This window comes from Mycolicibacterium holsaticum DSM 44478 = JCM 12374, assembly GCF_019645835.1.
Classification (GTDB): Bacteria; Actinomycetota; Actinomycetes; order Mycobacteriales; family Mycobacteriaceae; genus Mycobacterium; species Mycobacterium holsaticum.
In genome coordinates this window covers 1704879-1760484 of sequence record NZ_CP080998.1, presented here as the reverse complement: position 1 = coordinate 1760484, position 55606 = coordinate 1704879, and the positions used below count along the sequence as shown (strand labels likewise).

General features: G+C 65.8%; 60 protein-coding genes and 1 pseudogene (2 of these 61 only partly in view). 29 read left to right on the top strand and 32 right to left on the bottom strand.

Features of this window, described 5'->3' with window-relative positions; genetic code table 11:
* The 3 genes from K3U96_RS08555 to K3U96_RS08545 all read left to right on the top strand — a co-directional run.
* Positions 1-503, top strand: partial view of an NAD(P)-dependent oxidoreductase gene (locus K3U96_RS08555; protein ID WP_220692715.1) — the 3' portion only. The gene continues 292 nt to the left of window position 1, outside the view; 503 of the gene's 795 nt are visible here — the last part of the coding sequence; its start codon lies off the left edge, out of view; its stop codon occupies positions 501-503.
* A gap of 113 nt (positions 504-616) precedes the next feature.
* Positions 617-1819, top strand: coding sequence for a cytochrome P450 (locus K3U96_RS08550; protein ID WP_069407451.1), 1203 nt, complete (start codon positions 617-619; stop codon positions 1817-1819).
* Positions 1816-2016, top strand: a complete 201-nt coding sequence (locus K3U96_RS08545) for a ferredoxin (RefSeq protein ID WP_220692714.1) — start codon at positions 1816-1818, stop codon at positions 2014-2016. The genes K3U96_RS08550 and K3U96_RS08545 overlap by 4 nt, the downstream gene beginning before the upstream one ends.
* Positions 2017-2181: 165 nt before the next feature.
* Here K3U96_RS08545 and K3U96_RS08540 read toward each other — a convergent pair whose 3' ends face one another.
* The 12 genes and pseudogenes from K3U96_RS08540 to K3U96_RS27140 form a co-directional block, all read right to left on the bottom strand.
* Complete coding sequence (locus K3U96_RS08540) at positions 2182-2469, bottom strand: DUF1330 domain-containing protein (protein WP_220692713.1); 288 nt, start codon at positions 2467-2469, stop codon at positions 2182-2184.
* A gap of 16 nt (positions 2470-2485) precedes the next feature.
* Complete coding sequence (locus tag K3U96_RS08535; RefSeq protein ID WP_069407448.1) at positions 2486-2677, bottom strand: ferredoxin; 192 nt, start codon at positions 2675-2677, stop codon at positions 2486-2488.
* Positions 2674-3972 carry a cytochrome P450 gene (locus tag K3U96_RS08530; protein ID WP_220692712.1) on the bottom strand — a complete coding sequence of 433 codons (1299 nt, stop codon included), beginning with the start codon at positions 3970-3972 and terminating at the stop codon, positions 2674-2676. The genes K3U96_RS08535 and K3U96_RS08530 overlap by 4 nt, the downstream gene beginning before the upstream one ends.
* A 115-nt stretch (positions 3973-4087) precedes the next feature.
* Positions 4088-4933: a TauD/TfdA dioxygenase family protein gene (locus K3U96_RS08525; protein ID WP_220692711.1), complete on the bottom strand. Its 846-nt coding sequence runs from the start codon at positions 4931-4933 to the stop codon at positions 4088-4090.
* A 14-nt stretch (positions 4934-4947) separates the two neighbouring features.
* Positions 4948-5283, bottom strand: a complete 336-nt coding sequence (locus tag K3U96_RS08520) for a hypothetical protein (RefSeq protein WP_220692710.1) — start codon at positions 5281-5283, stop codon at positions 4948-4950.
* Between the two features lie 3 nt (positions 5284-5286).
* Positions 5287-6558: an aromatic ring-hydroxylating oxygenase subunit alpha gene (locus tag K3U96_RS08515; protein ID WP_220692709.1), complete on the bottom strand. Its 1272-nt coding sequence runs from the start codon at positions 6556-6558 to the stop codon at positions 5287-5289.
* Between the two features lie 30 nt (positions 6559-6588).
* Positions 6589-7332 (bottom strand): SDR family NAD(P)-dependent oxidoreductase, encoded by a 744-nt coding sequence (locus K3U96_RS08510; protein WP_220692708.1) that lies wholly within the window; start codon positions 7330-7332, stop codon positions 6589-6591.
* Between the two features lie 22 nt (positions 7333-7354).
* Positions 7355-8377, bottom strand: a complete 1023-nt coding sequence (locus K3U96_RS08505; protein WP_220692707.1) for a ferredoxin--NADP reductase — start codon at positions 8375-8377, stop codon at positions 7355-7357.
* A gap of 55 nt (positions 8378-8432) precedes the next feature.
* Positions 8433-8843 carry a Zn-ribbon domain-containing OB-fold protein gene (locus K3U96_RS08500; RefSeq protein ID WP_220692706.1) on the bottom strand — a complete coding sequence of 137 codons (411 nt, stop codon included), beginning with the start codon at positions 8841-8843 and terminating at the stop codon, positions 8433-8435.
* A 2-nt stretch (positions 8844-8845) separates the two neighbouring features.
* Positions 8846-10054: a thiolase family protein gene (locus tag K3U96_RS08495; RefSeq protein ID WP_069405084.1), complete on the bottom strand. Its 1209-nt coding sequence runs from the start codon at positions 10052-10054 to the stop codon at positions 8846-8848.
* 25 nt (positions 10055-10079) lie between these two features.
* Positions 10080-12305 (bottom strand): acyl-CoA dehydrogenase family protein, encoded by a 2226-nt coding sequence (locus tag K3U96_RS08490; protein WP_220692705.1) that lies wholly within the window; start codon positions 12303-12305, stop codon positions 10080-10082.
* Positions 12306-12382: 77 nt separating this feature from the next.
* Positions 12383-12463: pseudogene (locus tag K3U96_RS27140) on the bottom strand (NAD-dependent epimerase/dehydratase family protein); the annotation flags it as partial.
* A gap of 92 nt (positions 12464-12555) precedes the next feature.
* Between K3U96_RS27140 and K3U96_RS08480 the strand changes: the two are divergent.
* Positions 12556-13143, top strand: coding sequence for a TetR/AcrR family transcriptional regulator (locus tag K3U96_RS08480; RefSeq protein ID WP_220692704.1), 588 nt, complete (start codon positions 12556-12558; stop codon positions 13141-13143).
* A gap of 7 nt (positions 13144-13150) precedes the next feature.
* Here the strand turns inward: K3U96_RS08480 and K3U96_RS08475 are convergent, their stop codons facing one another.
* From K3U96_RS08475 to K3U96_RS08455, 5 genes are all read right to left on the bottom strand, one after another.
* Positions 13151-13603 (bottom strand): MarR family winged helix-turn-helix transcriptional regulator, encoded by a 453-nt coding sequence (locus tag K3U96_RS08475; protein WP_069405090.1) that lies wholly within the window; start codon positions 13601-13603, stop codon positions 13151-13153.
* Positions 13604-13625: 22 nt separating this feature from the next.
* A complete protein-coding gene (locus tag K3U96_RS08470) occupies positions 13626-14882 on the bottom strand; it encodes a metal-dependent hydrolase family protein (RefSeq protein ID WP_220692703.1) in 1257 nt (418 codons plus the stop codon).
* A complete protein-coding gene (locus tag K3U96_RS08465; protein WP_220692702.1) occupies positions 14879-15208 on the bottom strand; it encodes a hypothetical protein in 330 nt (109 codons plus the stop codon). Before K3U96_RS08465 ends, K3U96_RS08470 begins: the two co-directional genes overlap by 4 nt.
* Positions 15209-15212: 4 nt before the next feature.
* The gene (locus K3U96_RS08460; RefSeq protein ID WP_220692701.1) at positions 15213-16478 is read right to left on the bottom strand and encodes an aromatic ring-hydroxylating oxygenase subunit alpha; all 1266 of its coding nucleotides are present in this window, start codon (positions 16476-16478) and stop codon (positions 15213-15215) included.
* 174 nt (positions 16479-16652) lie between these two features.
* Entirely contained in the window at positions 16653-17255 is a 603-nt protein-coding gene (locus K3U96_RS08455) for a TetR/AcrR family transcriptional regulator (RefSeq protein ID WP_220692700.1), read from the bottom strand.
* A gap of 105 nt (positions 17256-17360) precedes the next feature.
* On the opposite strand from K3U96_RS08455, the gene K3U96_RS08450 reads away from it, so the two are divergent.
* The 10 genes from K3U96_RS08450 (at position 17361) to K3U96_RS08405 (ending at position 27802) form a co-directional block, all read left to right on the top strand.
* On the top strand, positions 17361-18527 hold the full coding sequence (locus K3U96_RS08450) for a spirocyclase AveC family protein (RefSeq protein ID WP_220692699.1): 1167 nt from the start codon (positions 17361-17363) through the stop codon (positions 18525-18527).
* Position 18528: 1 nt separating this feature from the next.
* Complete coding sequence (locus tag K3U96_RS08445; protein ID WP_220692698.1) at positions 18529-19350, top strand: CbbQ/NirQ/NorQ/GpvN family protein; 822 nt, start codon at positions 18529-18531, stop codon at positions 19348-19350.
* On the top strand, positions 19347-21089 hold the full coding sequence (locus tag K3U96_RS08440) for a nitric oxide reductase activation protein NorD (RefSeq protein WP_220692697.1): 1743 nt from the start codon (positions 19347-19349) through the stop codon (positions 21087-21089). Before K3U96_RS08445 ends, K3U96_RS08440 begins: the two co-directional genes overlap by 4 nt.
* A gap of 31 nt (positions 21090-21120) precedes the next feature.
* A complete protein-coding gene (locus tag K3U96_RS08435; protein WP_220692696.1) occupies positions 21121-22029 on the top strand; it encodes an NAD-dependent epimerase/dehydratase family protein in 909 nt (302 codons plus the stop codon).
* Positions 22030-22040: 11 nt separating this feature from the next.
* Positions 22041-22787, top strand: coding sequence for a hypothetical protein (locus K3U96_RS08430; RefSeq protein ID WP_220692695.1), 747 nt, complete (start codon positions 22041-22043; stop codon positions 22785-22787).
* A 9-nt stretch (positions 22788-22796) separates the two neighbouring features.
* Positions 22797-23756 carry a TIGR03564 family F420-dependent LLM class oxidoreductase gene (locus K3U96_RS08425; RefSeq protein WP_069405072.1) on the top strand — a complete coding sequence of 320 codons (960 nt, stop codon included), beginning with the start codon at positions 22797-22799 and terminating at the stop codon, positions 23754-23756.
* Between the two features lie 67 nt (positions 23757-23823).
* Positions 23824-24480: a TetR/AcrR family transcriptional regulator gene (locus K3U96_RS08420; protein ID WP_069405071.1), complete on the top strand. Its 657-nt coding sequence runs from the start codon at positions 23824-23826 to the stop codon at positions 24478-24480.
* Between the two features lie 36 nt (positions 24481-24516).
* The gene (locus K3U96_RS08415) at positions 24517-25818 is read left to right on the top strand and encodes an acyl-CoA dehydrogenase family protein (RefSeq protein WP_069405070.1); all 1302 of its coding nucleotides are present in this window, start codon (positions 24517-24519) and stop codon (positions 25816-25818) included.
* A gap of 32 nt (positions 25819-25850) precedes the next feature.
* A complete protein-coding gene (locus tag K3U96_RS08410) occupies positions 25851-26843 on the top strand; it encodes a phosphotransferase family protein (protein WP_220693452.1) in 993 nt (330 codons plus the stop codon).
* Positions 26843-27802, top strand: coding sequence for an NADPH:quinone oxidoreductase family protein (locus K3U96_RS08405; protein ID WP_220693451.1), 960 nt, complete (start codon positions 26843-26845; stop codon positions 27800-27802). The genes K3U96_RS08410 and K3U96_RS08405 overlap by 1 nt, the downstream gene beginning before the upstream one ends.
* 13 nt (positions 27803-27815) lie before the next feature.
* Here K3U96_RS08405 and K3U96_RS08400 read toward each other — a convergent pair whose 3' ends face one another.
* From K3U96_RS08400 to K3U96_RS08390, 3 genes are all read right to left on the bottom strand, one after another.
* On the bottom strand, positions 27816-28313 hold the full coding sequence (locus K3U96_RS08400; protein WP_220692694.1) for a hypothetical protein: 498 nt from the start codon (positions 28311-28313) through the stop codon (positions 27816-27818).
* The gene (locus K3U96_RS08395; protein ID WP_230982402.1) at positions 28310-28927 is read right to left on the bottom strand and encodes a TetR/AcrR family transcriptional regulator; all 618 of its coding nucleotides are present in this window, start codon (positions 28925-28927) and stop codon (positions 28310-28312) included. Before K3U96_RS08395 ends, K3U96_RS08400 begins: the two co-directional genes overlap by 4 nt.
* A 106-nt stretch (positions 28928-29033) precedes the next feature.
* Positions 29034-30338: a cytochrome P450 gene (locus tag K3U96_RS08390; protein ID WP_069405087.1), complete on the bottom strand. Its 1305-nt coding sequence runs from the start codon at positions 30336-30338 to the stop codon at positions 29034-29036.
* 118 nt (positions 30339-30456) lie between these two features.
* Here K3U96_RS08390 and K3U96_RS08385 point away from each other — a divergent pair, with 118 nt between their 5' ends.
* The 3 genes from K3U96_RS08385 (at position 30457) to K3U96_RS08375 (ending at position 33008) form a co-directional block, all read left to right on the top strand.
* Positions 30457-31068 carry a TetR/AcrR family transcriptional regulator gene (locus K3U96_RS08385; RefSeq protein ID WP_069405067.1) on the top strand — a complete coding sequence of 204 codons (612 nt, stop codon included), beginning with the start codon at positions 30457-30459 and terminating at the stop codon, positions 31066-31068.
* Between the two features lie 161 nt (positions 31069-31229).
* The gene (locus K3U96_RS08380; RefSeq protein WP_069405066.1) at positions 31230-32069 is read left to right on the top strand and encodes a mycofactocin-coupled SDR family oxidoreductase; all 840 of its coding nucleotides are present in this window, start codon (positions 31230-31232) and stop codon (positions 32067-32069) included.
* Between the two features lie 18 nt (positions 32070-32087).
* The gene (locus K3U96_RS08375) at positions 32088-33008 is read left to right on the top strand and encodes a TIGR03619 family F420-dependent LLM class oxidoreductase (RefSeq protein WP_069405065.1); all 921 of its coding nucleotides are present in this window, start codon (positions 32088-32090) and stop codon (positions 33006-33008) included.
* 21 nt (positions 33009-33029) lie between these two features.
* On the opposite strand, the gene K3U96_RS08370 is transcribed toward K3U96_RS08375, so the two are convergent.
* The 9 genes from K3U96_RS08370 to K3U96_RS08330 all read right to left on the bottom strand — a co-directional run bounded on the left by K3U96_RS08370 (position 33030) and on the right by K3U96_RS08330 (position 42034).
* Positions 33030-33917 carry an NAD(P)-dependent oxidoreductase gene (locus K3U96_RS08370; RefSeq protein ID WP_220692693.1) on the bottom strand — a complete coding sequence of 296 codons (888 nt, stop codon included), beginning with the start codon at positions 33915-33917 and terminating at the stop codon, positions 33030-33032.
* Positions 33914-34297 carry a carboxymuconolactone decarboxylase family protein gene (locus K3U96_RS08365; RefSeq protein WP_069405063.1) on the bottom strand — a complete coding sequence of 128 codons (384 nt, stop codon included), beginning with the start codon at positions 34295-34297 and terminating at the stop codon, positions 33914-33916. The genes K3U96_RS08370 and K3U96_RS08365 overlap by 4 nt, the downstream gene beginning before the upstream one ends.
* A gap of 32 nt (positions 34298-34329) precedes the next feature.
* Positions 34330-35478 carry an acyl-CoA dehydrogenase family protein gene (locus K3U96_RS08360; protein ID WP_220692692.1) on the bottom strand — a complete coding sequence of 383 codons (1149 nt, stop codon included), beginning with the start codon at positions 35476-35478 and terminating at the stop codon, positions 34330-34332.
* Between the two features lie 48 nt (positions 35479-35526).
* Positions 35527-36672: a thiolase family protein gene (locus tag K3U96_RS08355; RefSeq protein ID WP_220692691.1), complete on the bottom strand. Its 1146-nt coding sequence runs from the start codon at positions 36670-36672 to the stop codon at positions 35527-35529.
* A 3-nt stretch (positions 36673-36675) separates the two neighbouring features.
* Complete coding sequence (locus tag K3U96_RS08350; protein ID WP_220692690.1) at positions 36676-37476, bottom strand: enoyl-CoA hydratase/isomerase family protein; 801 nt, start codon at positions 37474-37476, stop codon at positions 36676-36678.
* Positions 37476-38690: a CaiB/BaiF CoA transferase family protein gene (locus K3U96_RS08345; RefSeq protein ID WP_268928475.1), complete on the bottom strand. Its 1215-nt coding sequence runs from the start codon at positions 38688-38690 to the stop codon at positions 37476-37478. The genes K3U96_RS08350 and K3U96_RS08345 overlap by 1 nt, the downstream gene beginning before the upstream one ends.
* Complete coding sequence (locus K3U96_RS08340; protein ID WP_220692689.1) at positions 38690-39448, bottom strand: SDR family oxidoreductase; 759 nt, start codon at positions 39446-39448, stop codon at positions 38690-38692. Before K3U96_RS08340 ends, K3U96_RS08345 begins: the two co-directional genes overlap by 1 nt.
* Before the next feature lie 15 nt (positions 39449-39463).
* Positions 39464-40630 (bottom strand): acyl-CoA dehydrogenase family protein, encoded by a 1167-nt coding sequence (locus K3U96_RS08335; protein WP_069408250.1) that lies wholly within the window; start codon positions 40628-40630, stop codon positions 39464-39466.
* Positions 40631-40738: 108 nt separating this feature from the next.
* Positions 40739-42034, bottom strand: a complete 1296-nt coding sequence (locus tag K3U96_RS08330) for an amidohydrolase family protein (RefSeq protein ID WP_220693449.1) — start codon at positions 42032-42034, stop codon at positions 40739-40741.
* Between the two features lie 258 nt (positions 42035-42292).
* Here K3U96_RS08330 and K3U96_RS08325 point away from each other — a divergent pair, with 258 nt between their 5' ends.
* From K3U96_RS08325 to K3U96_RS08295, 7 genes are read left to right on the top strand one after another with little or no spacing between them, the layout of a single operon-like run.
* Entirely contained in the window at positions 42293-42832 is a 540-nt protein-coding gene (locus tag K3U96_RS08325) for a carboxymuconolactone decarboxylase family protein (RefSeq protein WP_220692688.1), read from the top strand.
* A gap of 5 nt (positions 42833-42837) precedes the next feature.
* Positions 42838-44181: an aromatic ring-hydroxylating oxygenase subunit alpha gene (locus tag K3U96_RS08320; RefSeq protein WP_220692687.1), complete on the top strand. Its 1344-nt coding sequence runs from the start codon at positions 42838-42840 to the stop codon at positions 44179-44181.
* Entirely contained in the window at positions 44174-44503 is a 330-nt protein-coding gene (locus tag K3U96_RS08315) for a hypothetical protein (RefSeq protein WP_069407594.1), read from the top strand. The genes K3U96_RS08320 and K3U96_RS08315 overlap by 8 nt, the downstream gene beginning before the upstream one ends.
* Before the next feature lies 1 nt (position 44504).
* A complete protein-coding gene (locus tag K3U96_RS08310) occupies positions 44505-45728 on the top strand; it encodes a metal-dependent hydrolase family protein (protein ID WP_069407595.1) in 1224 nt (407 codons plus the stop codon).
* Entirely contained in the window at positions 45709-46158 is a 450-nt protein-coding gene (locus tag K3U96_RS08305) for a nuclear transport factor 2 family protein (RefSeq protein ID WP_220692686.1), read from the top strand. Before K3U96_RS08310 ends, K3U96_RS08305 begins: the two co-directional genes overlap by 20 nt.
* Positions 46155-47279, top strand: a complete 1125-nt coding sequence (locus K3U96_RS08300) for an acyl-CoA dehydrogenase family protein (RefSeq protein ID WP_220692685.1) — start codon at positions 46155-46157, stop codon at positions 47277-47279. The genes K3U96_RS08305 and K3U96_RS08300 overlap by 4 nt, the downstream gene beginning before the upstream one ends.
* A 2-nt stretch (positions 47280-47281) precedes the next feature.
* Positions 47282-48112, top strand: a complete 831-nt coding sequence (locus K3U96_RS08295) for an acyl-CoA dehydrogenase family protein (protein WP_220692684.1) — start codon at positions 47282-47284, stop codon at positions 48110-48112.
* 198 nt (positions 48113-48310) lie between these two features.
* On the opposite strand, the gene K3U96_RS08290 is transcribed toward K3U96_RS08295, so the two are convergent.
* Both K3U96_RS08290 and K3U96_RS08285 read right to left on the bottom strand, forming a co-directional pair.
* Positions 48311-49093, bottom strand: a complete 783-nt coding sequence (locus tag K3U96_RS08290) for an enoyl-CoA hydratase (RefSeq protein ID WP_220693448.1) — start codon at positions 49091-49093, stop codon at positions 48311-48313.
* Positions 49094-49102: 9 nt separating this feature from the next.
* Complete coding sequence (locus K3U96_RS08285; RefSeq protein WP_220692683.1) at positions 49103-50290, bottom strand: acyl-CoA dehydrogenase family protein; 1188 nt, start codon at positions 50288-50290, stop codon at positions 49103-49105.
* Between the two features lie 123 nt (positions 50291-50413).
* On the opposite strand from K3U96_RS08285, the gene K3U96_RS08280 reads away from it, so the two are divergent.
* The 5 genes from K3U96_RS08280 (at position 50414) to K3U96_RS08260 (ending at position 55325) form a co-directional block, all read left to right on the top strand.
* The gene (locus K3U96_RS08280; protein ID WP_084223711.1) at positions 50414-51136 is read left to right on the top strand and encodes a TetR/AcrR family transcriptional regulator; all 723 of its coding nucleotides are present in this window, start codon (positions 50414-50416) and stop codon (positions 51134-51136) included.
* Between the two features lie 65 nt (positions 51137-51201).
* Positions 51202-52050 (top strand): acyl-CoA thioesterase, encoded by an 849-nt coding sequence (locus K3U96_RS08275; protein WP_220692682.1) that lies wholly within the window; start codon positions 51202-51204, stop codon positions 52048-52050.
* A gap of 111 nt (positions 52051-52161) precedes the next feature.
* Positions 52162-53373, top strand: coding sequence for a cytochrome P450 (locus K3U96_RS08270; protein ID WP_220692681.1), 1212 nt, complete (start codon positions 52162-52164; stop codon positions 53371-53373).
* A 30-nt stretch (positions 53374-53403) separates the two neighbouring features.
* Complete coding sequence (locus K3U96_RS08265) at positions 53404-54243, top strand: mycofactocin-coupled SDR family oxidoreductase (protein ID WP_220692680.1); 840 nt, start codon at positions 53404-53406, stop codon at positions 54241-54243.
* A gap of 11 nt (positions 54244-54254) precedes the next feature.
* Positions 54255-55325, top strand: coding sequence for a phosphotransferase (locus K3U96_RS08260; RefSeq protein WP_220692679.1), 1071 nt, complete (start codon positions 54255-54257; stop codon positions 55323-55325).
* Positions 55326-55369: 44 nt separating this feature from the next.
* On the opposite strand, the gene K3U96_RS08255 is transcribed toward K3U96_RS08260, so the two are convergent.
* Positions 55370-55606: the 3' end of a hypothetical protein gene (locus K3U96_RS08255; RefSeq protein ID WP_220692678.1), read on the bottom strand. Its footprint extends 312 nt past the window's final position; only the last 237 of its 549 coding nucleotides appear in the window; its start codon lies off the right edge, out of view — the gene reads right to left on this strand; its stop codon occupies positions 55370-55372.

Here is a 55606-nt window from a genome sequence, read left to right as displayed (position 1 = left end):
CACGCACCGCACAGGCCGTCGCCGCCCGCTGCCCGGCCATCGACGTCGTCGACGCACCGGTCAGCGGCGGCCCGCACGACATCGCCGGGGGCACGCTCACGTTGTTCGTCGGCGGTTCCGACGACGCGGTGGCCCGCGCCCGCCCGGTGCTCGAGGCGTACGGCGACCCGATCCTGCATGTCGGTCGGCTCGGCGCCGGGCAGGCGGTCAAGCTGGTCAACAACGCGTTGTTCGCCGCCCAGATCGGGCTGTTGCGACAGGCCGTCGCGCTCGGCGACCGCTTCGGGGTCGACGAGGAGAACCTGCTGTCCTCGATCACCCACGGGAGCGGGGCCAGCCGGGTCGGCGAGTTCATCGCCATGCGCGGTTCGGTGGCGGCGTTCGTCGACGACACCGCCGAGTTCATCGGCAAGGACGTCGAGGTGGTGCGGAAAATCGCCGCGGAATTGGGCAGCGATCTGGGCCTGCTCGACGACGTCATCGCTGCGGGAATTCACCAGTGACTAGCGGCGATTTCGACTACTCAAAAGCATCCCGTGAGGCATACTATTGGCGTTACATAAACGCAGCCTCGCGTAACGAAAGCGGACACTAGCCCGCCGCGAAAGAGGAGACCATGACCAAGCCCAAACTGGTGTTCGATCCGGTGTCGCAGGAGTTCTTCGAGAACCCGTACGGGATCTACCAGCGGATGCGTGACGAAGCGCCGATCTACTACGACGAAGACGAGGACTTCTACGCGCTGACCCGGCACGCCGACGTGGCCGCGGCACTCAAGGACCACGAGGCGTTCTCCTCGTCGCGTGGGTGCGACCTGGCGATGGTGCGCTCCGAGGAAGGGCCCGTGAAGTCGATCATCTTCATGGACCCGCCGGAGCACCGGCACATGCGCAGCCTGCTCAACAAGGCGTTCACGCCACGGGCCATCCAGTCCCAGCGCGAGACCATCACCGAACTCGTCGAGAAGTACCTGTCCGACGTCGATCCGGACAACTTCGATGTGGTGCAGGACTTCTCCGGCCCCTTCCCGGTCGAGGTGATCACCCGGATGGCCGGTGTGCCCGAGGAGTTCCGCCAGCAGGTGCGGCACTGGATCGACAAGGGCCTGGAGCGCAAGCCCGGCCAGCTCGAGCTCTCCGAAGAAAACATGCAGGCCAATATCGACTCCGGCGTGTACTACTACGGCCTGGTCCAGGAGCGGCGTGCCAACCCGCAGGATGACATGATCAGCCGGCTGATCGCCGCGGAGATCCCCGACGACGACGGGAACCTACGCAAGCTCGACGACATCGAGATCACCGGGTTCACCACGCTGTTGGGCGGAGCAGGCGCCGAGACCGTCACCAAGCTGGTCGGCAGCGCGGTCGTCGAGTTCGCCCGGCACCCCGAACAGTGGCAGATGCTGCTCGACGACCGCAGCCTGGTGCCCGCCGCCGTCGAGGAGTTGCTGCGCTACGTCGGCCCGGTGCAGTACAACGTGCGCTACACGTTGAAAGAGGCCGAAGTGCCAAACGGCACCATTCCCGCGCACAAACCCGTGTTCTTGATGAAGGCCGCGGCCAACCGGGATCCGCGTGCGTTCGACAACGCCGAATCGTTCGACATCACCCGCGACCGCACCCAGGCGCAGAACCTCGGGCTCGGCTACGGCATCCACAGCTGCCTCGGCGCCGCCTTGGCCCGGCTGGAAAGCGTTATCGCGCTGGAACATCTGCTCGACTTCATGCCGCGTTTCGAGGTGGATTTCGACGGCCTGGAGCGCGTGCACATGCAGAACGTCGGCGGTTACAGTCGCGTACCAGTACGGGTGTTGAAGTGACGCGCAAGGTCGTCGTCGACTTCGAGTTGTGCGAGGCGAACGGCATTTGCATGGGGATCATCCCGGAGGTGTTCGACCTCGATGATCAGGATTATCTGCACGTCCTGCAGGACGACGTGACTCCCGAGAACGAGCAGCAGATCAAGGAAGCCGTCCGTCAGTGTCCGCGACAGGCCATCTCGATCGTCGAGCAGTAGCGCTTGTGTAGATGCGTTTCGTCTTCGTACACGGCGGATTTCACGCCGCCTGGTGCTGGGAACATACGATCGCCCCGCTACAGCCCCGCTGACATTCCCGCGAAATAGCATTCCAGGTCGCTGATCGGGCGAATTTACTGCCCGGAATGCTATTTCGTCGCAAACTCAGCCGATGCCGTGCAGGATGACGCCGTTGCAGTCCGCGGCGGCCTGGCGCAGCTTCGCGGCGGACTGATACTCGTCGGAGTGGTACCAGGCCTTGGCGGCTTCCTCGGACTCGAACTCGAGCAAGACCGTCTGCGTGCCGTGCCAGGTGCCCTCGATCACCTCGGCCTTCTGGTCGAACGCCAGCAGCGTGGCGGCGGCCATCGTCTGGCTGGCCACTTTGCCGTACTCCGCCATCCCAGCCGGGTCCTTGACGTCCTCGGTGATGAGGATATAAGCCTTGGGCACTGAGACTCCTTATCGGTCAGTCGATCTCGCTGATTGCTTGTTCAGGACAGTTTTGAATCGCGTCTCGAGCGGCATCCTCGAGACCGGCAGGGACCTCGTCGGGACTGGCCACCGCCCAGCCGTCGTCGGTCATGTGGAACACCTCGGGGCACAGCGTCAGGCACATGCCGTGGCCGGCGCAGCGGTCTTCGTCGACGGTGACCTTCATCCGGCATCACCGTCGACGAGGTCGAACTCCAGGTGCAGTTCGGTGAGCCCGCGCAGGATATAGGTCGGGATGTAGTTGTACCGGCGCGCGCCGGCGGGGCCGTGATGGGCCTCGCTGATGCGGATGTCGGTGGTGCGGTCCAGTAGTCGCTCGAGTCCGACGCGGGTTTCGGCGCGGGCCAGCGGTGCGCCAGGGCAGCTGTGGATACCCCGCCCGAACGCCAGGTGCTGACGGGCGTTCTTACGCTCCGGATCGAAGCTGTCCGGGTCTTCGAAGCGGCGTGGATCGCGGTTGGCCGCACCGTTGATCACCATCACCGTGCAGCCGGCACCGAGCGGTTGATCGCCGATCTGGGTCGGCACCCGCGACAACCGGAAGTCCCCCTTGACGGGGCTCTCGATGCGCAGGCACTCCTCGATGAAATTCGGTAGCAGGCTGCGATCCTCGCGCAGTTTGCGTTGGATGTCGGGGCGGTCCCCGAGGACCTTCAGCGCGGTGCTCAGCAGCCGCACCGTCGTCTCCTGGCCTGCCGAGAACACGTTGGTGGCCACCCGGACGACGTCGCCCACCTCCGGCACGGTTCCGTCCGGGAACGTCGCGGTCGCTAGCCCGGTCAGCACGTCTTCACGGGGCGTGCGACGGCGGTCCTCGACGTACTCGGCGAACACGTCGTATAGGTACTCAAGCGGCGTCTTCGTCAGGGTCTTGTCGGCGTTGCCCAGCCCGCCGCCGTGGGTGCCGCGGGCCAGCCGTTCGAGAAGCTCGGGGCGGTCCTGCTCGGGCACGCCGAGCAGATCGGCGATCACCCGCAGCGTGAACGGCGCGGCGAACCCACTGATGAACTCTCCCTGTCCCGGGGCGAGGAAGTCGTCGAGGATGTCGTCGGCGAGCTGCCACATCGCGTCCTCGTTCTCCTTGAGGCGCTTGGGGGTGATCAGCCGCATCAGCAACGCGCGGTGGTTGGTGTGGGTGGGCGGGTCCAGCGTCGGCAGCTGGTCGCTGAACGGGATCTCGTCGCGGTGCTCCACGATCAGGTCGGTGATGTCACCGTCCTCGAGACCTTCCAGGGACACCGGGAACCCGGGGAACGGACCGGTGACCGAGATGCAGGAGGAGAACGTGTCCGCGTCGTTGTAGACCTCGACGGCCTCCTGCCATCCGGTCACCATCGTCACGCCGTAGTGGTCCTCGCGGCTGACCGGGCACTTGTCGCGAAGTGCCGCGTAGAACGGGAACGGGTCGTCGGTCAGACGACCGTCCCGGAAGAAGTCGACCGAGGTGAGGTCCTCCGCCATGCGTAACTCCGTTCGATGATCTCAACCTTTGAGAACGTGATTCTCGTCAGGTAAGTATTAGATTTCCATAGCCGGACGTCGGCGTCAACGAGGCGGCTGTGCACCCGCCCAGCGCTCACTGGATGGGTTCGTCCCCCAGGATGGTGGTCCGCAACATCAGCCGCGGTGAGTCCGGGTCGTACGGCGCCGCCCGGTGCAGCACGCCGCGGTTGTCCCAGATGACGGTGTCGCCGACGGCCCAGTCGTGGCGGTACACCTGGCCTGCTCCGGTCGCGCGGTCCAACAGGTCGGCCAGCAACGCCCGACCCTCGTCGCGGTCCATTCCGACGACGTAATCCGCCGAGGCGCCGAGCACCAGCGACTTACGACCGCTGCGGTGGGTCCACACCAGCGGATGCTCGTGGGTCGGCCGGGACCGCCACCGCGCCACTTGTTCGGGAGTCGGATCGGGAGTGACGCGGCGTTGCGACGCCTCCAGCGAGTGCACCACCCGCAGCGACGCCAACCGGGCCTTCTCGTCGTCGCGCAGCGCGTCGTAGGCCCCGTAGCTGCTGGCGAACTCGGTTTCACCGCCGCGTTCGGCCACCTGCACCGCGGACAGCACGGTGGCCTTCTGCGGGTAATCGTCGCCGGTCGGAGTGCAGCCGTCGATATGCCAGTCGAACGTCGCCCGCAGATAGGCCGCCGACGAGTTCTTCGACGTGTCGAGCGTGACCGGATAGATCCCCGCGACCGGATGGTGCCCGTCGGAGGAATGATCGATCTCGCCGAGCCGACGGCAGAACGCCACCTGCGCCTGCGGGTCGAGGTTCAGCTTCGGAAACACCAACACACCGTTGTCTTCCAACGCGTCCAGCACAGCGGCACCCAGCGCGTCGTCCTGGCCCAGCGCGGCCGGGTCCAGCCCGGTCACCTCGGCTCCGACCGTCGAGGTGAGCTTGTCGATGGTCAGCACGCTCACGGTGGATCCTTCCGTCATGGCACCGGCGCGCTGATGCGGTTGATGACGGCATCGGCGGAGTCGGTGGGTTTGGTTTGGCCGAAGACCTCGACGGCCATCGACACCATGATCATCGAGTAGATGAGGTGCAGCAGGTTTAGCGCATCTTCGGGCACGTCGTCGAGCGGAAACTTGTCGCAGTAGTCGATCGCTTCCTCGAAGCGCGGCGAGAACGCATCGTAGAACTCTCGGATCTGCGGCATCGGGGTGTCCAGTCGGGCCTGCCACCGTTCGGGCTCGGTTGCCAGGCACCACTTCTCGGCGAACCGCTCGAATTCGGCGAAAGCGCTCGGCAGGCGTGGGTTGGTCATGGGTCACACCCCCACCGGTGCGTGTTCGGCCTGGTACTGCTCGACCCAGTCCACGGCCACCTTGTGCAGGTGACGGACGAGGATTTCCTGATCGCTGAGCGGGAAGTCGTCGACTATCGGCTCGCCCAGTCCGTACTCCAGCGCCGCCTGCGTGCCGCCCAGCATCCCGGCGTCCTGCAGCGCGAACTCCTTGAGTACCACCGCGGCGACCTCGTGCTCGACGCGCTCACGCACGGTGCGGGCCGGATGGAAGGCGGTATAGGCCTCGAACCGGTGCGTGTTGTGCGACGTCGGCCAGTAGCGGTACAGCAGGTACCAGCCGTGGTAGATCAGGATCTCCAGATTGGGGAAGATCTGGAAGTTGGTGATGCCCCAAGGCTCGATCCCGCCCGGGTTCAGACCTGCCGAGAAGTGCGTCTCCGGCGTGTGCCAAGGGCCGACAAGCCCACTGCGGGTGGCCCTTTCGACCGGATACATGTAGTCCGGTTCGAGCAGCCACCGCCTGGTGCCCGCGGTGGACACCAGCCGGTGCGGCCCGTCGATCTGGAAGTGCCCGCACTCGAAGGTGGCGTCGGGTTGGCGCACCGCGCTGGGCACCTGCTGCGAGTGCAGGGAGGGTACGTGGTAGTACTCCTGGAACGCGTCGGCGAAGATCTTCCAATTGCTGTTGTTGTGCGCTTCGAATTCGTAACGCTCGGTCATCAACTCGAAGGGATAGTCGTCCAAGGCGGTGATCATCGGGCCGAGGTACTCGCGCAGGCTCCATTTCGGCGCCGGGTCGAAGTTGATGAAGATGAAGCCGTTCCACACATCGCAGTGCACCGGGCGCAGCCCGCGCTGCGAGCTGTCCAGGTCGAAGAACTCGCCTTCCTGCTGCACAAACTTGAGCTCGCCGGCGAGATCGTAGCGCCAGCCGTGGTACTTGCAGGTGAACTGCCGGCACTTGCCTTTCACCTCTTCGTTGGGAAAGTCGTTCCACACCAGTTTGTTTCCCCGGTGGCGACAGATGTTGTAGAACGCCCGAATCGTCTCGTCGCGGCCCTTGACGACGATCACGGAGACCCTGGCCGCGTCGATCTCCTTGGTGAAGTAACTGCCGGCGCGTGGCACGTCCTCGACGCGCCCGACATTGAGCCAGGCCCGTTTGAACACGGCCTCACGTTCGAGTTCGTAGAAATCCGGTGAGGTCGAGTCCCGAAACGAGATCGGCCCGGTACCCAGCTGCGGGTAGTGCTCCGTCCAGCTGCCCTCCGCGGGCTTTGGCCACTTACCCATGCGAACCTCCCTGTGTCATCTGGATTCCCATCACATCACCGACCCGCCGTTGACGCCGAGGGTCTGTCCGGTGATGAAGCCGGCTTGTTCAGAACAGAGGAACCCCACCGCGGCGGCGATATCGTCACCGGTGCCCAGATGTCCCAGCGGGATACTGGCGGCCATCTGCTCGTTGGGTGGCAGATGTCCGGCGGCCTGCGACTGGTGTTGCATGGGCGTTTCGATGCCTGAGGGCGGAATGTTGTTCACGGTGATGCCCGCCGGACCGTATTCTCGGGCAAGTGATTTGGTCAGCGACAGCAATGCGCCCTTGGACGCGGCATAGTGGGCCATACCCGGCGACCCGCGCTGCGCGCTGGACGACGAGATCATCACGATGCGGCCCCAGCCGGCGGCGAGCATGTCGGGCACCGCGACCTGACAGCAGTGGAATGTTCCGGTGAGGTTCACGTCGATCAGCCGCTGCCAGGCCTGGGCGCTGATCTCGGTGAACGGCGCGAAGTCCACCGCGCCCGCGCTGGTCACCAGGATGTGTACCGGGCCCAACGTGTCACGCACCGTGTGGAACGCCGCCTCGACGGCCGCGCGGTCGCTGACGTCGACAGCGTGGCCGTGCGCGGTGGCGCCGGTCGCGCTCACGTCCTCGGCGACCCGTCGGGCCGCCTCACCGTTGAGGTCGAGTACGGCGACCTGGTGACCGCGCCTGGCAAGTTCGTGACAGGTCGCTTCGCCCATGCCGGAAGCGCCTCCGGTAACCACCGCTACGCGGCTCATCGAATCCGCCCCTTCATATCCATCACTCGTAAACCACGTGCACGGTTGGGCTGGTGGGCAGCGATTGGCACGTCAGCACCCACCCGTCGGCCACCTCGTCGTCATCGAGCGCATCATTGTTGAGCATCCTGGCGCTGCCGCAGACGATCCGGGCCATACATGTGCCGCACGAACCGGTTTCGCAGGATGACGGTGCGCGTAGGCCGGCCATGCGCGCGGTCTGCAGCAGCGTGTTGCCCCGCCGGTAGGCCGCGGTGGTGGTCTTACGATCCAGCTCGATGATGATCTTCTCGGTGACCTCGGAGGAAGCGGCGACAGCGTCCGTGGGCGGCGGGGCGACCTCGAAACGCTCGAGGTGCAGCCGGGTGCGTGGCACGCCGGACGCCAGGATGGTCTGTTCAGCGGTGTCCATGAAGGGTCCAGGACCGCAGATGTAGTAATCGGCGTCGGTGGTTACGTCGAGAACCGACTCGACAGTGGCTGGATTGACGACACCTGACTCGTCGTCGAAATGGTGTGTCACGGTGAGCCGGTCGGGATTTTCCTCGGCCAGCGCGCTCAGCGAGGCAGCGAAGATCACCGATTCGCGGCTCCGGTTGGCGTAGAACAACCGCACCCGACGCGTCGAATTCGCCAGGGCACTGCCGATCAACGAGAAGATGGGCGTGATACCGCTGCCGCCGGCGAAGGCGACGAGATCGCGGGCAGCGCGCTCGTCCTCGCCGAGGATGAAACGCCCTTCCGGCGGTGCGACGGAGATCTCGTCGCCCGGTGCGGCGGTGTCGTTCAACCAGTTCGAAACCAGCCCGCCGGGATCGCGTTTGACGGTGATCTGCAACTCGTCCCCGCAATGCGGGAACGACGACATCGAATAGCACCGCCGATGACGGTCGCCGCCGACGTCCACCTGCAGCGTCACGAACTGGCCGGCCCGGTAGCGAAAGCAATGGGCACGTTCGGCGGGCACGTCGAGGACCAGCGACACTGCGTCGCGCGTTTCTCGCACCACCCGCTTGATGCGCAGCGGCGCAAAATCCTCGGCCATCGCCGCCCACAGTATCAAGTACTTGTGATTGATCTCAAGGGGTCAGTTCATGCGGTCACGCGGGTTGGTATCGCAGCATCGTGACGTCGTGCTCGGGATAGTCGAAGAACACCGGCCGCACCCGCATGCCCACTTCGAGGTCGGACGGGTCGACGTTGACCAACTCGGTGGAGAACCGCGGCCCCTCGTCCCATTCGACGATCGCGAGCAACTGCGGCACCGCGTCGGCGAAATGCGGCCCGACGGGGCGGCGCGCCACGGTGTAGGAGTACAGGGTGCCCATGCCGGAGATCTCGCGCCATTCCAGGTCGTCGGCGAGCGTGCGTGGCGCGCGAACCCGTGGGTAGAACACGTAGGCGTGCATGGACGGCGAGTACTGGATGACGATGCGGTGCTCGCGCAACGCATCCCAGAACGGCGCGGTGGTGGGCGTTTTGACCGGCATCGGGCGCTCGAAAGTCGGCATGGTCAATCCCCTTCGAGGATGAGGGCGGTCTGTTCGGACAGGATCCCGCCGTTGCCGGAGACGAACGCGCGGTCGCAGTCACGCACCTGCGCCGCGTCGGCGCGGCCCATGATCTGCCGGGCGGCGTCGCAGACGTGATGCATGCCGCCGGCGAGTCCGGCCTGACCGAAGCCGAGTTGGCCACCGGCGGTGTTGAGCGGAAAGTCGCCGCGGAAGGTCAGGTCGTGGTCGGCGACGAACTTCATACCCGTGCCCTTGTCGCAGAACCCGGCGTCCTCCAGGGTGAGCAGGACCGTGATCGTGTAGCAGTCATAGATCGACACCATGTCCATGTCGGCGCGGCCGAGTCCGGTCATACCGAACGCGGTGTCGGCGGCCTCGACGATCGGCGTGTGCAGCAGGTCGGCTGCGTAGGTCGGTGTCTTGAACGGCACGTGTTCGCCAAAGCCCTTGACCCACACCGGACGGTGGCGGGCGCGCCTGGCGATGTCGGCGTTGGCCAACACGACTGCGGCCCCTCCCACGCAGGGCATCACGATCTCGAGCATGTGCAGCGGGTCGGCGATCACCGGGCTGGCGAGCACGTCGTCGACGGTGAGCGGCTTGTCCTTCCAGATGGCGCCCTCGGTGTGGTTGGCATTGACCCGTTGATCGACGACGATCTTGGCCATCGCCCGTTCGTCGTAGCCGTACACCGCACCGTAACGGGTGGCGACCTGACCGTACGGACCGTTCTGCCCGAGGTTGCCGTACGGTATCTCGAATTCCGCCTGCGGAGAGCCGTACTGGTTACTTGACGAGCCGAAGAACACCGCGTCGACGAGCGCCTTGGGCTTCTTGTCCGACATCGGCGTGATGTAGCGCGCCGGCAACGCGCACAGCACGACATCGCACAGCCCCAGCTCGATCGCAGCCGCGGCACGCCACACCATGGCCGCGGCGCTGGCCCCGCCCAGGTCGACGAGTTCAGCGAAATTAGCTGCGATGCCGAGGTATTCGGCGATGGTGGACGGTACGAAGATCTCGGATTCGCCGAGATGCGAGGTGACGATGCCGTTGACGAGCTCCCCCGACAGGCCCGCGTCGGCGAGCGCGTCCGCGCCGAGTTCGGCCCACTGCTCGAGTGTGAACGGCGCGGGAGACGCCTTGTTCATCCGCTCGGGTGGCAGCTCGACGTACCCGACGATGGCGGCTTCGCCCCGTAATCCCATGTTGGTCCTTCGCTGTGGTTGACGGCTATTTGCGCGGTAAGCCGAGGATCATCTGCGCGACGATGTTGAGCTGGATCTCTTTGGTGCCGCCGCCGATGAGTTCGGCGGGCACCCGCAGATACGGTTGCGCGACGGGCGGATCGGATTCGGCGACCATCGCCAACCGCCCCGTCGATCCCAGCGTGGTGGCGAAGGTGCGGCGCAACAGCTCGTTCATCGCGATCTTGGCGACGCTCGAGGCCGCACCGGCGCTTTCGCCGTCGAGCAGTCGGATGGTTTCGCGCACCCCCAGCGCCTTGATCGCGTGCGCGTAGGCGTCGAGCTCGCCCAGTTCCCGCACCAGGTCGTCGCGCGTCTCGTGCTGCGACGCCGCCAGCCGCCGCAACGCCGCCGCCCGGTCGAACTGGACGTACCCGCTGATTGCCGAACGCTCTTCGGCCATCGTCGCGATGGCAAGGCCCCAGCCTCCGGTGGGCGCACCGAGGAGCATCTCGTCGGGCACCCACACGTCGGTCAAAAAGACCTCGTTGAACTCCGTCTCGCCGCTGGCCTGCCGGATCGGCTGCACCTCGATACCCGCCGACGCCATGTCGACGATGAAATAGCCGAGCCCGCGGTGTTTGCGGGCCTCCGGGTCGGTGCGAGCGAGCAGCGCTCCGTAATCGGCGCGGTGCGCCGACGACGTCCAGATCTTGTGCCCGGTGATCCGCCAGCCGCCGTCGACCTTGATCGCGCGCGTGGTCAGTGCGGCCAGATCCGAACCCGCGCCGGGCTCGCTGAACAACTGACACCACGCGAGCTCGCCACGGATCGTCGGCGGGATCAACCGGTGCTGCAGGTCTGTTGAGCCGGCCCGGATGATCGACGGCAGAATCCATTCGGCGATCCCCAGCGACGGGCGGACCAGCCCCGGGCGCCTGCTGAACTCCTCGTCGACGATGAGCTGCTGCAACGGTGTGGCGTCCAGGCCCCACGGTCGGGGCCACTGCGGTGCGATGAGCCCGGCCTCGGCGATGATCGTGCGCTGTGCTCCGGTGGCGAAATGCTCATAGTCGCCCTGCTTACCGGGCCCGTCGTTGCGTTTGGCGGCGGCCGCGTCCAGCGTCTCAGCGACCCGTGACCGGAACTCGGCTTCGGCATCCTTGAGGTCCACCGAGAAGTCCCGTTCACCGTGCACGGTCACCTCGCCCAGTCGCCGCGCCCAACCGCTTCTGGCGCCGACCGAGCCGGCCAGGCTGGTCGCCCGGCGCCAGAAAACGTGCAGGTCGTGTTCCCAGGTGAAGCCGATGGCTCCGAACATCGTCAGCGTGTCGAGCACGAGGCCCGGGCACGGCAGCACCGCCATGAGGGCCGCGCCGGCCGCAGCCATCTGGTGCTGGTCGATGGGTTCGTGCGCGGCCCGCACGGCGTCCCACGTCGCGGCTTCGGCCAGTTCGGTGCTAACCAGCAGCATCGCGGCATTGTGTTGCAGCGCTTGGAATGTCCCGATCGGTGTGCCGAATTGTTCACGGGTGCGCAGGTGCTCGGTCACCGCCTCGACGCACCACCGGGTGATACCGGTGGCCACACACGCGGCGAGCGCGACCGCGACGAATTCCGCGCGGTCGGCGTCGATCCCCTCCAGCGTCACGGATGCGGCGACCGGGTGATCGTCGAGTCGCAGGACGCCGATATCGGTGAGCAGGTCGGTGCCGGCGAGCGGTTCGGCACTGACCGACGGCTGCGCGGTGTCGATGGCCAGCCAAAGCGTCCGGCCCTCATCGGTGCGGGCGCCAACCAGGGCGACGCCGGCAGCACAGATTCCGGCTGTCACCTCCGAGGCACCGCTGATCAGCCAGCAATCACCATCGGCGCGGGCGCGAAACGATGCGTGCTGCGGCAAGATGACCGCGGCCGGTGTCCCGGCCGCCAGCTGGGTGAGCAGGCTCTGCGCCGAAGGCGACGGGTGCGCGAGCAGTGCGACAGCACCGGCGGTGACCGTCGGCACCAGCGGACCGGCCAGTGCGGCTTTACCGGCCGCCTCCAGCACGCAGCCGGCATCGACGAGCTCGCCACCTTGACCACCGTGGCGTTCGGGCAGGTGCACCGCGTGAAAACCGTTGGCGACCAGGTCGTCCCACCATGGCGGAAGGTCGCCCCTGGCCACCGCGTCGAAGGTCTTCCGTGTCGACGTCAGCGGGGCGTGCCGCGCGGCGAAGCGGCCGAGCGAGTCGGCGAGTTCGCGTTGTTCCGGGGTGAGTGCCAGGCTCATCACGCCACCCCGATTGCGCGGCGTGACCCGCGGAAGAAGTGGGCGGTCTCGACGCCGACGACCTCGGCCTCGTAGCCGTCCTGCCCGCGCTGCACCAGATGCTTGGTGACGTGTGAACCCAGGAACCCGCTTGCTCCGATGACAAGCTTCTTCGCCACTCGTGGGACCCGGACCTCTCGTTCCTGACGAGACGAACCGTCTCGTCTTGCGAAGATTACTGGTTCCTGTCACCATCTGTAAAGGCCGTCAGATGCGGAGTCGTTCAGTGGTCACCGAAGCGCGCGCCCCACGCCGTCGCAGCGAGAAGTCGCGGGTGGCGATCGTCACCGCGACAAAGGACCTGTTGCTCGAGCGGGGTTTCGACGGGCTGAGCATCGAAGCCGTCGCCGCGCGCGCCGGGGTCGGCAAGCAGACCATCTACCGGTGGTGGCCGAGCCGGCCCGCGCTGGTCGCCGATGTGCTGCTCGAGGATGCCGACAAGATCTTGCGCGCTGTGGACGACACCGGGGATCTGACCGCCGATCTCACCCGGTGGGCAAGCCGACTGGCGGCCACGCTCACCACCGCGCGAGGACATGCGATGCTGCGCATCCTCACCGTGGCCGGGCTCGAGTACGACGACACCAAGGCCCGGATGTACGCCGGCTTCAGTGTGCCGTTGCATAACAGCGTGAAAAGCCGGTTGGCCGTGGCCGGTTTGCACGACGCAGCTGCCCAGGCGGCCGCAGACGCGATCGTCGGCGGCATCGTCTACGCGATCCTCAACGAGGGCCGGTCCTTCCGCCGCAGCCGCGCCGAGACCATCACCCGAACGGTGCTCAGCGGGGCCGTGTGCTGACCGGCGCCTAATCGCCGATGTGGTCGTCGAAAAGCGTGTTGCCGGTACCCTTTTCCACCACACGCGCCAGCAGATCGCGCAGCGTGCGCTGCTCCTCGGGGGTCAGCACACCGAAGACGGCCTCGTGCGCGGCGATCGCATCGCTGACCACCGCCGCGGCAACCTTTCGTCCTTCGGGGGTCAGGTAGGCCTTGAGGATCCGCGCGTGTTGCGGGTCCGGCTTGCGCTCGACCAGGCCACGCTGCTCGAGCGCCTTCATCGCCAGCTGCACACCCTGCGGCGTGATCAACAGGCGACGGGCAAGCTCGGCGCCCGACAACCCGGGCTCGTTGGCGAGCTGACGCAGCACGCCGATCTGGGCGGTGCTGACCCCGTGCTGACTCACCGCATCGTTGACCGCCGTCAGGGAGAAGTACCACGCCTGCTTCAGGTGCCACAGGATGTTGTCGGCCAGTTCCACGCCGAGTTCCTCCGCCACGACGTCAGCTCCCATCGTGTCGGTAGATGCGGCCGCCCTTCATGACGAACCGGACGTCGAGCGTGGTCGTGATGTCGCGCGACGGGTCGGCGGGCACGGCGATCACGTCGGCGCGGTATCCCGGTGCAAGACGACCTAATTCGTCGTCCGCCTCGATCAGCTCGGCGCTGGTGATGGTCGCGGCCCGCAGCGCCTGCATCGGCGTCATCCCCCGCGACACCAGCGCACACAGCTCTTTGGCGTTCTGGCCGTGCGGAATCGCCGGAGCATCGGTGCCGCACGCGATCCGGACTCCCGCGGCGATCGCCTTGGGCAGCATCGACTGCGCGCGCGGGAACACCTCTTCGGCCTTCTTGCGCAGTTCGGGGGCGATCCGGTCGACGGCCATCGCCTCGGTCAGATACGTCGTCGACACCAGGAACGTGCCGTGGTCGACCATCATCTGGATGGTCTCGTCGGAGGCCAGGAAACCGTGCTCGATGCAGTCGATACCGGCCCGGATGCACGCCCGGATCGCACTGTCGCCCACCGCATGCGCGGCCACCCGCACGCCGGCCCGGTGGGCCTCGTCGGCGATGGCGGCGAACTCGTCGTCGGAATATTGCTGGGCGCCCGGAGCGGTGCTGTGCGACATCACCCCTCCGGATGCCGACACCTTGATCAGCTTCGCGCCGTGGCGGATCTGGTAGCGCACACATGCGCGCACGTCGTCCACCCCGTTGGCGATGCCCTCGGCGACCGACAACGGCATGATGCCGGGGGCCAGCCGCTGAAAGACGGTGGGATCGAGGTGTCCGCCGTACGGCGTCACCGCATGCCCGGCCGGATAGATCCGGGGGCCCACATGCCAGCCCTGGTCGATGGCGCGTTGCAGTGCGACGTCGAGCAGATACCCGCCGGTCTTGACCATCAGTCCCAGGTTGCGCACGGTGGTGAAACCCGCTTCCAGCGTGGTGCGGGCGTTGACCGCACCACGCAGCGTCCGGTACACCGGATCGTCCTGTACACCGTGCATCGGGCTGGGCAGACCCGCCGGCCCGCCGGGGCCGCCGATGAGCAGGTTCAGCTCCATGTCCATCAGCCCCGGCAGCAGTGTGACGTCGCCGAGGTCGATGTCCTGCTCTGGATCCTTGGGAAGCTCAACGGGATTGACCGCGGCGATCCGGTCACCCGCTATCACCAGCACCGCCGGGGAGTACACCTGGCCGGCCTCGACGTCGGCCCAGCGCTGCGCCCGGAGAACGGTGACTGCGTCGGTCACGGGACGGGCTCGGACACGCAGTCGATCGTCGAGGCGCCGGAATCGGGCACCCGCGGCTGCTTCCAGCACTCCACCGGAAAGGACACCATGATCATCGAGTACAGCAGGCGCATCAGGTTGAGCACGTCCTCGGGCATGTCGTCGAAAGTGAACTTGTCGCAGTAGGTGAGCGCCTCTTCCGCGCGGGCGGTGATCGCGTCGTAGAACGCCTGCATGTCGGTCATCGAACTGGCCAGCCGTTTGGCGTAGCGCTCCGGTTCGGTGGCCAGGCACCAGTCCGAAAACGGTTCCAGTTCGGCGAATTCGGGAGGCAGCTTCGCGGTCATCGAGCTACACCCCTGCCGTCTTGCGCTGGTACTCGTCGACCCAGGCGGCGGTCTCCTTGTGGAGGTGGCGGATGAGCACCTCCTGATCACACAGCAGGAAGTCGTCGAGCACGCGGGATTCGATCATCGACTGGGTGGCCTCCAGCGTGTTGGCGTCCTGCAAGCCGTACTCCTTGAACGACACCGCGGCCAGTTCCTGTGCGACGCGCTCACGTGGAGTACGCGCCTGAGGGAAGTACAGGGTGCCTTCGAAGATGTGCGTGTTGTGCGACGTCGGCCAGTAGTGGTAGGTCAGATACCAACCCTGGCCCCAGAACAGGATGACGAAATTGGGGAACAGCTGGAACGAATCCAGTCCCCACGGGTCGCACTTGGCCGGGTTGAGGCCAACCGGCATCTCACCGAGATCGGGCTTGTCCCAAGGCCCGAACAGCCCGCTCTGACAGATGTCTTCGATCGGTTTACGCATCTCGTCTGCCATCTCCCACGCCCGCACCCCCGACGTGCTGACCAACCGGTGCGGACCCTCGATGCGGTAGTGCGGCGCCTCGAAGCCCGCCTCGGCAGCCGCTTTCGAGTACGCGGTCGGCGACTGGTTCGCGTGCAGCACCGGCGCGTGGTAGAACTCCTGGAACGCGTCCATGTAGAGCTTCCAGTTCGCCTTCACCTCGGAGCGATAGGAGAACCTGGTGGTCAACTTGTCAAACGGATAGCCCTCGAGATCGGTGATCATCGGGCCGAGGAACTCGCGCAGCGACTGTTCGGGTTGTTTGGCGAAGTTGACGAAGATGAAGCCCTCCCACACCTCGCAGTGCACGCCGACCAGGCCGTAGCGGCTCTTGTCGAGGTTGAAGAACTCACCCTCCTGCTGCACGAAGGTCAGGTTGCCGTCGAGGTCGTAGCGCCACGCGTGGTACTTGCAGGTGAACTGCCTGCACACACCGTTGGTCTCCTCGAGCGGCATGTCGTTCCACACCAACTTGTTGCCGCGGTGCCGACAGATGTTGTGGTAGGCCTTGACCTCACCGGAAGTGGTGCGCACCACGATGATCGACGTGTTGACGACCTTGAGTTCCTTGGTGAAGTAGCTGCCCTTGCGCGGAAGTTGTTCGACGCGGCCGACATTCAGCCAAGCCCGCCTGAAGATCGCCTGACGCTCGATCTCGTAGAACTCGGGGTTGATCGAGTCTTCGTAGGACACCGGTTCGGTACCCAGCTCCGGATAGTGCTCTGTCCAGCTGCCTTCGGGCGGTTTGGGGAATCGGGCCATTGACTTCTCCTGTCCACGCGACGATGCCGACGCTATCTGCTCCCCATCACAATCGCAAGTAGTTGATACACCCGGCGCGCATCTCCTGCCCAAAGGGACAAACGGGCGAGAAAGTGCGAGTAGATCCCGCCAAAAGGTCGATCTGGGCGGCTGCGGGTGGGCGGGGTGCGGGGGTCAGGGCAGCTTGATCACCGAGACGTACATGTCGACGATCGGCCGGTACAGGTCGACGTCGTCGAGTTCACTGCCCAGCACGATCGCGTCGCTGGTCGCGATGAGCACCTGCGCGAACGTCAACGCCGGTATCAGCAAGGTTCCGCCGAGCGCGTCGATGCCGTCGACGATGAACTTCGCCAGCGCGTCGACCACTTCTGACCGCTTGGCGGCCACGCGTTCTCGCGCGTCGGGGTTGCGCAACAGGTAGAGCGTGAACTCGTGTCCCAACGCGGCGTGCTCGGCGCCGCGGTCACGGCTCAGTTGTCGCCACCGCGTGGCGATCTCGTCTCGCTCGCGCGCCCCCACCTGATCGGCCGCAGACATCACCTCGGCGAAGTTGTCGAAGTAACGACGCCAGTACCGGTCGCTGACGGCCAGGAACAAGTCCTCCTTGGTCGCGAAGTGCTTGTAGATGGCGCCCTTGGTATAGCCGGCCGCAAACGCAATGTCGTCGAGAGTCGCAGCGGTGAAACCTTTTACGCCAAAGACATTCTCCGCGGCGTCCAACAGCAGGGATCGGGTGTGCTCGAGCCGCCGCTCCCGGGTCCACCGCTCGATCATGACGAAAGTCTGCCACAAGTTTCTGAGAAACCATTGAGTTCGCGAGATACTCATCGGTATATTGACCCGGATCGCGAGGCTGCTGTGCGCGACCGAGGAGGCGTTGTGAGCGAACTGTCGAGCAAGAAGACCCCGGCCACTGAGTCGCTGAGCACCGTCGGCCGACTCGACGAGCCGACGGCACGGCCCTCGATACGGGTCAAGATCTGGGCTACGGCGGGCGGGCTGATCCTGCTTCTGCAGATCTACGTGTGGATCCGGTGGATCACCGGCCCGTACTTCACGCGGGTGGATCCCGGTCCGACGGACCCGCCGACCTTTATGAAGGTCGCTTTGATGATGTGGCAGATCGGCTCGCCGGTGCTGTTCCCGGTCGCCATCTGGTGGTTCATCATCCGGCCGTGGCGGCGCGAACGACGCATCACCTTGGACGGCATGATCATGGTGTCCACCGGGTTGTTCTTCTTCCAGGATCCGCTGCTCAACTACATCAACACCTGGTGCACCTACAACGCGTGGGCGTTCAACATGGGTTCGTGGGCTCCGCACGTGCCGGGTTGGCTCTCCCCCGAACGCCCGGGCGCCCAGGTGGCCGAACCATTGGGGATCAATGTCTCCGGCTACGCCTTCGGTGTGCTGCTCTGCACGATCCTGGGCTGCTGGGTCATGCGCAAGGCGCAACAGCGCTGGCCCAACCTCGGCACCAAGGGACTGATCGCGGTCGCGGCCGTGTGGGCGTTCTTCTTCGACTTCGTGATGGAAGGCCTGATCCTGATGCCCCTGGGGATGTACACCTTCCCCGGCGCCATCCAGTCGCTGTCGATCAACGCAGGCACCTACTACCAGTGGCCGATCTATGAGGGCCTGATGTGGGGCGGTGTGCAGGCCGCGCTGTGCTGCCTGCGGTTCTTCACCGATGACCGCGGCCGCACGGTGGTGGAGCGCGGATTGGACAACGTGCGAGGCGGTTTCGCGACGCAACAGCTTGTCCGATTCCTGGCGATCTTCGCAGCGATCAGCGCCTCGTTCTTCGTCTTCTACATCATTCCCGCGCAGTTCATGGCCACGCACGCCGACCCGTGGCCCCAGGATGTGCAGAAGCGTTCGTACTTCACCTCGGGCCTGTGCGGTGACGGCACCGACCGGCCGTGCCCCGATCCGTCGCTGCCGATTCCGACCAGGCACTCCGGCTACATCAACACCGACGGTGAGCTCGTGCTGCCGGAAGGTGTGCAGATGCCGCCGGTCGTGCCACACGAACGGGGCGAATGAGTTGTCGACCAACAACCGTGCCGCGGCGGTCGAAACCCGCTCGGCAGCACCGTTTTACCGCCCGGTCGGCGATGAGGTCGAGGTGTTCGGCGCCGCGGCCCGCCGCGGGCTGCCGGTGCTGCTGAAAGGCCCAACCGGCTGCGGTAAGACCCGGTTCGTCGAGGCGATGGCGCATGAACTCGGCCGCGACCTGATCACGGTGGCAGGCCATGAGGACATGACGTCGGCGGACCTGGTGGGGCGGTTTCTGCTCAAGGGCGGGGAAACGGTCTGGGTGGACGGGCCGTTGACGCGGGCGGTGCGGACCGGCGCGATCTGCTACCTCGACGAGATCGTGGAGGCTCGCCAGGACACCACCGTGGTCATCCATCCGCTCGCCGACCACCGCCGCGAACTCCCGGTCGACCGGCTGGCCACGACACTGCGGGCGGCCCCCGGATTCCAGCTGGTGATCTCGTACAACCCGGGTTATCAGAGTGTGCTGAAGAACATCAAGGAGTCGACGCGGCAGCGGTTCGTCGCGATCGAACTGGACTTCCCGCCGCCGGAGGCCGAGACCGAGATCGTCGCCCACGAAGCCGGGGTCGATTCCGCCACTGCGCGCGCATTGGTGGCCGTCGGCAGCGCGATCCGCAACATCGACGGCTCACCGCTCGGCGAAGCGTCGTCCACCCGGATGCTCATCCTCGCCGGCGGCCTGGCCGCCGAGGGACTGGGCCTGCGCAGGGCGGTGCAGGCAGCGATCGTCGAAGCGCTGACCGATGACCGCGATGTCGCCCGCGCGCTCGGCGAACTCGTCGACGCCGTGCTGCCTGGGCCGTGAGTGCCGCCGATCCGCTGGGGCCCGGGCGCTTTCGGCTTCTGGCTTCGTTCGTGGCCGGCCGGTCGGTCGACGTGGCCGAGGCGCCCGCCGGGCCCGCGCACACCGACGGTCAGGTCATCTTCACCTCCGCGGGCGGCTCCACCGAACAGCAGCGGCGGGAGGTGCTGCTGCAGGGCGCGCTGCTGGCCGCGGGCAGCCTGGAACCAGACCTGGTCAGAGGATTGCGCGCACGGCCGGGGCTGGCTCGCCAGTACCTCGCGCTGGAAGGACGCCGGGCGCTCACCGAACTGGTCGGCCGACTGCCACTTGCCGCCACGCTGTACACCGGCGCGGCGCCGACCACAGCATCTGCCGCCGACTCACTCGAAACAGCAAGGGGGCGTGGAAAAGCCGCCGATCCGCCGGACTGGTTCGGTGTGATCAAACCGGCTCGGCTGCTGAGCACCGATGCGCTCACCGGCGGTCGGGCTACCGAAAGCGACCTGCGCCTGCAGTTCAGTGACGCTGACGCCGACACCGCAGAGGATGACGACGACGGGCCCGGTACGGAGAGCAAGATCCTCAAGCTCTTCGACAACCCGCTGTTCAACTACGAGGCGGTCGGTGACTTCCTTCGTAAACTGCTCGGCACATCCACGTCGTCGGGAGACAGCACCGGCGGCGCCGAAATGCGGGTCGGCGCGGTACGGCGGGCGCGCACCACAGGTCCTCAAGCCCGACCCATGCCCACGCGGATCCACTTCGCCGACGACGACAACCCCGGCGCCACGGTCGGCGTCGGCGGGGCACTGCACCCTGAGTGGGACGCCCACAAGAACCGGTACCGGCCGGACTGGTGCCGGGTCATCGACTATCCGTTGACGACGCGCGCCGACGTCGCGGCCGCCGGGGTGGTACGCGACGACGTGCTGCAGCGGCGGCTGTCCCGGATCGGGTTGGGACCAAAGGTGCTGCGGCGCCGCGCAGACGGCGACGAACTCGACATCGAGGCGCTCGTCGAGTTGTCCGTCGATCTGCGCTGTGGCTATTCACCCCCCGAACACATCTACCGCGAGCACCGCAAGATCGCCAGGAACTTGGGGGTGTTGATCCTGCTCGACGCGTCCGGATCTGCCACCGACGCCGATCCGGCCGGCTTGGCGGTTCACGACCACCAGCGGCGAGCGGCGGCCACCATCGCTGCCACGCTGGAAGACCTCGGTGACCGCGTCGCGGTGTACGCGTTCCGGTCCCAGGGCCGACATGCCGTGCACCTGCCGGCGATCAAGACGTTCGGCCAGCGCTTCACCGCCCTCAGCCGGGCCCGGCTGAACCAACTGCAACCCGCCAACTACACGCGCCTCGGCGCGGCGATCCGCGGGGCCGGCGAGATCCTCAAGGCCCAAGCGGGCACTCCGAACCGGCTACTGCTCGTGTTGTCCGATGGGCATCCGTACGACGACGGCTACGAAGGCCGCTACGCCGAAGCCGACGCGCACAAGTCACTCGAAGAGCTGCGTTTGGATGGTGTTGCGTGTCTGTGCCTTTCACTCGGTACCACGGCCGGCTCCGAGGCGCTGGAGAGGGTCTTCGGCTCCGCGAGCCATGCCAGCGCGGCCGCCCTCGCCGACTTGAGCCCGCGGATCGATGACCTGTTCCTGTCGGCACTGCGCGAACTCGCCGCCCCGCGCCCCGCCGGGCGCAGAACCGGCCAGGGCGTCGCACGTGCGGCGGCCACCCGCAACGTATCAAGTGCCTAACATTTGCGGCGGGATGCGCTATGACTAAGGGATGCTCTCGGGCGAGAAGATTCTCATCACCGGCGCGACGGGGAAGATCGCCTTTCCCATCGCCCGCACACTCGCCCAGCACAACCAGGTGTGGGGTGCTGCACGACTACGCGGTCCGGCCGACCGCATGCGATTGGCCGACGCCGGCGTCACACCGGTTGCACTGGACATGGGCACCGGCGACTTCTCGTCGCTGCCCGACGATTTCACGTACGTGTTCCACGCTGCCGTGGACGACGGTACCGGCGACTGGGCCACATGCGTGAGGACGAATGCCGAGCACACCGGAGATCTGTTGTACAAGTACCGTGGGGCAAAGGGTTTCGTGTTCTGCTCGACGGGATCGATCTACGGCTATCAGGGTCGGCGTCCGCTGACCGAATCGGACCCGCCGGGTGTCCCGTTGCGCTCGAACTACAGCTTCTCGAAGGTCGCCGCCGAAGCAGTGTGCACCTGGATCGCCACCCGGTACCAGGTTCCGCTGACGATCATCCGCATCTGTTCGACGTACGGACCCGAAGGCGGTGCGCCCGCCGCTCGTCTCGAGAAGATCCTGGCGCGCAGTCCGATCCTTCTTCACCCCGACAAGCCGAACAACTACAACCCGATCTACGAAGACGACTACGTCGAGTTCGGTATCAAGGCCATGGAGGTCGCGGACACCCCGCCGGTGGTCGTCAACTGGGCCGGCAGTGAAACGGTCAGCGCCGAGGAGTACTGCAGGTATCTGGGCACGCTGGTCGGCATCGAGCCGATCTTCAGCTACCGCGACGACGCCCACCCGCCGCTGTGGCCCGACGTGACCCGCATGCACGAGGTGCTGGGGCACACCAAGGTGCCGTGGCGCGACGGGTTTCGCCGGATGACCAAGGCGCGTCATCCCGAAATCAAGCTGGCTACGGGCGATTGAGGAGGCTGCTTGTGAAACCGCTGGCCGGTATCCCCTCAGACCAGGTCGATGGTGTGCGTAGCACCGGAGACGGCGACGTCACCACGCTGTTCGTCTCGATGGCGCGGCGCCATCCCGACGGGGCAGACGCCGAGTACCTGCACTGGCACACCTTGGACCACCGGCCCGAGCAGCACCGGCTATCGGCGGTGCGCGCCTCGATGCGGTTGGTGTCGACACCGGCCTGCCGGGCCGCGCGCGCCGTGACGCACGACGCGTTCGACGCCGTCGACCATGTGATGACGTACTTCTTCACCGACCGAAGCGGGTTGAAGGGGTTCAACGCATTGTCCACAGCGCTGGGTGACGCCGATCGCAAGTTGGCGCTGTTACCTCCGGTACAGCGCGGCGTCTACACCGTGCGCGGCAAGGTGGCGGCACCGCGCGTGAAGGTCGGGGCCGACGTGCTGCCGTGGTGGCCGGTGCGCGGGGTGTATCTGCTTGTCGAAACCGACGCCCCGACAGCGGAGCCGCTGGTCGACATCGACGGGGTGGCCGGTGTCTGGTCGGCGGCCTCGCATTCGGTCAGCGCGAACCTCGCCAGTGCCCCTGCAGGCCAGACGACTTCGTACTGCTTTCTGGACGACGACCCGGAGCGCGCCGCGAAACGGCTGCGGCCCGCGCTGGAGAAGCGGTGGAGCGAAGGGAATATCGAACCGCTGTTTGCCGCACCGTTTCATCCGGTCGTCCCGTACGAGTGGGACCGCTATCTGCCCTAGGGAGTGGGAATGAGAATCGGCTTGATGATCGGCTCGGACAAGGAGCGGACGCGCGCCGATCGGTTGAGCGGCCTGCTCGATGATGGGAAAGCCGCGGAGAGCGACGGTTTCGCGTCGTTTTGGATCCCGCAGGTACCCGGCTACCTCGATGCGCTGACAGCCGTCGCGCTGCTGGGCGCGGTCACCGAACGGATCGAGATCGGCACTGCGGTGGTGCCCATCCAGACCCGCCACCCGCTCATCATGGCGCAGCAGGCACTGACCACCCAGGTCGCATGCGCCGGTCGGTTCACGCTCGGTGTCGGCCCGTCACATCACTGGATCATCGCCGATCAACTCGGGCTGGACTACGAGCGGCCCGCGCGGGTGGTGCGCGACTACCTCGAGGTGTTGGGGGCGGCCTTCGCCGGGCCGGGCGAGGTCGCCGTGGTCAACGACACCTACCGGGTGAACAGTCCGGTGGACGTCACCGACGCGTACGAGGTGCCGGTGCTGGTGGCGGCGCTCGGGCCGGCGATGCTGCGGACAGCCGGGCAGCACACCGGCGGGACGATCCTGTGGATGGCCGACGAACGCGCCATCGGCGACTACGTCGTCCCGCGCATCACCGAGGCGGCGAAGTCGGCCGGACGCAGTGGGATACGCGTCGTCGCCGGTGTGCCCGTCGCGCTGTGCGCCGCGCGCGATATCGACGCTGCCCGCGCCTACGCCGGCGAGGTACTCGGGCATGCGGACTTCTCCCCCAACTACGTCCGGTTACTCGAGCACGGCGACGCCGAGGACGTGGGCGACACCATGGCGGCAGGCGATGAAGCCACGATCCTGGCGCGGCTGCGCCGCTACCGCGATGCGGGGGTTACCGATCTGGCCGCCAGGGTGGTGCCGCTCGGCGCCGACGCCGACCAGCGCCGAACCTCGCGGCGACGCACCCAGGAATTCGTCGCGTCGCTGGTCTCCGAACTCTCCTGACCGCCCCGACATAGTTAGACAGACGTCAACTGTTTACGTCGCGTTCACCTGCGGCTACACTGCGCTGATGCCCAAACGTGTGTCGACTGCAGTCGCCGACGGCGGGCAACGACGGGCGTCGTTTCAGCGCGCGCGGTCACACGAGACGAAACGGGCGTTGGTGCAGGCGGCGATGGCGTTGTGGCGCACCAACGGCTATGCGAAGACCACGGTGGCCGACATCTGCCGGGCCGCAGGCGTGTCCAGGGCGTTGTTCTACTTCTACTTTCCGGCCAAAGAGGACATCCTCTTCGAGGTCGGCCTGCTGTCCACCCGCGCCGCCCAGCAGAAAGTCCGGTCGCTGCTGCGTACCGACTACGACGTGGAGTCGGTGATCGGTGAGGCGCTGCGCAGCCTGGAACGGTCGATGGTGCGCAATCCGCGCGACCTCATCGTCGAGACGATCCTGGAGGGCTACCGCCAGCAGCACCGCATCCTGGCCGGCGAGCGGACCGACGATACGGACGCCGACATGTTCGGTGAGTTGTTCACCCAGGCCCAGCGCGACGGCAAGCTGGCCGCGCACGTCGACGTCGCTCACCTTTCGCACCTCGCCCGAATGCATGTTAGCGAGGGCGTCCGGCACTGGGCCGCAGGAACTTTCGGCCAGAAGCCATTCGCCGAAGTCGTCGCCGCCGACATCGCGGCGCTGATCAACGGATTCAACACAAGACCCGGCCGATGACGAAAGTCGTTCACCGTAAACCGAAGGGAGACCACCATGGCGTGGGATTTCGAGACTGATCCCGAATACCAGAAGGTGCTGGATTGGGCCGACGAGTTCGTCCGCGAGGAGGTCGAACCACTGGACCTGGCGTTTCCGGACCAGGAGTACGTACCGCTGGATGCCGAGCGCCGCAAGGTAATCGAACCACTCAAGGACGAGGTGCGTCGCCGCGGATTGTGGGCCACCCATCTGGGCGCCGAACTGGGCGGGCAGGGTTACGGGCAGCTGAAGCTGGCACTGCTCAACGAGATTCTCGGCCGCTCGCAATGGGCGCCGATCATCTTCGGCTGTCAGGCGCCCGACACCGGCAACGCCGAGATCCTCGCGCACTACGGCACCGAGGCGCAAAAGGAGCGCTACCTGCGCCCGCTGCTCACCGGTGAGTTGTTCTCCTGTTATTCGATGACCGAACCGCACGCCGGCGCGGACCCCACCCTGTTCAAGACCCGCGCTGTGCGCGACGGCGACGATTGGGTCATCAACGGCCAGAAGTTCTTCTCCTCCAACGCCAGGACGGCATCGTTTCTGATCGTCATGGTGGTGACCAACCCCGACGTCAGCCCGTACCAGGGCATGTCGATGTTCCTCGTGCCGACCGACACCCCTGGCGTGAACATTGTCCGCAACGTCGGGCTGCACGGCGAGGCCGAAGGCGAAGGATCTCATGCCCTGATCCACTACGACAACGTCCGCGTGCCCGCCGACGCGTTGCTCGGCGGTGAGGGTCAGGCATTCGTCATCGCACAGACCCGGCTGGGCGGCGGGCGTATCCATCACGCGATGCGGACCATCGGACTGTCGCGTAAGGCGCTGGACATGATGTGCGAGCGTGCGCTGAGCCGCGAAACCCAGGGCAGCCGCCTGTCGGACAAACAGTTCGTGCAGGGCTACATCGCCGACTCCTATGCCCAACTGCTGCAGTTCCGGCTGATGGTGCTCTACACCGCATGGGAGATCGACAAGTACAACGACTACAAGAAGGTGCGCAAGGACATCGCCACCGTCAAGGTGATCATGCCTTCGGTACTGCACGACATCGCCTGGCGGGCAATGCAAGTACACGGCGCGCTCGGCGTCACCAACGAAATGCCGTTCATGGGTATGGTCACCGGCGCTGCCGTCATGGGACTGGCTGACGGCCCTACCGAGGTTCACAAGGCTACGGTCGCCAAGCAGGTGCTGCGCGATTACCAGCCGACCGACGACATGTGGCCATCGGAATGGATCCCGCGCAAGCGCGAGGCCGCGCGGGCGAAATTCGCCGGTTACCTCGAGCATGAGGTGGGCAATCTGTGAGCGACGTCGACGTCGCGCGGCTTGCCGAGTGGATGGACGGCGCTGGGCTGCCCGGCAAGGGTGAACCGCTGCAGACGCGCCTGCTCTCCGGGGGCACCCAGAACGTGATCTACGAGTTGCGACGCGGCGACGAACGCTGCGTCCTGCGCATGCCCCCGGCGGGGGCTCCCCCGGACCGCGACAAAGGCATCCTTCGCGAGTGGCGGATCATCGAGGCGCTCGACGGCACGGAGGTGCCGCACACCACGGCGGTCGGGGTGTGCACCGATGCGAAGGTGTTGGGCAGGCCGTTCTATCTCATGGGCTACGTCGACGGCTGGTCCCCGATGGAACTCGACGACCGACGATGGCCGCAGCCGTTCGACGACGACCGGGAGGCCCGCGCCGGGCTGGCCTACCAGCTCGCCGAAGGCATCGCGCTGCTGTCCAAGGTCGATTGGCAGAGCAAGGGGCTGGCCGACCTGGGGCGCCCCGACGGTTTCCATGAACGCCAAGTCGACCGCTGGACCGCCTTTTTCGATCGGATCAAGGGCCGTGATATCGACGGCATCGAGGTCGCGACCGAATGGCTGCGAACACACCGCCCCCTGGACTACCGTCCCGGCCTGATGCACGGCGACTATCAGTTCGCGAACGTGATGTATCGACACGGCGCGCCCGCGCAGCTCGCCGCGATCGTGGACTGGGAAATGGGAACGGTCGGCGACCCCAAACTGGATCTGGCGTGGATGGTGCAAAGTTGGCCGGAAAACACCGACGCCCCATCGGAATCCGAAATGAGCTACGTCGACATGCGCGGCATGCCTTCTCGCGCACAGGTTGTCGAACACTACGCCAAGCTGTCCGGCCGCCAGGTCGACGACCTCGACTACTACGTGGTGCTGGCCAAATGGAAGCTGGCGATCGTGCTGGAACAGGGTTTCCAGCGCGCCGGTGAGGACCCGAAGCTGCTCGCCTACGGGCCCGTCATCGTCGAGTTGATGCGCTCGGCAGCCGAACTGGCCGAATCCACCGACTACACATGATGCGGGCCGCCGTGTGCCCCGACTACGGGGCGCCTGAAGTGATCCGGATCGAACAGCGACCCACGCCTGCGGTGGACGCGGGCCAGGTCACGGTCCGCGTCAACGCGGCGGCGGTCAACTTTCCCGATGTACTGCTGATCGCCAACCAATATCAGGTCAGCGTGCCACCGCCGTTCATACCCGGCAGCGAGTTCGCCGGCGTCGTCGTACAAACCGGCGCGGAGGGTTTCAGCGTCGGTGATCGGGTCACCGGCGCGGGCATGTACGGTGCATTCGCCGAAGAAGTCGTCGTGCCCGCCGCGAGCCTGGCCCGCACGCCCGACGCCGTCGACGATCGCGCCGCCGCCGCGTTCGGGGTGGCATACCGCACCGCCTATCACACCCTGAGATCGATGGCGCGCGTGCAGGCAGGCGACGAGGTCGTCGTCCTCGGGGCAGGCGGCGGTGTTGGACTGGCCGCCGTACAACTGGGCGTGGTGCTCGGCGCATCGGTCACCGCAGTCGCCTCCTCTGACGAAAAGCTCGCCGCGGCATGCTCTTACGGCGCCGCGCATGCGGTCAACCACCGGTCGGGAAAGCTGCGCGATGCCCTGCGCGAGGCGCTGCCCCGCGGAGCCGACGCGGTCCTGGACCCGGTCGGCGGTGAGCTCGCCGAACCGGCCTTGCGCTCGCTGCGCCGCGGCGGACGGTTCGTGACGATCGGGTACGCCTCAGGCGTGATCCCGCGGATTCCGCTGAACCTGGTGTTGGTCAAGGGCGTACACGTACTCGGTTTTCACTTCCAGGACGTGCCGCCCGACGAATTCGACCGCAACGAAGCCGAACTACGCGACCATCTCGTCAGCGGTCGCGTCCGCCCCCACGTGGGCGCCGTCTATCCGCTGGAGGAAACCGTGCAGGCGCTGCGCCATGTCGCTGACGGCCGGGCGATCGGCAAAGTGCTCATCGACCTGACCTGAGCAGAGCCGAAGTTCAGCTGGCCGGGATCAAATCCGATGCCACCGAGGCCATCATGCCGCTGCGGAACGTCTCGGTGTGTCCGACATCCCCCGGGTCGTCGGCCGCCGAGAGCGCCTTGGCCTTGAACGCCCGCGCGGCCGCGCTCAACCGGTGCTGGACGGAATCGACGCTGCTGTCCAGTTCGGCAGGCAGCCGCTCTCCCCACAGCGTCACTTCGGTCGCGCTCTGGTCGAGTGCGGTACGGACATGGGCCAGCACCCGCGGATCGCGTTCGAACAGTTCCGCGGCGACGGCGACGGTCTGCGGATGGGGCCGCGCCTCCCATGCGTCGAGCACCGAATCCAGATCGAGGGTCTCGGCGCCGAGAATGTCCAGCGGTCGGACGTCACCGGGATGGGCGATCAGGACGGTGACATCCCAGCCGGCCATCACCCGGTCGTACACCCAGCCTCCTGCAGACCTCACCGCGTCGAGGACGGTTGGGGCGACGACGTCGAGCCGGTACCTCATTTCGGCCCCCTGGGCGCCAGGTCGCGGGCCAATGACTCCGCGTACTCCTTGAATACCTCGCTCAGCGGTATTGATCGATCGAGCAACCATGAGGTCTCCATTCCGTTGATGAAGGCGAGAATTTCCACGGCCTTGTTGACCGCTTCGACGTCTGTGCGGTACACGCCGTCGCGCTGACCACGCTTGATGATCTCGGTGATGATGTCGATGGCGTCGCGGTAGCGCTTGTGCAGGCGGTCGTGCAGCGGCGCGTCGGGGGCGATGTTCTCCACCAGCAGCACCGTGAACGTGCCGATGAGTTCGGGCGCCCGGTCGAACCGCTCCGGCACACGGCTGAGCTCGTTGACGAGATCGCCCGACCGGTAGTCGGCGTGGATGGCGTCGTCGGCGTCGCGCGCGTCGAGCACGGCGTTGAGCAGCTGTTCCTTCGATTCGAAGTGGTGCAGGAGCCCGGCCGGGGTGACCCCCGCCTCCTTCGCGATCTGCGCCAACGAGGTATTGCGCCAGCCGTTGCGCGCCAGCAGGCGCTCGGCCACGGTGAGGATCCGGTGCCGACGGTCCTCGCCCTTGGCAAGCAGCGTCTCGTACGGCCTCGAGCCTGACTCCGACGTCACGGACACCCTTCGGTTCAACCAACCTAGTGAACACACAGTAGGTAGGTTTGCCGCCTGTGACAAGGGTCTCAGCGGAAAAGGCTCTGGACGGGCGTCACAGTGCCCGTCAATGCGCGTCCGCGCGCTTCGGCGTGAACTCGATGTGCAGTTGGGTCAGGCCGCGCAGCAGAAACGTCGGCTCGTAGGCGTAGCTCCGGGCGCCCGCGGGCCCGTGGTTGGCTTCATCGATCCTGATGTCGTCCATGCGGTCGAGGAGCCGTTGCACGGTGATCTGCCCCTCGACGCGGGCCAGCGGTGCCCCGGCACAGGAGTGGATCCCCCGGCCGAACGAGATGTGCTCGCGCACGTTCTTGCGGTCGGGGCGAAACTCATGGGGGTCCTCAAACTTGCGCGGGTCGCGGTTGGCCGCGCCCAGGCACAGCATCACGATCGTGCCGGCAGGCAGGTGCACATCGCCCAACGTGGTGGTCTTGCGGACCAGCCGGAAGTCGACCTTCGTCGGGGCGTGCATCCGCAGCGCCTCTTCGATGAACGTCGGAATACGTTTTGGATCCTCCCGCAGTATCTGTTGGTACTCGGGGCGTTCCGCCAGGGTCTGTACCGCAGCGCTGAGCAGCTTGGTGACCGTCTCCTGACCGGCCGCGAACAGGAAGGTCGCCGGCTTGACCACCTCGATCAACTCCGGTGTCGAACCGTCGGGGTAGGTGGCGGTCGCCATCGCGGACAGCACGTCGTCGCGGGGTTCACGGCGTCGGTCGGCGAGGTAACCGGCGAACTTGTCGTCCAGATACTGCAGCGGGTCGCGTCCCACCGGCGCGCCGTCGAGCGCCCCCACCCGGGTGCCGTAGCGCTCCTCGACGCCGAGCGCGGCAAGGAACTCGGGCCGATCCTGTTCGGGCACACCGAGTAGGTCGATGATCGCCGAGGTGGCGAAGGGCTTCGCGTACTCAGCGAGGAACTCGCATCGCCCTTGCGCTGCGGATGGGTCGACGAGCTGGTCGATCTGGCTGTCGACCAGCCGCCACATGAACTCCTCGTTCTCCTTCAGCCGCTTCGGGGTCAGCAGCTTGGTCAGCAGGGAGCGGGCCCGCGTGTGGGCGGGAGGATCCATCACGACCATGTGCTCGTGGATCGGGAACAGATGGCGATGCGCCTCGATCTGTTCGGTGATGTCGTCGCCGCGCGGCTCGAAGGGCAGCGGGGGAAACGGCCCGCCGATCGCGTTCACCGCCGAAAACGAATCATGGTCCTTGAACGCCGCCAGCACTTCCTGATAGCCCGTAACGGCGACCACACCGTAGTTGGGTTCACGAAATACCGGGCCCTGCCCGCGCAGGTAATCCCAGTAGTCGTAAGGATCCTGACTTATCGCCTGGTCGGAGAAGTAGTCGACGGATGCGAAATCTGTCACGGACCGGTCCTTTCGGCGTCGCACCGCATTTGATCGATCGATAAAAATGTTAGGATGCGCTATGCGTACCACGTGGTGTAATGGCCGGTCAAGCAATCCTTCGGTAGAGGTCCGCTGAATGCCAACCAAGACCAAGACCGCCGACACCGGTGCGCGGCAACGCCTGATCGAGGCGACCGCACAGATCATGCGCGACGAAGGCTATGCCGCGGCGACCTCGCGGCGTGTCGCCGCGGCGGCCGGTGTCAAACAAGCGCTGGTCTACTACTACTTCCCGACGATGGACGACCTCTACGTCGAAGTGCTGCGCGCGGGTGCAGAAGCATCGTTGCAACGCATGCGCGCCGCACTCACCGACTCCGACCCACTACGCACTCTGTGGGCGATGAACAGCGACCTGCGGCTGACCGGCCTGAACACCGAATTCATGGCGATGGCCAACCACCGTAAGGCTATTCGTAAAGAGCTCAAAGCTTATGCGGAGCGGGTACGTGACATCGAGACCGCGGCGGTCGCCGTCGCGTTGCGGTCCAGGGGCGTGGATCTGCAGGCGTACCCGCCCGTGGCGATCTCCATGCTCATCGCACAGACCGCGCGCAGCCTGTGCAACGAGAGCGCTGTCGGTGTCGACCTCGGCCACGACGAGCTACGCACGTTCATGGAACGCCAGTTGGACTTTCTCGCCGAGGCATTGCCCGCAACGAAGTCGGCCGCGCCAACCCACGGCTAGCGACGCGACCCCGGTTCGGCCGCAGCCGCCCGGGAACTGACTACCTGGCGCAACCGGTTGACAACCAGAGCGGATCGGTGACAGGGTTCCTGATCGATCGACAAATTTCCGATATAGCTGCGCTCCCGGCCTTCCTTCGGGGGTGGAATCGAGGAGGACACATGGGCGGACGCGTTGCGGGCAAGGTTGCGTTCATCACCGGAGCGGCGCGCGGGCAGGGCCGCAGCCACGCGATGCGCCTGGCCGAGGAAGGCGCCGACATCATCGCCGTCGACGTGTGCAAGCAGCTCAGCAGCAACAGCGACATACCTTCGGCGACACCGGATGACCTCGCGGAGACCGCCGATCTGGTCAAGAACCTGGACCGCCGCATCATCACCGCCGAAGTCGACGTCCGCGACTACAACGCGCTGAAGAAGGTGGTGGACAGCGGGGTCGAGCAGCTGGGCCGGTTGGACATCGTCGTGGCCAACGCCGGAATCGGCAACGGTGGCCAGACACTTGACAAGACCAGTGAAGACGACTGGCGCGACATGATCGACGTCAACCTGTCCGGCGTCTGGAAGAGCGTCAAAGCCGCTGTTCCCCATATTCTTTCCGGCGGGCGCGGCGGCTCGATCATCCTGACGAGCTCGGTGGGCGGTCTCAAACCGTATCCGCACACCGGTCACTACATCGCCGCCAAGCACGGCGTCATCGGGCTGATGCGGACCTTCGCCGTCGAACTCGGCCAGCATTCGGTGCGGGTCAACGCGGTCTGCCCCACCAACGTCAACACACCGCTGTTCATGAACGAAGGAACGATGAAGCTGTTCCGTCCGGACCTGGAGGACCCCGGCGTCGACGATCTTGCCGTCGCCGCGCAGTTCATGCACGTGCTTCCCGTCGGCTGGGTCGAGCCAAGTGATGTGAGCAACGCGGTGCTGTTCCTGGCCTCCGACGAATCCCGGTACATCACCGGTCTTCCCGTCACCGTCGACGCCGGCAGCATGCTCAAGTAGCGGCGAGGAATCTGGCCCGTGAAGCTTGTCTTCAACCTGCCTCACATGCTGAGGCTCCCGGCGATGATGCAGCCGTGGGAAGCGTCGGTGACCGGCGCAGACCAGACCCGGATGGCCAAGTGTGCCGACCAGTGGGGCTACGACATGATCGCGGTGCCTGAGCATTTCGTGATCCCCAACGAACACGTGCCGCTGTCGGGGCCGCACTACCTGCAGTCCACGGTCGCGCAGGCTTATCTCGCCGGGGCGACCGAGCGGATACAGCTCAATTCCTGTATCACCGTGCTGCCGTTGCAGCACCCGATCGTGCTCGCCAAGGCGCTGGCGACCGCGGACTGGATGAGCAGCGGCAGGATGATGGTGACGTTCGGGGTCGGCTGGCTCGAGCGCGAGTTCGAGTTGTTGGGCGTGCCATTCCGGGACCGCGGCCGCATCGCCGACGAGTACCTCGCCGCCATCGTCGAACTTTGGACCAGTGATTCCCCGAGGTTCACCGGCAAGTACGTGTCGTTCGACGACGTCGCATTCGAGCCGAAGCCCGTCCAAAAGCCGCACCTGCCCATCTGGATCGGCGGTGACGCCGACGCGGCGATGCGTCGCGCAGCGAAGTACGCGTCGGGCTGGTGGTCCTTTCTCACCCCGCCGGAGAAGATCGCCGAACGTGTCGACTTCATCAAATCCCAAGAGGGCTATGACGGCCGACCCTTCGACGTGGTGCACGGCCTGGGCACCAACCGCGTCGGTGAGGGGCATACCGCCCAAGACGACCCGAACGCCAGCCCCGGCATGAGCGCAGCGGAGATCGCGGACCGGATGGGTCATCTCGCCGAGCAGGGAGTGACGGTCAGCGCGGTGCCGCTGCCGCCGGTCAGCGGCGTCGACGAGTACCTGGACTACGCACAGTGGATCATCGAAGAGGTCAAACCCCAACTGCCCTGATGCGGTCGGACCGCGCGGTGGTCACCGGCCGTCGACGACCACGCCGGCGGCGGCCTCGATCGGTTTGATCACCGAGGTGAAGTCGGAGTCGGCACCCTCTTCGCGCAGGGTCGTCTCCCACTGCTCGGCGACGGCCGCCGCGATCACACCGACAGCTTCAAGGCGCGCTGCCTCCTCGAGGTAGAGCCGAACGTCCTTGACCATCAAACCGGTCGCGAAACCGTAGTCGAAGGTGCGCGGCAGGATCGAGCGGGGAAACTTGTCGCGGCTGGCATGGGTGCCGCCGGAGCCGGCGTTGAGCACATCGACGATCACCTGCGGGTCCAGGCCGGCCTTGACGCCCATGGCGACGACCTCTGACGTCACCGCCAGAGCGGTTGCCGCCACGAGGTTGTTCAGCAACTTCATGGTCTGCGCAGAACCTGGCTTGTCACCGACGTAGATCGCGCGACCCAGAGTGTCGAAAAGCGGTTTGAGCGAATCGAACTCGGCGTGCGGCCCAGAGACCATGAGCGTCAATGTGCCGTTCTGCGCCCCGGCTACCCCGCCGCTGACCGGACTGTCCAACGCCGCGATGCCCCGCGTGCGTAAAACCCGGTGCACGGCGCGTGACGCCTCGCTACCGACGGTGGACAGGTCGACGAATCGTGCTATCCGGGTTCCCTGCGCGACGCCGTGGGCGCCGTCGACGACCTCGAGACACGCCTGCGCGGACGGCAGGCTGGCCAGCACCGTGTCAGCGACATCGGCGACCTCGCGCGGCGCCGTGGCCGGTTGGGCGCCGAGGTCGGCCGCGGCGTTCACCGCCTCCTCGCAGGTGTCGTACACGGTGACGGTGTGGCCGGCCTCGAGCAGGCGGCGCGCCATCGGGAAACCCATGTGGCCCAGCCCGATCAGACCCAGCCTCATGTCTTATTCTCCAACTCGGTGAACACCTCGCGCGCCTGCCGGAAGGCGTCGACGGCGGCAGGTACGCCGGCGTAGACGGCAGCCTGCAGGAATACTTCGCGGATTTCCTCGCGCGTCACCCCGTTGTTCAGCGCACCGCGGATGTGGGTCCGCAACTCCTGAGGTCGGTTGAGCACCGCGAGCATCGCCAGGTTGAGCAGGCTGCGTGTCTGAAGCGGCAACTCATCGCGGCCCCACACCGCTCCCCAGCAGTACTCGGTGACCAGTTCCTGCAGCGGCCTGTCGAAGTCGTCGGCGTTGCGGGTGGCGTTGGCGACGTAGTCGGCGCCGAGCACCTCGGCACGTATCCTGGCCCCCTTTTCGAAGGTCGGCTGATCCACGTTCGCTCCGTTCGGCCGCGATGTCGACGATGTTATAGCCCAAGCGATTTGGCGATGATCACCTTCATCACCTCGCTGGTGCCCGCGTAGATGCGGGCGACCCGCGCGTCGGTGTAGAGCCGGGCGATCGGGTACTCCATCATGTAGCCGTATCCGCCGAACAGCTGAAGGCAGCGGTCCACGACACGGGCCTGCATCTCGGTGCAGAACAGTTTCACCCGTGCGGCGTCTGCGGCCGACAGTTCGCCTTCGACGTGCAGGCGCACCGCGCGGTCCAGCATCGCCTGGCCGGCCTCGACCTCCGTGGAACACGCGGCCAGTTCGAACTTCGTGTTCTGGAAGGAGGCGACGGGAGTGCCGAACGCCTTGCGGCTCTTGGTGTAGTCGATGGCCGCGGCGATCGCCGAGCGCGCTTGGCACACCGATCCGACGGCTACCGTCAGCCGCTCCTGCGGCAGGTTGTGGCCGAGGTAGCCGAACGCTTCGTCCAACTCCCCCAACACGTTGGCGCCCGGCACCCGCACGTCGACGAAGGACAGTTCCGCGGTGTCTTGGACCTTGCAGCCCATCTTCTCCAGTTCACGGCCGCGGGTGAACCCTGCCATGCCGTCCTCGACGACGAACAACGTCAACCCCTTGCGCCGGTTGTCCGGGTCGGTCGACGTGCGCGCCACCACGATCACCAGGTCGGCCTGCATGCCGCCGGTGATGAATGTCTTGGCGCCGTTGAGGATCCAATCATCACCGTCGCGCACCGCGGTGGTGCGCATGCCCGCCAAATCCGATCCGGTGCCCGGTTCGGTCATCGCGACGGCCGTCAGTAGCTCACCGGAGGCCAAACCCGGGAACCACCGCTCGCGCTGCTCGGTGTTCGCGTAGTGCAGGAAGTACGGCAGGATCACTTCCAATTGGGTGCGCACTGTCGAAAGGGTGACCAGCGCGCGAGCCGCCTCCTCCTGCAGCACCACGTTGTAGCGGTAGTCGGGTGCGCCGCCGCCGCCGTACTCCTCGGGGATCGCCATCCCCAGCATGCCCAGCGCCCCCATCTGCTTGAAGACGTGGCGGGGCATCCGGCCACCCGTTTCCCACTCCGGATAGTGCGGAACTACTTCCTTCTCGACGAAGTCGCGCGCCAGTTCGCGGAATGCCTCGTGGTCCTCGGTGAACAGGTCTCTACGCACAGTGAAATCCTCAGCGTCCTTCCTAAGCGATGAGCTCTACCAGCATCGCTATGCGATGAGTTCTACCAACGTGGCGTTGGCCGTGCCGCCGCCTTCGCACATGGTTTGCAACCCGAAGCGAATCCCGTTGTCGCGCATGTGGTTGATCATGCGGGTCATGAGCACCGCGCCCGAGGCGCCCAACGGGTGGCCGAGGGCGATCGCCCCGCCCAGCGGGTTGAGCTTGTCTTCGTCGGCGCCGGTCTCGGCGAGCCAGGCCAGCGGCACCGGGGCGAACGCCTCGTTCACCTCGAACACACCGACCTCTTCGAGCGCGACGCCGGCTTTGTGCAGCACGTGCTCGGTGGCCGGGATCGGTCCCGTCAGCATCAGCACCGGGTCCGCACCGGTGACCGCACCGGCCCGGTAACGCGCGATGGGCCGCAATCCCAGCGCGATGGCATTCTCGGCCGTCATCACCAGCAGCGCCGCTGCACCGTCGGAGATCTGCGAGGAGTTGCCCGCGTGGATGACGCCGTCGTCCTGAAACGCCGGCTTGAGCGCGGCCAGCTTCTCCACGGTGCTGCCCCGCCGCACGCCCTCGTCGGCCACCACGGGCTCACCGCCGGTGAACACCGGCATGATCTGCGCCTCGAACGCGCCGGCGTCCTGCGCGGCCGCGGCCAGTTCGTGTGAGCGCACCGAGTACTCGTCGAGGCGGGTCCGCGACAAACCCCACTTCTGCGCGATCATCTCGGCCGAGATGCCCTGGTTGAACGAGAAGTCTTTGTAGCGGTCAAGGACCTTCGGGCCGTACGGCGTACCGGTGGCCCGTGCGGCGCCCAGCGGCACCCGGCTCATCACCTCGACACCGCCGGCGACCACCACATCCTGCTGGCCCGACATCACCGCGTGCACCGCGAAGTCCAGCGCCTGCTGGCTGGACCCGCAGGCGCGGTTGACCGTCGTGCCGGGAATCCGCTCCGGCCACCCGGCGGCCAGCACGGCGTACCGCCCGATGTTGCTGGACTGGTCACCGACCTGCGACACGCAGCCCCACACCACGTCGTCGATGATGTCGGGGTCGATTCCGGCCCGCTCCACCAGCGCGTTGAGCACGATCGCGGAGAGATCTGCCGCGTGTATCTCAGATAATCCGCCGTTGCGTTTACCGACGGGGGTGCGAACCGCCTCGACGATCACGGTTTCACGCATTTGTCACTCCGATCTTGGCACCGCCCACCGACCGGTGAACGTCGCCGCTCGCTTCGCGGCGAACGCCGCGTACGCCTCTGTTGAGTCTTCGGTGGCGAAGTTACCGGGCTGTGCCCGCGCCTCGTTGGCCAACGCCTCACGCAGTGTCACATTGGCGCCGTCGTTGAGCAGCGCCTTGCTCTGTGCCAGGGCGACCGGGGGTCCCGCGGCGAGCCGCCCGGCCAGTGCCGTGACGAACGCGTCGATCTCCTCAGCGGTCTTGACCCAGGTCACCAGGCCCATGGACCGCGCCTCCTCGGCGTCGATCGGCTCGGCCAGCAGCACCAGCCGCTTGGCCTGCTGCAGTCCGACCAGCCGGGGCAGCAGCCACGATCCGCCGAGGTCGACCGACAGGCCCCGGTCGGCGAAGATCTGGCAGAACCGTGATTCGGGGGTGGCGACGACGAAGTCACAGCCCAACGCCAGATTCCAGCCGGCGCCCACGGCGACCCCGGTTACCTTCGCGATGGTGGGCACGGTCAGTTCGTGCAGGGCCAGGGCCACCTCGGTGAGGCGGCGCAGCTTGTGCCGTGGGTGGATGTCCTCGGGGGTCGAGATGTCGGCCCCCGAGCAGAAGGCGCCGCCGGCTCCGGTGATGACCAATGCCCGAAGTTCGGTGTCTCGCGCGGCGACGCGTAGCGCGTCGGCCAACTCTTCCCACAACTGCGGGTTGATCGCGTTCTTGCGGGACGGCCTGTTCAGCGTCAACGTGCGAACGCCGTCGGTGTCTGTCGAGCGCAGCACGGGCTCGGCGGCACTGGCCATCAGCGGTACGCCGGGCCGATCACGCCGCGCTGGCGCAACACGGCGATCTCGTCGTCGTCGATGCCGAGTTCGGCGAGCACGGAATCGGTGTGTTCGCCCAGCCCGGGCACCGCACCCATCGGTTGCTCGAATCCGGCGATGACCGAGGGTGGCAGCAACGCCTGGATCGGGCCCGCGGGGGTGTCGACGTCGCGCCACCGGTTGCGTGCGGTCAACTGCGGATGGACCACCACCTCGCTGGGCAGGTTGTAGCGCGAGTTGCCGATGCCCGCGGCGTCGGCGATCTTCTGCACGTCGGCGAGGTCACGCTGTGCGCACCAGGCGGCGACGGCCTCGTCGAGCACAGCCCGGTTGGCGACCCGGCCGGCGTTGGTTTGGAAGCGCTCATCCTCGGCCAAGTCGTTGCGCTGCAGGATTTCCCGAGCGAACCGTTGCCATTCGCGGTCGTTCGTCGTGCCGAGCACTACCGTCTGGTTGTCGGACGTGGCATACGCCCCGTATGGCGCCACCGCCGGCGAACCCATCCCCAACGGCACCTGGTCGACACCGGAGTGCTGTGTGTAGGTGAGCGGATACCCCATCACGTCCGTCATGGTGTCGAACAGGCTCACCGCGACGCTGGTGCCGCCCGATCGCCGGCCGGTGTCTCGCGAATACAGCATCGCCAGGATCGAGAGCGCGGCGTGCAGCCCGGTCGAGACGTCGGCGACCGGCGGCCCGGGTTTGGCCGGCGCACCGGCGTGGCCGGTCACCGCACAGGTACCCGATTCGGCTTGGATCAGCAGGTCGTAGGCGCGCTTGTGTGACAGCGGTCCGCCCGGGCCGTATCCGTCGATCTCGACGGCGATGACGTTGGGATGCCGCGCTTCCATCTCTGCGGGGGTGATGCCGAGCCGCCCGGTGGAGCCCGGCGCAAGGTTGGACACCAGCACATCGGCGTTGTCGAGCAGCCGATGCAGAATATCCAGGCCCTCAGTGGTTTTCAGGTCGACGGTCACCGACTCCTTGTTGCGGTTGCACCAGACAAAGTGCGCCGCGAGGCCGTTCACCACATCGTCGTAATGACGGGCGAAGTCACCGCCGTTGGGGTTTTCCACCTTGATGACGCGAGCACCGAAGTCGGCCAGCGTCCTGGTGCACATCGGAGCCGACACCGCCTGCTCGAGCGCGACGACCGTGATGCCCGACAGCGGTGCCTGCGGTTGTGACGTCACTACATCACCATTCCACCGTCGACCGGCAGGACCTGTCCGGTGATGTAGGACGCCGCGTCGGACGCCATGAACACGAATGCGCCGGCCACCTCGGACGGTTCGGCCCACCGCTTCATCGGGATGCGGTTCATCATGTTGGCCGAGAACTTCTCGTTGGTGCGGATGGTTTCGGTCATCGGCGTCGCCGCAAGCGGCGCCAGCGCGTTGACCGTGATGCTCTTGGTGGCCAGTTCGCGGGCAAGGGATTTGGTGAACCCGATGATGCCCGCCTTGGCCGCCGAGTAGTTGACCTGGCCGAGCGTACCGGTGAGGCCGGCGGCCGAGGTGACGTTGACGATCCGGCCGGTGCCGTCGGTCGGGATGTGCGGCAGCGCGGCCTGGGTGACGTTGAACGCCCCCATCACATGGATGTCGAAGAGCAGCCGAAACGACTCCTGAGTGGTCTTTGCGAACATCGCCGGCTTGGTGACACCCGCGTTGTTGATCACAATGTGCAGCTCGTCACCGGTCAGCGCCGCGGCCTGTGCTGCCGCGGCGTCGGCGGCGTCGCGGTCCGACACGTCCAGAGCAGCGGATTCGGCCCTGCCACCTGCGCCCGAAATACGTTCGGCGACAGCGGCCGCTGCGTCCTTGTCGACGTCAGTGACCAGCACTGCCGCGCCCGCATCAGCCAGCGCCTCAGCGACCGCAGAGCCGATTCCACCCGCGGCGCCGGTGACAAGGGCCGAACGCCCGGTGAGGTCGAAATAGTTCGTCATCAATAGCGCTTCCTTTTAATAACTACGGGGAAGTCCCAGCACGTGTTCGCCGAGGAAGTTCAGGATCATCTCCTGACTGACCGGGGCGATCTTCATCAGCCGTGACTCGCGGAAGTACCGCGACACGTTGTACTCCTCGGAATACCCCATCCCGCCGTGGAGCTGCAGCGCGCGGTCGGCGGCGTCGAATCCGGCGTCAGCACACAGGTACTTGGCCGTATTTGCTTCGCGCCCACAGGGTTTGCCGTTGTCATACAGCCATGTTGCCTTGCGCAGCACCAGCTCGGCCGCGTCGAGTCGGGCCAGCGAATCGGCGAGCGGGAACTGCAGCCCCTGGTTCATGCCGATGGGCCGGTTGAACACCACTCGTTCGTTGCCGTACTTCACGGCCTTCTCCAGGGCCACCCTGCCTATGCCGAGCGCCTCGGCGGCGATCAGCATCCGTTCCGGGTTCAATCCGTCCAGGATGTACTTGAAGCCCTTGCCCTCCTCACCGACGCGGTGCTCGACCGGAACGATGAGGTCGTCGATGAACACTTCGTTGGAGCTCACCGCATTTCGGCCCATCTTGTTGATCGGCCGGATGTCGACGCGGTCGCGGTCCAGATCGGTGAGGAACAGCGTCATGCCGTCGGTCTTCTTGGTGACCTCGCCATAAGGAGTGGTTCGGGTCAGCAGCAGGATCTTCTCGGACTCCAAAGCCTTGGAGATCCAGACTTTTCGGCCGTTGACGCGGTAGTGGTCACCTTCCCGTTTGGCGAACGTGGTGATGCGCGAGGTGTCCAGGCCCGCGCCCGGTTCGGTAACCCCGAAGCAGACGTGCAGATCGCCGTTGACGATGCGGGGCAGCGTCGCGGCCTTCAGCTCGTCTGAACCGTGCTTGACGACGGGTTGCATCCCGAAGATCGACAGATGGATGGCGCTGGCCCCGTTCATCGCGGCGCCGGAGCGGGCGACCTCTTCGAGCAGCAGGGTGGCCTCGGTGATGCCCAGGCCGTGCCCGCCGTACTCCTCGGGGATGGTCATGCCGAGCCAGCCGCCCTTGGCGATGGCGTCGTAGAACTCCTGCGGGAACTCGTGAGCCTGGTCCTTCTGCATCCAGTAGTGATCGTCGAACTTGCCCGCCAGTTCGGCGACGGCCTTGCGGATCAGCTGCTGATCCTCGGTCAGCTCGAAACTCATCCCGTTCGACACTGCTCACTCCTCAACTACATCGTCGGCACAGCAACCTGCGCCGGTGCGATCAACGTACGTTTCGCACCGGCGACACTGTCAGCCCAGTAAACCCGCTCAGTCCGTGTTGCCGCTCACCCGCTTGGCGCTCGCCGCGAAATCCGAGAACGACGCACCGGTTTTTTCTTTTTTGGAGAGGGCTTGGATGGAGACGTCATGGCCCTCGGCGGCTTTGCGCAGGGCGCCGACGGTGGCTTGGTCTTTGCCGATGTGGGTGAAGGGGTCCCAGTGATACCAGCGCATGGCGTTTTGGTAGGTCATCTTGTTGATCTGGTCGTCGGGGACCTGGTTGGCGGTGAGGACCTCGTGGAGTTGTTCAGGGGCGCCGGGCCACATCGAGTCTGAGTGCGGGTAGTCGGCTTCCCAGCAGATGTTGTCCACCCCGATGAGCTCGCGGGTGGCCACCCCGACCGGATCGGCGATAAAGCAGGTCAAGAAGTGCTCACGGAACACCTCCGAGGGCAGTTTGCCGCCGAAGTCTTGACCGGTCCAGGTCGAGTGCATCTCATAGGTGCGATCCACCCGCTCCAAAAAATAGGGGATCCAGCCCGTACCACCCTCACTCAACGCGATCTTGAGGCCGGGGTACTCCTTGATCGGACGTGACCACAACAGATCGGCGGCGGCCTGCACGATGTTCATCGGCTGCAAGGTGATCATCACATCCATCGGGGCATCCGGGGCGGTGATCGCCAACCGCCCCGAGGACCCGATGTGCACATTGAGCACGGTGTCGGTGTCGACCAGGGCATCCCACATCGGCTTCCAATGCTCGAAATCATGAAAGCTCGGATAACCCATCGCCGCGGGATTCTCGGTGAACGTCAACGAATGCACCCCGCGCGCGGCGTTACGCCGAATCTCCGCCGCACACGCCACCGGATCCCAGATCACCGGCAACGTCATCGGAATGAACCGCGCCGGATAGGCCCCGCACCACTCCTCGACATGCCAATCGTTATAGGCCTGCACCAACGCCAACGAGAACTCGTGATCCTCGGTGGCAAACAGCCGCCCGGCGAACCCGGGAAACGACGGAAAACACATCGACCCCAAAATCCCGCCGGCGTTCATATCCTTGACCCGCTCATCGACCTGCCAACACCCCGGCCGGATCTCATCGAGCCCCTGCGGCTCAAGCCCGTACTCCTCCTTGGGCCGGCCCGCCACCGCGTTCAACGCCACATTCGGGATCACCACATCACGAAACTGCCAGGTATCTGACCCATCAGCGTTATGCACCAACCGCGGCGCCTCATCCAAATACTTCTTAGGCAGATGATTTTTGAACATATCCGGCGGCTCGACGATGTGATCATCCACGCTCACCAAGATCATCTCGTCCTTATGCATGCCCGTTCCCTTCGTCGGGGTCGTCACTGACACCCACCTTAGATCGGTCAGGTTCTCTACTGACGAAAACTAGCTTCTCACAACGCGAGAATCAATGTCCGAAGCCGTTGCGGGGTCCCCTGGCAGCACCGTTGCGCAACCATCGGTTACCGCTGTGACCGGCGCGTCTGGCCTTCGGGATTGACCATCGGCGGTAAAGATGGAAATCTGTTAGCCAAATATGAGAATATGATTCTCGTGAGTGAGAGGAAGTTATCGGTGCGCGTTCTGCCGCTACCCGCCGACCAGTGGGACGACGCGGTCGAGCATGCCCTGTCCAGCATCCCCGCTGAACTGCGCAACCCGGAGAAAACGGGCAACCTGCTGGGCACGCTGGTCCGTCATCCCAAGCTGACGCGGGCGTTTCTGCGCTTCAACAACCACCTGCTGTACTCCTCCACGCTGCCGGCACGGTTGCGCGAACTGGCGGTGTTGCGGGTGGCCCACCGGCGCCACTGTGAGTACGAGTGGCGCCACCACGTGCGCATGGGCCGCGATGCCGGCTTGACCGACGACGTCATCGCCGGAATCCAGCGCGGTGAGGCCACCGACGAACTCGACCGTGCCGTGCTGCGCGCGGTCGACGAACTCGAGGACACCTCGGAGATCTCCGATGCCACCTGGACCACGCTGTCCGAGCACCTCGACGAGCGTCAGCGTATGGATCTCGTCTTCACCATCGGCTGCTATGGCGCACTTGCCATGGCGATCAACACTTTCGGCGTAGAACCCGACTCCGAAACGCACGCAGAGAGGTAGACACCATGTCATTTTTCCCCAAACCCGCTGAAGGCAGCTGGACCGAACACTGGCCCGAACTCGGCACCGCCCCAGTGGATTACACCGACTCGATCGATCCCGAGCATTGGAAGCTCGAACAGCAGGCGATCTTCAGGAAGTGCTGGCTGAACGTGGGCCGGGTGGAACGGCTGCCCAAGAAGGGCAGCTACTTCACCAAGGAGATGCCGTCTGCGGGCAAAGGCACGTCGGTGATCATCGTCAAGGGCACCGACAACGTGGTGCGGGCCTTCCACAACATCTGCCGGCACCGCGGAAACAAGCTGGTGTGGAACGACTATCCCGGCCAGGAGGTGTCGGGCACCTGCCGCCAGTTCACCTGCAAGTACCACGCGTGGCGCTACAACCTCCAGGGAGACCTCACCTTCATCCAACAGGAGGGCGAGTTCTTCGACGTCGACAAGGCCGACTACGGGTTGGTGCCGGTGCGCTGCGAAGTGTGGGAAGGCTTCATCTTCATCAATTTCGACGACGACGCCGGACCGCTGACCGACTACCTCGGTGACTTGGCAAAGGGCCTGGAGGGCTATCCCTTCCACGAGATGACCGAAACCTATTCCTACCGGGCCGAGGTCAACGCGAACTGGAAGCTGTTCATCGACGCGTTCGTCGAGTTCTACCACGCACCGATCCTGCACATGAAGCAGGCGGTCAAGGAGGAAGCCGAAAAGCTCGCCAGCTTCGGCTTCGAGGCGCTGCACTACGACATCAAGGGCAGGCACTCGATGATCTCGTCGTGGGGCGGGATGAGCCCGCCCAAGGATCCCAGCATGGTCAAGCCCATCGAACGCGTGCTGCACAGCGGGCTGTTCGGCCCGTGGGACCGGCCCAAGATCAAGGGCATCCTGCCCGACGAGTTGCCGCCGGCGGTCAACCCCTCGCGCCACCACTCCTGGGGTCAGGACTCATTCGAGTTCTTCCCGAACTTCACGCTGCTGCTCTGGGCGCCGGGCTGGTACCTCACCTACCACTACTGGCCCACCGACGTCGACAAGCACATCTTCGAGTGCACGCTGTACTTCGTGCCAGCGACCAACACCCGTGAGCGGCTTGCTCATGAACTCGCGGCGGTGACGTTCAAGGAGTACGCGTTCCAGGACGCCAACACTCTGGAGGCCACCCAGACGATGATCAACACCGGGGTGGTCAAGGATTTCCTGTTGTGCGACCAGGAAGTCCTCCTACGTCACCTGCACAAGACGGCGTGGGATCACGTGAACGCCTACAAGAAGGAAAAGGGTCTCACCGACGGCTCGGGCAATGGGAAAGCCACGTCGTCGACCGGTCAGAAGGATGCGATCAATGCCTAAGTTGCCAGAGGAATTCTCCGATCTCGAGCGGTTCACCGACTGGTGCCTGCCCAACGAGGAGGACCGGTACCAAAAGCGGCTGGCCTCGACGATGGAGGAGCTGCAGGAGTTCTACGACGCCGCGTTCCCCCGTCTGGAGGCCGTCATGGAATACTGCGACGCCAGGTTCCCCTTGGACGGAATGCCCGACGACGCAAAGGCCCTCATTCACATGATGCAGTCACTGGTCAACGTGTCGTTCCCGATCGAGGTGTGGAAACAGCCACGCGTGCTCGACAGCGGCGCCACGTACATCACCTGCATCAGGGAGCCGGTGGTCTAGGTTGCTGACCCTCAAAGCAGCAGGCCTGCTCGACGTCGACGCCGGCGAGATCGTCCGGCCCGGAATCGTCCGGGTCGAGGACGGCCGGATAGTGGGGGTTGGCGGCTCGGCAGACGGCGAGGTCATCGATCTCGGCGACGCCATTCTGCTGCCCGGCCTGATGGACATGGAGGTCAACCTGCTCATGGGTGGCCGGGGCGAGACCCCCGGTCTGTCCCAAGTGCAGGACGACCCGGCCACCCGGGTGCTGCGAGCGGTCGGCAATGCCCGACGCACCCTGCGCGCGGGCTTCACGACGGTGCGCAACCTCGGGTTGTTCGTGAAGACCGGCGGTTACCTGCTCGACGTCGCACTGGGCAAGGCGATCGACGCCGGGTGGATCGAGGGGCCCAGGGTGATCCCCGCCGGCCACGCGATCACCCCCACCGGTGGACATCTCGACCCGACGATGTTCGCGGCGTTCATGCCCGGCGTGCTCGAGCTCACGATCGAGGAAGGCATCGCCAACGGGGTCGACGAGATCCGTAAAGCGGTGCGCTACCAGATCAAGCACGGCGCACAGCTGATCAAGGTGTGCTGCTCGGGCGGGGTGATGTCGTTGACCGGAGAGGCAGGCGCGCAACACTATTCGGACGAGGAACTGCGCGCGATCGTCGACGAGGCACACCGCCGCGGGCTGCGCGTCGCCGCGCACACGCACGGTGCCGAAGCGGTCAAACACGCCGTCGCGTGCGGTATCGACTGTATCGAGCACGGCTTCCTGATGGACGACGAAGCCATCCAGATGCTCGTCGACAACGACCGCTTCCTGGTCTCGACCCGCAGGCTCGCCGAAGCGATGGATGTGTCGCGGGCACCGAAAGAGTTGCAGGACAAGGCCGCCGAGATGTTCCCCAAGGCCCGGACGTCGATCAAGGCGGCCCACGATGCCGGGGTCAAGATCGCCGTCGGCACCGATGCGCCTGCCATCCCGCACGGCAAGAACGCCGACGAACTCGTCACGCTCGTCGAATGGGGCATGCCCGCCGCCGCGGTGCTGCGCGCGGCCACCGTCGTCGCCGCCGACTTGATCAACAAGCCGAACCTGGGTCGCCTCGCGGAGGGCTACCTCGCCGACATCATCGCAGTGCCATCAGATCCACTGAGTGACATCACCGTCACCCGGAACGTCAACTTCGTCATGAAGGACGGGAAGGTATTCCGAAATGACATCGCCAACCAGTAGGCCGACGCGGACCGAAGACCTGGTCGAGATTCAGCAGTTGCTCGCCAAGTATGCCGTCACGATCACCCAGGGTGACATCGACGGCCTCGTCTCGGTGTTCACCCCGGACGGCACCTACAGCGCATTTGGTTCCACCTACACGCTGGCCCGTTTCCCCGAACTCGTCGATGCCGCGCCCAAGGGCCTGTTCATGACCGGCACGTCGCTGGTGCATCTGGACGAGGACGACGCCGACAAGGCGACCGGCACCCAGCCGCTGTGCTTCATCGAACACTCCAAACACGACATGCGCATCGGGTACTACAACGACACCTATATCCGCACCGAGGACGGCTGGCGGCTGAAAACGCGTGCCATGACGTTCATCCGGCGCAGCGGCGAACACGACTCCGGCCGACCGCACGCGATCGGAAGGCCGGAAGCTGGATGACAGACCTCTTCGAACCCGCCGCGTTCCGCACGGCGCTTCGGGAGTGGCTCGACGCCAATGACCTGACGCCTCGGGCAGGCCACGATTCTCTGGACGACCACCAGGTCCAGCACCTGCGGGTGCTCAAGGCCCTGTACGACGCCGGTTGGATGCGCTACGGATGGCCGGAGTCGGCAGGCGGGCTCGGCGGCCCGGAGATCCTGCGCGCGATCGTCGGCGAGGAGATCGTCGGGCGCGGAATCGACCATCCCGGACCGTATTCGATGCTCGAAGTGCTCACGCCGACCATGATCGATTACGCGCGCCCCGAACTGGCCGCCGAGATGGTGCCCAGGCTGCTATCCGGCCAGGAGTCGTGGTGCCAGGGCTTCTCCGAACCCGGCTCCGGCAGCGACCTTGCGTCGCTGACCACCCGCGCCGTGCAAGACGGTGACAAGTGGATCATCAACGGCCAGAAGGTGTGGACCAGCTTCGCCCAGTACGCCACCCGGTGTGTGCTGCTCACCCGCACCGGCGGACCGGAAACGCCCAACCACGAGGCCATCACCGCGTTCTTCGTCGACCTGGACACCCCGGGAGTCACGGTTCGGCCGCTGCGCACCATGCACGACGTCGACGAGTTCTGCGAGGTGTATTTCGACGATGTCGAAGTGCCCGCGGACCGGATGCTCGGCAACCCAGGCGACGGCTGGCGGTTGGCCATGGACCTGCTCCCCTACGAACGTTCCACCTGCTTCTGGCAGCGCATCGCCTACCTGTACTCACGTTTCGACGCACTGATCGGCGAGGTGAAACGCCTTGGCCAATCGGTGGATTCGGATCTGGGTGACACCTATCTGGCGCTGCACACCTTGCGCTGCCGCTCACGCGTCACACAGCACCGGCTGGCCGACGGGCACAAGCTCGGTGCGGAAACCTCGATCGACAAGGTGTTGCTGGCCGGCGCCGAACAGCAGCTCTACGACACCGTGCGCGATCTGCTGCCCGGCGTCATCGAACTCGACGACAACACCTGGCGGACCGAATTCCTGTACTCGCGGGCGGCCACCATCTACGGCGGAACCGCCGAGGTGCAGCGCAACATCATCGCCCGCCGCCTGCTGGATCTCGGGAAGGAGTGACCATGCCCGCGACTACCGAACCGGAATCTCTGGACCTGCTCGAAGACGCGCTGCGCAAGACGATGCTGTCCACGAGCGGTGCCGATCTCGACGCGGCGCTGGCCGAACTGGGTTGGGCCGACATGCTCTCCGAGGTGCCCGATCAGGCGATCCCGCTGGTGTTCCGGCTGCTCGGCGAGACAGGTTCGCACGCTTCGGTTCTCAACGACGTGTTGCTGGAGACCATCGGCGGCTTGCCTGGTGGAACCCCGCCCATGCCGTACGCCGGCGGCGGCTGGGTGGTGTGGGAACGCCACGGGGCGAGCGAAGCGACGGGAAACAAACACGGGGCCGGCGATGCCACACTCGGTGGGCTGCCACTTCGCCCGGTTCCCGACGGCGAGCTGATGCGGATGGGTGAGGCGCGCCGGGCGGTGGGCTGGTGGCTGGTCGGCTCGGCCAGGGCGATGCTGACACTGGCGCGCCAGCATGCACAGGATCGCGTCCAGTTCGGCAGGCCGATCTCGTCGTTTCAGGCGGTCCGGCACCGGCTGGCCGAGACGCTGGTGGCCATCGAAGGCGCCGAGGCGACGCTGATCCTGCCCGGGACCGAAAGTCCCGACCTGACCGCGATGCTGGCCAAGGCCGCTGCGGGCAAGGCTGCGCTGACCGCGGCCAGGCACTGCCAGCAGGTGCTCGGCGGTATCGGCTTCACCGCCGAGCACGACCTGCATCGGCACGTGAAGCGAGCTATGGTGCTCGACGGATTACTCGGTAACACAAAGGAACTCACCCGCAAGGCGGGCGCCGGTCTGCGCGCCCGCGGCTCGGTGCCCCGCCTGGCGAACCTGTAGCGCGCCCCCTCCCCCTTTACCGCGAGCGTGCGTGTCTGCGGGCGACACGCCGCAATTTTGCACGACTTCGCGCACGCTCACGGCCGCCGCGAGTACAGGTGCGAGCCCGGCAGAAAGTGCCGACCGCTTCGGCGAGCGTGCGTAAACTCTCGACTTTCCACGGCGTGTCGACCACAGACACGCACGCTCGCGGGGAAGTTATTTGATGTTGGCCTTCATCTCGTCGAGGTTGACCAGCACCGGCCAGCCGCTGACGCTCAGCGCATTGCCATGGCCGGTCTGATGGATGTCGAACACCGACTGGATCGCCGCGTAGAAGCCCTGCACATCCAGTGTCTGGTTGACCGCGCGTTTGGCCTGGCGCAGCGCAAACGGCGGCATCTTGGCGATCTGCTCGGCCAGCGCCCTGGTCTCGGCATCGAGTTCGTCGCGCGGCACGACGCGGTTGACCATGCCGGTGGCGGCGACTTCCTCCGCGGTCATCGCCCGGCCGGTGAACAGGATCTCCTTGGCCTTGCGGGGCCCTAACTCCCACGTGTGGCCGTGGTATTCGACGCCACCGATGCCCATCAGCACGACGGGATCAGAGAACTGCGCGTCGTCGGCGGCAATGATCAGATCGCACGGCCAGCACAGCAGCAGCCCGCCGGAGATGCACCTGCCCTGCACCGCTGCGATCGACGGCTTGGGCACGTTACGCCACCGCAGCGTGTACTCGAGGTAGCGCTTGGCCTCGTGCTGGATGATGAACTCCAGGGTGATCTTGTCGGGCACCGGCCCGCCGCCGCGCAGATCGTGGCCGGCCGAGAAGTGCTTACCGTTGGCCCGCAAGACGATCACCGAGACCTCGTTGTCCTCTGCGGCCCGGGTCCATGCCGCGTCGAGTTCGTCGAGCAGCTCGGGGTTCTGGGCGTTGGCCGCCTCGGGCCGGTTCAGCGTGATGGTCGCGATGCGGTCGGTGACCTCGTAGTCGATATACATTGTCATCCTTCAGTTTCGGGGCAGGCCCAGCACCCGCTGGGCGATGATGTTGCGTTGGATTTCAGACGTTCCGCCGGCGATGGTGCCGCCGAACGACCGGACATAGCGCTCGAACCAGCCGCACCGGTACGCGTCGAGGTGCTGTGCGCTGTACGAGCCCGACATCGTCGGGTGAGCCAGACCGTCGACGCCCGTTGCGTTCAACGCACACTCGGTGGCCAGCTGCGAGGCCTCCGAGCCCATCAGCTTGAGCACCGACAGCGCGGACACGTCTTCCTCGCCGCGGGCCGCTCGTGCCAGCGCCACCGAGCCGAGCAGGCGAAGCGCCTGGTTGTCCATCACCAGCGTCGCGAACCGGTCCCGGTCGACAACCGAGGCGGGCCGGAAATCCTCGACGAGCTCAGCCAGCCGGTCGGCGTAGCTGAGCCACAACATGTTCCGTTCGTGTCCGAGCGAACCGCTGGCCACCCGCCATCCCTCGTTGAGAGGTCCGACCAGGTTCTCGGCGGGCACCCGCACGTCGTTGAAGAAGACCTCGTTGAAGTCCAGGTCGTTCTGGTCGCACACCGATGCGAACGGCCGTCGCACCACGCCCGGCAGATCGGTCGGGATCAACAGCACGCTGATGCCCTTGTGTTTGGGCGCATCGGGATCGGTGCGCACGAAGGTCAGCAACACGTCCGCGTCGTGGGCGCCCGATGTCCAGACCTTCTGCCCGTTGACCACGAAATGACCGCCGTCGGCATCCGATACGAACGCGGCCCGCGTGCGCAGCGAGGCGAGATCGGATCCGGCGCCGGGTTCGCTCATCCCCAGCGAGGCCGTGATCTCGGCGCGCAGGATCGGCACCGCCCAGCGGCGCTGTTGTTCAGGCGTGCCGAACGAGATCAGCGATGCGGAGATGATCCCGACGCCCTGCGGGTTGAAGGTCAGATAGACCCGTCGGCGCGCCAGTTCCTGCTGATGCACGTACTGCTGCAACAGGGTGGCGTTGCGGCCGCCGAACTCGGGCGGGTAGCCGGGCAGCAACCAGCCGTTGTCGAACATGAGGCGTTGCCAGTCGCGCGCCCATGCGGGGACGTCGCTGCTGGAATACGAACGCGCGAGCGCCTCGGCATCCGACGGAAGATTCTCATCGAGAAAGGCGTTGAACTCCGCGCGGAACGCCTCGACCTCAGCATCGAAGGTGAGCTGCACAGCACTCCCGCTGGATCAAATTTTTGGTAAGGCCTACTGTTATGTACAAAATGAGAATACTATTCTCATCGTGAGAAAGTTACAATCTCTGACACGTTGGCCGCGAGGGGGTTCAGGACCGCAATGGCAAGGCGTTCTCCGGTACAGTCAGTTCATGTTCTCTCGAATCGGCACGCATCTGAGTCGCCGGTGACCAGCCCCAGCGAGGAACCAGCCTGGAAACAGCGCGCGGTCGAGCGATCGATTAAAACGGCGAAGCTTCGGGCCGCGCAACGCGTGCAGCGCTTCCTGGACGCCGCACAGGCGATCATCATCGAAAAGGGCAGCACCGACTTCACGGTGCAAGAAGTCGTCGATCGCTCGCGTCAGTCCCTGCGAAGCTTCTATCTGCAGTTCGACGGCAAGCATGAGCTGTTGCTCGCGTTGTTCGAAGACGCGCTGAGCCGATCGGCGGACCAGATCCGCGCGGCCACCACGACCGAGGACGAGCCGATCGAACGCCTGAAGGTCGCAATCCAGCTCTTGTTCGAGTCCTCGCGGCCCGATCCGACCGCGAAACGCCCGTTGTTCACCGACTTCGCGCCGCGTCTTTTGGTCTCCCATCCGTCCGAGGTCAAGATCGCCCACGCTCCCCTGCTGGCGCTGCTCACCGAGCTGATGGAAGAGGCCAGCGCCGCCGGCCAACTGCGCGAGGGCGTCAACCCGAAGCGGATGGCCGCGATGACCATGCAGACCGTGATGTTCGTCGCGCAGAACAGCGGTGAGACCGATGACGTCGGCGCCGCCAAACCCATCACCGCGGACGAAGTCTGGGACTTCTGCGCCAACGGGTTCGCCGCGTCCTAGCCGAGAATGACGTTCTCTCGAGAACTACGTTCTCGACCGTTGAGAGCCTGACTTACACTGGGCGAGTGCCCGATTCCTGGCGAGATCTGCTCGCCTGTCTCGATCTCACCGCGAAGACCGCATCCGAGGGCGGCGAAGTCGAATATCAGGGTCGCAATCAGCAATTGAACTATCACCGGGTGTTTGGTGGTCAGCTGCTCGCGCAGTTCCTGCGGATCGCATCGTTGACCTATCCGGACAAGCCGATCAAGTCCCAACACGCCGTGTTCACCACCCAGGGCCAAGCCGCCGAGCCGATCACGTTTGTGGCCACCCGCCACCATGAGGGCCGCTCCTTCGCCGCGCTGACGATCACGGCCACCCAGGGACACGGTGTGGTGGCGACGTCGTCGATCTGCATGCACGCCAACGAGACCGGCTTCGAGCATCAGGACGTCGAACCGGTGCCGCCGCTGCTGGGTTCTGAGCACGACCTGCGCCTTGACCTGATCCCCTGGCAGACACGTGCGACGGTCGATCTGAACACCACGGCGACCGGTCCGCCGACGTTCGAGTTCTGGATGCGCACCCCCGAGGTGGACGCCGACCTCGCGCCGGCGCTGACGGCATATGCCACAGACCTGACCCTCATCGGTACCGCGCTGCGCCCCATGGAGGGCGTCGGCCAGCGCGGCAACGGTACGGACTTCACGTCCGCGGTCACCTCTCACACGCTGTGGTTTCACCGGCCCTTCGGCACCGACGACTGGCTGCTGCTCAGGCAGCACAGCCCGGTGCTGGCGCACGGCCGCAGCTTCGGGCGCGGTGACGTGCTGACCCGCGACGGCCTCCTGGTCGCCTCGTACGCCCAGGAAGCGCTGCTGCGCTTCTCGGCCCATCGCCGAGAAGGACGTTCTACTAAGCGGAGAGTATAAATTGCTCAAAACGATTGTCTGGTTGACACCCGCGGACCGCGAATGCCAAAGTTGTGAGACAAAATCAAGGCCGATGTCTTACGCGATCCTGGTCCAGCGAGAGGCGAACCCGTGACGATCAGTGCTGACAACCCCGACGTGCGAAACGTCGGGACGGAAGCCGAGTTGTATTACGACCCGTACAACATCGACCTCAACATGAACCCCTACCCGGTGTTCGCCCGCCTCCGCGAAGAGGCCCCGCTGTACTACAACGACAAACACGACTTCTACGCGTTGAGCCGTTTCGAAGACGTCAACAAGGCGGTCATCGATCACGAGACCTTCATCTCCGGTCGCGGGGCGCTGCTCGAGATCATCAAGTCGGGGATGGAGATCCCGCCCGGCACACTGATTTTCGAGGACCCGCCGATCCACAACATCCACCGAAACCTGCTGTCGCGGGTGTTCACCCCGCGCAAGGTGCTCGCGTTGGAACCGCAGATCCGTGAGTTCACCGCCCGCTGTCTGGATCCGCTGGCGGGCACGGACCGATTTGACTTCGTCAACGATCTCGGCGAGCAGATGCCGATGCGGGTTATCGGTATGCTGCTTGGCATTCCGGAAGAAGACCAGCGTCGCGTGACCGACCACGGTGAAGCGACGTTGCAGAGCGACAACGTCGACCTGATGGCCACCGGTGAGGTGTTCGCCGAGTTCATCGACTACCGCACCGACCATCCTTCCGACGACATCATGACCGACCTGCTCAACGCGGAGTTCGAGGACGAAACCGGGACACGGCGCAAGTTGCGCCGCGAAGAGCTGCTGATGTACCTGACGGTCATCGCCACCGCTGGCAGCGAGACGACGACGCGTCTGATCGGTTGGGCGGGAAAGACACTCGCCGATTACCCGGATCAGCGTGCCGAGTTGGTCGCCGATCCCAGCCTGATCCCCCAGGCGGTCGAAGAGATCCTGCGTTGGGAACCCCCCGCGCTGCAGATCGCCCGCTACGTCACCCGAGACGTCCAGTATTACGGTCAGACGGTGCCCGAGGGTTCGGCGATGCTGATGCTCGTCGGATCGGCCAACCGCGACCATCGCCGCTTCCCGCCCGACGGCGACGTCTTCGATATTCACCGGGAACAGCGTTCGCACATGACGTTCGGTGCGGGCACGCACTTCTGCATGGGCAACGCGCTGGCGCGACTGGAGGGCAAGATCGCGCTCGAGGAGATTCTCAAGAGGTTCCCGACGTGGGAGGTCGACTGGCCGAACGCGCGTCCGTCTCAGACCACCGCGGTCCGGGGCTGGGAGTCCATGCCCACCTTTGTTTCCTGACATTGCAACGACAACGAATTGAGGTAACCGATGACGGGACGTGTTGAGGGCAAGGTCGCTTTCATCACCGGCGCGGCGCGCGGTCAGGGCCGCGCCCATGCGGTGCGGCTGGCCCAGGAGGGCGCCGACATCATCGCGGTGGACATCTGCAAGAAGATCGACACCGTCGACTTGATCGACGCCTCCACCCCCGAGGACCTCGCCGAAACCGCCGATCTGGTCAAGGGTTACAACCGCCGCATCTACACGGCCGAGGTCGACGTCCGCGACTACGACGCGCTCAAGGCGGCGGTCGACACCGGTGTTGAGCAACTGGGCCGGCTGGACATCATCGTGGCCAATGCCGGCATCGGAAACGGCGGCCAGACGCTGGACAAGACCAGCGAAACAGACTGGACGGCGATGATCGACATCAACCTCGGCGGAGTGTGGAAAACCGTCAAGGCGGGTGTGCCGCACATCCTCGAGGGCGGCCGCGGCGGTTCGATCATCCTCACCAGCTCGGTCGGTGGCCTGAAGGCCTACCCACACACGGGTCACTACGTCGCCGCCAAACACGGTGTGGTGGGCCTGATGCGGACGTTCGCCGTCGAACTCGGTGCCCAGAACATCCGCGTCAACTCGGTGCATCCCACCAACGTCAACACGCCGCTGTTCATGAACGACGGCACCATGAGGCTGTTCCGGCCCGACCTGGAGAACCCGGGCCCCGAGGATATGAAGGTCGTCGGCCAGATGATGCACACGCTGCCGATCGGCTGGGTCGAGCCGGAGGACATCGCCAACGCGGTGCTGTTCCTGGCATCGGATGAGGCGCGCTTCGTCACCGGTGTCACGCTGCCGGTCGACGGCGGCAGCTGCCTGAAGTAGGAGCCGCACACATGGCTGTCGCGGAGCTTTCGCTGCCGCGGGAATGGGAAGACATCGGCCCGGAATGGATGACGGCGGCACTCGCGCGTGATCATCCGGGGGTCGTTGTCGACACGGTGAGGGTGGCGCTTCGCGACGACGGCACCAATCGGCGTGCCCGGTTGGCGTTGACGTATTCAGCGGGCAGCGGGCCTGCGACGGTGTTCGCCAAGGCCGTCGACCCCGAACACGCCGACCTGGTGGCGCTGACCAGTGGGCTGTATCACGAGCCGCGGCTGTTCATGTCGGGTGTCGCGTTGCCGCTGGATCACCCGGCGGTCTACGCGGCGCTCATCGACGAGGACGTCAGGAACTTCCTGATGATCATGGAGGACGTCGTCGCCCGCGGCGCCGACCCTCGCGACTCCACGCGGCCGATGACGGTCGAGCAGGTGGCCAGCGGAGTGCGCGGACTGGCGCGCATGCACAGCCGGTTCTGGGGTGAGCGCTTGGCGACCGAACCGGCACTGGGCTGGCTCGAGCCGTTCGTCGCGTTCGAAGGGCTCGAGCACGCGCCGTTGCACATCGCCCATGAGCGGTTGGGCGACAGCGTTCCCGCCGAGATCCCCGCGCTGAGCGGAACCGAACTGTTCGTCGACATCTGGGCGCGCTACATCGGGACCCTGACCAGCGCGCCACAGACTCTGCTGCACGGCGATCCGCACATCGGCAACACCTACGTGCTGCCCGATGACGAGGTCGGATTCCTGGACTGGCAGATGGCGCGGCGCGGCAACTGGTCACTCGACGTCGGCTACTTCCTGCAGGGAGCGTTGACGATCGAGGACCGCAGAGGCGGCGAGCGCGGCCTGCTCGAGGAGTACCGCAATGCGCTGACGCTGCCGTCGGCGGAACTGCCTGCGGCCGAAGAGATCTGGCTGCGCTACCGGGCATCCGTCGCACATGGGCTGGCGATCTGGATGGCGACGCTGTCGGGCGGGGATGCTTGGCAGGACGCCGACATCTGCCTCGCGCTGGCGCAACGGTATGCGGCGGCGTTCGTCGAACTGGACACCCGCGCGGCCATCGACGCCATCGCCTAAGTTCCGCAACTCAGCCCACCAGGGTCTCCGTGTTGCGCAGCGTTTCATACCAGCCTCACGAGATGTCGGTCATCGAAGCTGTCCTGTGCCACCCGCGAATTGCGCCGCGCCCTGCTGAGGGTTTCCACCGGATCCACCGAGCCGCTGTGAATGCCGGCGGCCGCCAGGGCGTGGGCCTTGAAAGCTCTTGCCGCATTCGTAAGTTGATGCTGCACGACGACCGCCCCACGCTTCAGCTCCGGCGGAGTTTGGTTCCCCCACAAGGTGATCTCCGGAGTGCG

Excerpts from the sequence above, each read along its gene's own strand:
- K3U96_RS08550 (WP_069407451.1), top strand. The coding sequence starts at position 617 with ATGACCAAGCCCAAACTGGTGTTCGATCCGGTGTCGCAGGAGTTCTTC.
- K3U96_RS08535 (WP_069407448.1), bottom strand. The coding sequence starts at position 2,677 with ATGAAGGTCACCGTCGACGAAGACCGCTGCGCCGGCCACGGCATGTGC.
- K3U96_RS08530 (WP_220692712.1), bottom strand. The coding sequence starts at position 3,972 with ATGGCGGAGGACCTCACCTCGGTCGACTTCTTCCGGGACGGTCGTCTG.
- K3U96_RS08520 (WP_220692710.1), bottom strand. The coding sequence starts at position 5,283 with ATGACCAACCCACGCCTGCCGAGCGCTTTCGCCGAATTCGAGCGGTTC.
- K3U96_RS08515 (WP_220692709.1), bottom strand. The coding sequence starts at position 6,558 with ATGGGTAAGTGGCCAAAGCCCGCGGAGGGCAGCTGGACGGAGCACTAC.
- K3U96_RS08510 (WP_220692708.1), bottom strand. The coding sequence starts at position 7,332 with ATGAGCCGCGTAGCGGTGGTTACCGGAGGCGCTTCCGGCATGGGCGAA.
- K3U96_RS08505 (WP_220692707.1), bottom strand. The coding sequence starts at position 8,377 with ATGGCCGAGGATTTTGCGCCGCTGCGCATCAAGCGGGTGGTGCGAGAA.
- K3U96_RS08500 (WP_220692706.1), bottom strand. The coding sequence starts at position 8,843 with ATGCCGACTTTCGAGCGCCCGATGCCGGTCAAAACGCCCACCACCGCG.
- K3U96_RS08495 (WP_069405084.1), bottom strand. The coding sequence starts at position 10,054 with ATGGGATTACGGGGCGAAGCCGCCATCGTCGGGTACGTCGAGCTGCCA.
- K3U96_RS08490 (WP_220692705.1), bottom strand. The coding sequence starts at position 12,305 with ATGAGCCTGGCACTCACCCCGGAACAACGCGAACTCGCCGACTCGCTC.
- K3U96_RS08480 (WP_220692704.1), top strand. The coding sequence starts at position 12,556 with ATGCGGAGTCGTTCAGTGGTCACCGAAGCGCGCGCCCCACGCCGTCGC.
- K3U96_RS08465 (WP_220692702.1), bottom strand. The coding sequence starts at position 15,208 with ATGACCGCGAAGCTGCCTCCCGAATTCGCCGAACTGGAACCGTTTTCG.
- K3U96_RS08460 (WP_220692701.1), bottom strand. The coding sequence starts at position 16,478 with ATGGCCCGATTCCCCAAACCGCCCGAAGGCAGCTGGACAGAGCACTAT.
- K3U96_RS08455 (WP_220692700.1), bottom strand. The coding sequence starts at position 17,255 with ATGATCGAGCGGTGGACCCGGGAGCGGCGGCTCGAGCACACCCGATCC.
- K3U96_RS08435 (WP_220692696.1), top strand. The coding sequence starts at position 21,121 with ATGCTCTCGGGCGAGAAGATTCTCATCACCGGCGCGACGGGGAAGATC.
- K3U96_RS08425 (WP_069405072.1), top strand. The coding sequence starts at position 22,797 with ATGAGAATCGGCTTGATGATCGGCTCGGACAAGGAGCGGACGCGCGCC.
- K3U96_RS08420 (WP_069405071.1), top strand. The coding sequence starts at position 23,824 with ATGCCCAAACGTGTGTCGACTGCAGTCGCCGACGGCGGGCAACGACGG.
- K3U96_RS08415 (WP_069405070.1), top strand. The coding sequence starts at position 24,517 with ATGGCGTGGGATTTCGAGACTGATCCCGAATACCAGAAGGTGCTGGAT.
- K3U96_RS08410 (WP_220693452.1), top strand. The coding sequence starts at position 25,851 with ATGGACGGCGCTGGGCTGCCCGGCAAGGGTGAACCGCTGCAGACGCGC.
- K3U96_RS08405 (WP_220693451.1), top strand. The coding sequence starts at position 26,843 with ATGCGGGCCGCCGTGTGCCCCGACTACGGGGCGCCTGAAGTGATCCGG.
- K3U96_RS08400 (WP_220692694.1), bottom strand. The coding sequence starts at position 28,313 with ATGAGGTACCGGCTCGACGTCGTCGCCCCAACCGTCCTCGACGCGGTG.
- K3U96_RS08385 (WP_069405067.1), top strand. The coding sequence starts at position 30,457 with ATGCCAACCAAGACCAAGACCGCCGACACCGGTGCGCGGCAACGCCTG.
- K3U96_RS08380 (WP_069405066.1), top strand. The coding sequence starts at position 31,230 with ATGGGCGGACGCGTTGCGGGCAAGGTTGCGTTCATCACCGGAGCGGCG.
- K3U96_RS08370 (WP_220692693.1), bottom strand. The coding sequence starts at position 33,917 with ATGAGGCTGGGTCTGATCGGGCTGGGCCACATGGGTTTCCCGATGGCG.
- K3U96_RS08355 (WP_220692691.1), bottom strand. The coding sequence starts at position 36,672 with ATGCGTGAAACCGTGATCGTCGAGGCGGTTCGCACCCCCGTCGGTAAA.
- K3U96_RS08350 (WP_220692690.1), bottom strand. The coding sequence starts at position 37,476 with ATGGCCAGTGCCGCCGAGCCCGTGCTGCGCTCGACAGACACCGACGGC.
- K3U96_RS08340 (WP_220692689.1), bottom strand. The coding sequence starts at position 39,448 with ATGACGAACTATTTCGACCTCACCGGGCGTTCGGCCCTTGTCACCGGC.
- K3U96_RS08335 (WP_069408250.1), bottom strand. The coding sequence starts at position 40,630 with ATGAGTTTCGAGCTGACCGAGGATCAGCAGCTGATCCGCAAGGCCGTC.
- K3U96_RS08330 (WP_220693449.1), bottom strand. The coding sequence starts at position 42,034 with ATGCATAAGGACGAGATGATCTTGGTGAGCGTGGATGATCACATCGTC.
- K3U96_RS08320 (WP_220692687.1), top strand. The coding sequence starts at position 42,838 with ATGTCATTTTTCCCCAAACCCGCTGAAGGCAGCTGGACCGAACACTGG.
- K3U96_RS08315 (WP_069407594.1), top strand. The coding sequence starts at position 44,174 with ATGCCTAAGTTGCCAGAGGAATTCTCCGATCTCGAGCGGTTCACCGAC.
- K3U96_RS08305 (WP_220692686.1), top strand. The coding sequence starts at position 45,709 with ATGACATCGCCAACCAGTAGGCCGACGCGGACCGAAGACCTGGTCGAG.
- K3U96_RS08300 (WP_220692685.1), top strand. The coding sequence starts at position 46,155 with ATGACAGACCTCTTCGAACCCGCCGCGTTCCGCACGGCGCTTCGGGAG.
- K3U96_RS08295 (WP_220692684.1), top strand. The coding sequence starts at position 47,282 with ATGCCCGCGACTACCGAACCGGAATCTCTGGACCTGCTCGAAGACGCG.
- K3U96_RS08290 (WP_220693448.1), bottom strand. The coding sequence starts at position 49,093 with ATGTATATCGACTACGAGGTCACCGACCGCATCGCGACCATCACGCTG.
- K3U96_RS08280 (WP_084223711.1), top strand. The coding sequence starts at position 50,414 with ATGGCAAGGCGTTCTCCGGTACAGTCAGTTCATGTTCTCTCGAATCGG.
- K3U96_RS08265 (WP_220692680.1), top strand. The coding sequence starts at position 53,404 with ATGACGGGACGTGTTGAGGGCAAGGTCGCTTTCATCACCGGCGCGGCG.
- K3U96_RS08260 (WP_220692679.1), top strand. The coding sequence starts at position 54,255 with ATGGCTGTCGCGGAGCTTTCGCTGCCGCGGGAATGGGAAGACATCGGC.